The organism is Paenibacillus sp. GXUN7292, assembly GCF_050864975.1.
In the GTDB taxonomy this organism is placed as follows: domain Bacteria; phylum Bacillota; class Bacilli; order Paenibacillales; family Paenibacillaceae; genus Pristimantibacillus.
Window position 1 is genome coordinate 1 of sequence record NZ_JBOZWO010000017.1, and the last position, 57,671, is coordinate 57,671.

Here is a 57,671-nt window from a genome sequence, read left to right on the forward strand (position 1 = left end):
ACGTGATGTTCATAGTTGTTTGAATATTGGCGTGTCCTAATCGTTCTTGCACTTGTTTGATGTCTTTCGTTTGACGGTAGTATATTGTTGCATGCGTGTGCCGCAGCAAGTGAGGGTGAATGTGCATCCCTGTTTTCTTACACAGCACTTTAAATAAGGCGCGTACATCGCGGTCATTCATCGGTTGTCCAACTCGGTTTCCTCGCAGTTTAACAAATACAAAATTCGTATCGATTTCAAGATCATCAATCACGTTGTATAGGTAGTCGTCGTATAAATCCATGAGTCCCTGCGAAACATACAATTCCCGTTCACCCGTCTTGAGTTTAGCTCCGTTCTCCAATTCACCGCGGTCCGTTAAACGTATTCGATGGCCATTCTTGTGATCGAATACGAAGTCTTCCATGAAGAGTGATAATGCTTCCCCGATACGTAGTCCCGTTTCAAACAACAACTGAATCAACAATCGATCACGAATGTTCGATGTGGACTCGTAGATGTGTTCGACCTCCTCCTTATGCAAAGCCCTAGGTTTTCTTCTAGGTTCTTTCAGCTTTAAAACGTTCTTATTCGTCGGTTTTCCTTCATTGACATGATGTAGGAAACCCTTATATTTACTATGACCACCTCTAAATACTTGTCTTACCAGTATATCTACCATATCGTTTTGAATCTCCTGAATACGGAAAAAGTAATCATATAGGTTTGTTACCACTGTGATTATAAGATTCACTGATTTTTCTGTTCTTTTCGCTTCAATCTGTTGTAATGGAGTCACTTTTCCGCTTTCAAATGGATTACGCAACCACCCTACAAAGTCAGCAAGATCCTTAATTCCTACTTCTTTATAATCTATCTTCCGCTCTTCAAGATAAGTGAAATACTGTTTTAATGCGTAGCAATAAGTCTTCAGTGTGTTGTTGCTTTTACCTGTCTGATCGAGGTGTTTTAAATACTTCATAACAGGAACAACTGGAACACCTACCTCATCCAACAGCAAATATCTCTTTTTATTATCATTAAGAATTACTTCTTGTACTCTCACAGCGTCACTCCCAACGAAAGCATTTATCCTGAATATATTAAATAATTTATACTAAGTTTTAAAGCCATAGTTAATATTTCTATTAAACAAAAAATAGAGGAGATTAGTTCATATAATGAACTAACCATCCTCTATTTACGTTACTACAATTAACCGAGTCTAACACTTTATTTTTCAGTCTAATACTTTATTTTCTTCTGACACTTTTCAAACACCTGCAGCAGCTCGCTCTTCCTGGATCTCAGCCAAAATACTTACCGACATTCTTCTGGCAGAAAAGAAAAAAGAGCCTTTGAAGGCTCATTCACAACTCCCTTCCCATTCAATTAGGCAAATACATTTCAAAAATGAGATCTAGCTTCAAGGGGATGCTCGCTTACCCGACAGCTATCAAATGAGACGTGCTTCCAGATAACCTTTAATTTATAGGGATTGGTACTAGGGAACGCTACATCCACTAGATCGCCAATTACCAGCTTGAACCTCATAATACAGCGCTCAGTTATTCGCAGCCCCACGCCAGCGAAAAACAACTGTTCTCGATCACGATTGAGCAACTTCAACCCTTCCCCCACCATGCAAGCATCCACTTGAATACGATCGGGAGAAGGCGTTGGGTTTTTTTTCACTAATTCGAATTCGTAACGATAACCGATTCCTTCCCTGAGCACAATTCGTTTTATTGGTCGTACCAAATCCCCGTGCTCCAATCCTAAACGTCGAACTACTTTTTCATTGATATATGTAAAGCCCTCAATTCCGACTACGCAGCCACCCTCGAGCCTGCGCTCAAATTGATACACACGATCATTCCACATTACGATCCTCCGCGCTTTAAGAAGTAAGGAGAGGAGCTGCCTCCTCTCCTTTTAATCAACTGCGTATTTGCGGCACGATAACATCATAAATGTTGCCGCGAATTATAAATGGCACATCATATGTTTGTGTTAGTCCATTGCTCCAAGCTACAGTGAACCTCATGGTGTAATTCCCATCGGCGAGAGTCTCCGTATGGTTTACATTCAAGATCTCACCTGTGTAAGTCACTTTGGTTGAATTTGTCTCGGTCAGTGTCTTCGAGTCGGTGGTTTGAACGATGCGAGCTGTTACTGTTGACGGTTTCGTTGTCGATGTACCCGTATTAGTTAAGTTTGCAGTAACGATAATCGCCTCTCCAGCCCAGAACACATTGGCCGCACGTTGTTGCGTTGGATTCGCGGCGTTCCATACCAGGCGATAATTTTCCCATTCATCGGTATGTGATACCGCACCCGTAATACTCAAGCCTTTTACAACCAGTGTATAGGTGCTTTCGTGCGTCCCTCCCTTTCCATCCGTAACGGTTAACCGGAATGTGTACGTCCCCTCTGACAATGGGCCATAATTAAACGATCTTGACGAACCAGATGTAACACCTGTGATGTTTTGAATTGTCGAATACGACCCACTATTCAATCTAGCTTCTACCTTGATCGTAAGGCTGTCGTTATCCGGATCTGAAGCCGTAACCGTAAATGACTTGGTATCATTCCGGAAAACATTTGATGGCAGTTGCATGCTTCCCGTAGGTGGGCGGTTATTCACGACCGCTAAAGTCTTTTGTACCCTTTCTTGCTTCCCAGCTGGTGTCGTTGCCGTCCACTCGAAGACATAGTTACCAGTAGGCACTGCGTTAAGTCCAAGTGCAGCCACATTCGCAGTCCACGACTTGCTAGAACCAGAAGTAGAGCCGGTCAAATTAACCGTTCGCGCATATGACGTGCCCTTAAACATAAGAACTGATACTGTTGACGGATACTTAGTTGTAGTCGCTGTCAGCTTAAATGCATCTTGCGTGACAATACTACTGATGGAATTATTCGAAGCATTTGTTACATCACCCTGCAGATTAATCGGCGTAAAAACATTTACCGCCCATGTCTTGTAAGCATTCTGGCTGCTTCCAGTACCCGTTGCATCCAGTCTAAACGTATAATTTCCATCAGGCGTTGTATCCGGAATAGTCACGGTCTGATTCGTCCAGTTAATATCATTACCGGACTTCGTTCCGGAATAGTAAGGTATATTTCTCGTAGTTGTGTTAAAGGTTATTTTTAGCGCTACGTTATACGGGTATCTCGTCCAAATATCATAATTCAACAAACTCTCGCTAGCCGGAATGCTCGTCAATGAGAAGGACGAGCTCACTGTCCTCAATTTTGCGTCGAGCTGCACAGGCGGCGCAGGATCTAATATGAATGTCCGAACTAGAGTGTCTGACCACGCCCCCTCCACATCTTTAACTGCATACGTGAGCGTATATGTGCCAGAATTCAAACGACTCGGAATTGAATACCACAATTGGCCAGTTCCTTGATGGCGAAGCGTCATCGTGCGATCGACAATCCCTTTGGCCGGATGACTGTACTGATGATCCTTGTCATAAGACAAATCTTCAAAATCCGTAATGTAATTTCCTTGGCTTGAATCGTAGTCCCAATCCAGATAAACATCCGCAATAGGCTTGCGATGAATGATAATTTCAACCTTCGACTCATTAGAATAGTAGTTGTAGTTCTCGAACCGGGTATCGGTCATCGGTCGATCCTGAATACGACGAACAAGGGTATACTTACCTGGCTTTGCAAAAGAGATGCTTGAACGATCTGAGCCCCACGATGCACCAGTTTCAGATTGCGCTATACCTGAGATGGGTCCCTCAGAATTATCAAAACCGCCTGGTCCGAACCAACTCATATCCTGCCAGAGCTTCGTTTGCCTCGCAATGATTGTATCACCCTCTATATCCGCTTCGCCCTTTTGTAGAGTGATGCTTTCATTAACGAGTCGATAAATCCTTTCAGTAGGAGGACTAATTTGACTGATATACTCTACCACTTGATTAACTAGTTGTTCGGCCGTCTTGCTTCCTGCAGCAATGAAGTGATCGCACGTTATTTGACTTTGCATGCCTGTTCCGCCGACACAAACCAATTTAGCTTCATTAAACCGCATTACCATTTGTAAATCAGATAATTGGCTAATTGTATTATCCGCCATATAGACAACATATTTATCACTTATCGTTCGCATGAAACTGTTGTCATAGGATTGCCTTACATCCTTATAGATTGTACCTGAGTAATATCCTGTATAGCTATCCACCCAAACCCAATTCGATTCCCAGTATGTTTCTGTTGTTGTAACCGTCTTAGTCAGGGTTCCGCTATAGGATGCAGACCACGACTTCCTAGTTTCTTCATCCACAGTCTGTGTAGTACCTGTTCGTGGAATTGACCCACTATATCCATTTGAATTGATTGGCCACGAAGACGGGCAGTCACTATCACTCCCTGACCAACTACCATCCGGCTGCTTATAACGAGTGTTGGTACAAGATGCTGTAAAGCTGGCACTTTCGGTTGTTGTTACCTGTCTCGTCTTCTGACTCCCTCTGTCTTCTTGATACTGAGCGTTTGAATAATCGTATCTGTACAATGTTCCGCTATACCCGTTACTGGAATATGAAATAGAGGAGGCCGGAAAAGACGTGCCATAATACCGGCTCGTGGATGCTGAAGTACCATGGGTATACGTCTTCATATCCCAGGTATCAACCACTGGATTTACGCCAATATCAATCAATTTATTGGTATTTGCTACTTCATTTGCATTCATCCAATTGATTTTGGTTTCACTCATCGCACGATCCAACATGAAATAAACATCCACATTTGGCACATCAATCTTTCTCTCGATATACAATTCCGTCATTGGCTTATAGTTATTTACTGCAAAGTACGTCTCAAAAGTCGTTTTCTTAAAGGCATTCGCTGGCATGAACTCAGGATAGTATGGTTCGTTTGTTCGTTCCTCAGCATAACCTTCTAACTTGTACGCCCCTAGTTTGCCAGCCGGCGGTGTAATTTGAGTGAGAATGCTGCCAGTATAGGTTGTGACCAACTGATCGAATGTCCCGTTGTTGTCGCTGTCATACCACAATTTAACCCATCTGGTCTGAATGTAATCCCCATCGACAGAATCAGTGCTATGTGAGAGTCTCACACTTTCGCCGCGGGCAACCTCTGAGTCAAAAGGATGAAGGACAACAGCTGGTGCCTCATCCGGCAAAATGGTGAAATCTATAACATATGGATCTGATACGCGGCCAAGAGAATTGCGACCAGTTAAGCTAATTGAGTACTTACCTGGTTGGCTGGCTTGAAACTCTTTCAACCACTGCGTATCCGTCTTTTTATGAAGCGATGAATGATTTCCCACAAAAGTAAACTCATACGTTGTCGGATAAACACTCTCTACAAAAGGCTCAATTTGATTCATAGATGTATTCGTAATGGTTGCCTTGCGATTCTCCTTAAATAGTCCAGAGAGCTGCGCAGATACTCTAGGTTTCGTATCGTGCACTAACGTCCAATCTATAACGTTTGCTGTAAGCCCATCTTCTGACTGCCATTCAATTTCGATCTTCCTTAATCCATGATTGCCTATACCAAATACATAATTGCCCGCAAAGAAAGCATCTGGATTCACCGACACACCATCCACATGTACAGTCCTGACCTCCCACCCTTCTGTGGCATCACTCGCAGGATAAGGCACTACATCGAACCATTCATTCGGTAGATCAGGGTCAGGAATTAAAAATTTAGCATCCACTTTAATTATAAGTGTATTCCCGCTTGGGGCTGTCCATGTAAACTCCCCATCTTCAAGGTTAAATGGCAGCTGAAGCACATAGATAGTTTTTGTGACTTCGACTGATTTTGAACCCTTATAGATTTTTTGCTTAATTTGAAAGGTTTTCTCTTCCGCCCCTGATCCCGTTAGCACTTGATTTGCAAACTTGGATTTAATGAAGTTATGCAAGGTATTCTGCGCAGCGACTTCACTAAACGCAGCCTTTGTTGAATTATATGCTGTACTCGTCCCTGAAAACGGCTCAAATATTGTGATTTCATAACGGTCAAACTGCTGAACATCTCGATTTGTGCCGTCCCTATACCCCACCATACTTGAAACAAAGGCATTTTTGTCAGTAAACGATATAGGGGAATTAATTGTAAAATCCGTTTCCAACTCTTGCACTTGACCCTTTACTTTAATGACTGCTGTCGCAACTGCACTCCGCTTTGTATTGTCCCTATATACCACTTCCGCAGTTACACGAACCCCATATTGCCCTCCATTTCCAAGAGCAATCAGTTTAGACATGGGAATTTGGACATCAGAAAATGTGTGTTTTCCTAGATTATCTTTGAATGGTGCATCAGTCTTTGTGAGAGTAAAATCCTTATTTGAAGTTGTATTTGTTTCCACGGTAAAGTTCCAACTGTCTATATCATCACGATTATAATACGAGAGCTTATCTAATTCAGAGGAAACGATAACGTCATCCAGCAAACCCGAGACCTTCAGATCAACTGTCGCATACTCCATTCCTCGGAAGTTTTCTAATTTGATTTCTACAGGATCTGGAACAATACTCGCAGTAATCGGTACATGCTGTTTAAGTCCAGAGAGCTTGGGAAGCTCCATAGTATGATACCAAATCCCTGATTTTGCAGACGATGACTTATGAAACATCATCATAGAACCTGGAGCATTTAATGAAGGAGCTTGGTGGACTGTGCCGAAATTCGCGACATGAGCACGTGGATCTGTCCTAGGGATACTAGTTTCAGGTTCATTTTCCCTCAAAGGAACGACGCCATCATCAATTGGTATAATGCCTCGTTCAACCTGAAAACCTAAGCTATTTGCTATGTAATTCGCTAAAAACGTATGGGATTGATTAGTTGCATCATAACCCCTATTCCCAAACACACCTCCATTTTCAGGTTTAAGGGAATACCAACCGGGGAGGTTCGCCCATGGTTGAAAAATCCACTTTTTCTCCGAAAGTGCACGAGATCCTCCCATATCTACAGGAAACCGCGAATTACTGTAGAGGTTTCCATTATAATCAAAGCCAAAAAAGCGGTATTCACCGCATTTACCATCCGGCGACTTAAAACGACCTATATTTTGTTCAATTGGAGCACCTACTCCAGCTTGGTACGAGTTCTTAAACGTATTGTTTGCAGGGAATGGGTTAGTGCCTACAGACATTTCCCCATAAACAATTAAACCCAACAGGACATATAACTTATAATTCAATTTTAAGCCTTGTCCATTTTTTTCTTCAACACCGGCTGGCAATGGCCCCCACGATGGGGCAGACGCATAAGCAGCACCACAGTTGTTTTTTGCAATATCTGCTGCATAAACCGTAGAAGTTTGAGGAAATGAAGGAAGGATGGTACTGATGGTAGTTACCATCAGTACCATGGCCATTATTTTACGAAAATGAAGTCGCATGACCGCTTACCTCCTTTGAACAGAAATATGCGCTACGACAGATGTAGGAGTATCCATCATCAGACGAACATCTCGACCATTAAATACATAATCCTCTGGTGATGGTCTTTTCCCTGTAGCGTGCTTTTCTGCAAATGAAAAGAATTTATCCTTAAATTTATCCGCATCATTTCCAAACATTTTGTTCAAATAATGATTAACAGCTTCCTTATGGACAGATTCGTTTAGATCATAATCTCTTGCAGCAAAAACGTAGCTGTTTTCGCTTGCAGTGATACCAAATTCGAAATCATAAGGAGCTGTTTCAAAGAAATAAGGGTCACTGTTTTGTCTTTCTAAATAAACCATTTTCGTTTCCTTACTATCAAACAACTCCGCAAATTTCCCATCAAACTCAGCATATCCTCTAGATTTAAGCGCAGCTTGTCCAACAGCCTCTGCAACTTCAACAAACTCTTTCTTTTCAAACACAACATATCTCTTCTGTCCATCAAACAACGTTTCAATCGTAGAGAATTGATTGGATAAGTCAGGAAGGTACGGTTTTCTTAATCCTTCATTCCAAATCCGATCAATGATAACCACAGCTTCGGCTCTTGTAATAAAACCCTTAGGACGAAAACTTCCATCTGGGTAGCCTACGAGCATTCCCTTTACGATTGCTGACCCTACAGAATACTTCAAGTCCTCATCAATATTATGATGATCCGTAATCCCATCGAGTCCAAGCAGGGCGTAGCGTGTGCTTTCTGGATATTCCAACAGATCTAATGTGCCTCGAATTGTTAATGAAGCAATTTCTCTAGTCATTGGTCGATCAAATTTGCCTCCATATAATCTTTCATCCCGATCAATTAAGTTCATAGCATCAGCAAATTGAAGGTAAGGTTCCGCCCAATATGCTGATCTAGGTAAATCATTCAGGTCAAAACCCGTCCGGAGAAGATCGTTTTTCTGATAAACGCTTAGTCTGTCAGTAAAGCCCTCTTTCCAGGAATACTTACCACTTGGTCTCTTCTCGGCCAAAGATGCGACCAGCATCTTCACAAACTGATCGATGTTTACACGATCATCCGGTCGAAATGTACCGTCGGGAAAACCACTTACTATCCCTCGATCATACATTTCCAGAATGCTTTTCTCGGCCCAGTGTCCTTTAACATCTGAAAATACGGAATTACTAGCGGCTTTCACCTCATGTGAAGCTGCCCCTAATAACATAACCGCAGCAACAACAAATGAAGTAGCCACAAGCGCCAACTTTCTCCATAACATGCTTTTCATATCGATTCCTCCTTAAAATGAAATAAACGGCAAATAACCCTGCAGATGAACTTTGGGGGACAAAACAAAAAGAGTCTTGTCCTCAATAAAGTTACACCCTTAGGGTTGGATCTTGAGAATAAATTCTGAATGAAACGTTTACAACCCTAATTATAGCATATAAATATGAAATTTCTAGACTGGGGATCAGAAGGTTTATAACGTCAATTTCAGATTTTGATTTTGAAGAGGAGAGGGGATTTTTTTGTTATTAGTAACTACTTTCGATAGCGCTTCAATATATTTAGAAGATAAGGCACCGAGCTCTCCCTGCTCCATTAACCTTAGGGCTTCCCACTTAGAAATAGGACGCCGATACTCGCGCTCCTCTGTCATGGAATCATAAACATCACAGACGGCAACAATTCTTGATAAGTCAGAGTGCGAGGTGCCCCCGAAGGGATATCCCCCGCCATCCTCTCTTTCGTGATGACCTTCAACTGCCGCGATTACAGGCTCCAGTTCATCACACTTCTTAAGAATATTCACACCATGTTGGACATGTTGTTTGACTAGCGCGTATTCTTCTAGTGTCAGAGCTCTACGTAAACTCAAAACACTGGAAGGAATCAATAGCTTTCCGATATCGTGAAACAAGCCACCTCTAAATAGGATCACGGATTGCTCAATGTTGCTTATTACACCTACCTGATAGCAAAGCACAGCAACCCGTAGTGAGTGATAATAAGTGGTTTCATGGTGTTTACGTAAATGCTCTAAAAGAGCATAATCCAACATAAGAACCCCCCCTAGCCACTATCGAAAACGTATACTGGAAACACTACTTATTAAAATCGGCTCAGTCCTCCTCTTCCCCATCAACCCCTGTCTAACCTCAACAATTGCCAGTACAGATGGACCGTAAATCGTCACTGTGACATTCCGAGTAATCTGATCCCTCGTTCCAGCATAAAGGGTAATCGAACGTGAAATCTGACTTGGATACGAAGCAGCTGTTACCCCTTCCAACACGTGTACAATTGGATCATGGTTAAGGAAACTCTCGGGAAGCGGTTTATTCAATGAATCCAGCTTCATATTAAGTCGTAAATATCTATAAAAGTGATCTCTGCCTTGTGTCGAGTTCCATACAAGAACCCCCCTTGCAGCTTGCTGCCGATTTATCTCCATAGCAGCTGCGTGCGTTGCCTGGTCTAAAGCTAATTTCGATTTATTCATCGAAGAGCTTTGAAGCATAAAATTTAATGCCATCATCCATATGAAGGTCAAGCTTATGATTGCCAGTAAGGAAAAGACTAGAATATGCACTCCGCCACGCTGGTCTTGTAGAATATTGGATATGCGTTTTGCCATCATAACCACGCACACTTTCGAATCTATTAATTGTAAGCCTCACTTCTTCCATACAGAGTTATTACAAAGAAACCTTCATTTTCAGAGCTACTCCCACTTCCACCTAGTGCTAATAGCACCCTGGACAGATTAGGGGCAGGATATTTAATTTGCACAACAACTGTAGGATTGGTTCCATTTCGCATAACCTTTGTTGTTGTGCTACCGGAATAATTCGGATACGTCACGCCATTTATAACAACAGAACTCATGCCGATCGCACTTAATTTAGCATTAGCATTCTGTATTACTGTGTTATTTACATGACCGACTGCTTCGGCTTCTTTTAGAGTTTGGTTTGTTACCGTCAATAGTTTTTCATATTTCATATGAAACACCAGGAACGGAACAATACAGAAACAAAAGAAGAGAAGCACGGGTGCGATAAATAATGTCGTAATTAAGGTAGAAATTCCTTTTTGTGATTTCAAAACCCCAAGGATCTTTCTCATGTTCAACCACACCTTTGATTTATCTTCACACACATGTGTTATTTTCATAGTCCGAGAAATGCGGCAAGGGCTCGTGGAGACACAAGCCCCCCCATCATCAATTTGAGCGATAATCAAATTGCCTAACCTTCTCCGTCATCCGATCGTGGCCCTCAATGACAGTATTTTTCACGCCGTCATCACCATTAAAGATGAAAATGCCAATACCCAACATCAGAAGTGCTATCACTAAAACGCTTAAAATCTTTGCCATTTAGTTGCCGCATCCAGCACCAATGGTCACAGTACCGTTAAGCTGGTTAACACACGTAGTGGTCACATCGGTTTGGATTCTCGTTGCCTTACCTCCGGCTCCAGGAGAAATGTTGTCATCGAAAATCCAAATACAGATCCCGATAACAATTGCAGTCATAAAAATTGCGGTAAGAATCTTTGACATTAGGCAAAACCTCCAATTATTAATTATTCAGAAAACGCATCTTCGATCGTTGTTTTTGTGGTATTCCCCGCATTTGTAACTGCGGGAGCTAACGATTTAGAGAATACGAAGATGATCAGCCCCAAAACCAGCGAACACACTACTAGCGTCGAAAGTATTTTTGCAATATGCATCACCCCTTTCACGGAATATGATCTTGCTCTAAAAGCTTGTATTAAGCAGTTGGCCAACTTGTACTACCCATGGATAAATAAAAATCAACAGACCAACAGCAAAAGGGATCATGATGTAAAAAGTAAGCGTTACAGGAGCGTTCTCGATGTTTCGATTTACATCAGATTCAAGCGTTGCTTCAATGCTTGCAGCTTGATCCTTTAGGACCGCAACAATGTCCTGTGGATTGGCTTTGCTAATGTTGTCTAACGCATTAACAAGAGTAAACACCTCCGATACGCCAACAGCCTCCTGGAACCCGTATATAGCTTCTTGTTGGTTAATCTGCCACTTTTCCGCTAATGCCTGAATATGCGGAAACAGAAGCTTTAGCGGTCGTCCAGCCCGAAGAATTGTGCTTCGAACGTCAGCCTTGTCAGTTACACATAAAGCTAACCTCTCTGCAAAAAGGGAAATTTCCATCAAATACGCTGTCCTGCTTTTTTTCGCTTCCGCAATAAGCAGCCACATAGGAAGCATGAAAAAAGCGAAACACACAGCGATTAATAAAAAGGAAAATTTAACTCGATCCCCCGTATCCATGAAACCAAGAGTCTGCACCTTCGAACTAAGAACAATGCCTCCCCCCATAAAGGAAGAGAATACTTGGATTAATAAAAAATTATCCCGAGAAATGTTTCTGGCCCATTTTACAAGCCTTGCGTGTTCATAAAACTTCAGATCCTTGTAAGAGATCGTTTTTTTAGTAACAATCGGCTGCTTTCTCTTATTTATTGCCTTTTTCACATTTAGCCAAAAGAAACTATCTTTGGACCAACGCCCTAGAGAACGGAAAAAGAGAAAAATTAGAATTCCTGCCCCTAGAATAAATGCGAGTAAAAAGGCAATATCAATAAAATTTAACATTTAGCCCCCCCTCTCAAATCAATATCAGAATTGGCGGCGTCCAGACCGAACAACTAAGATAAGTGACACGAATAATACGATAATTGATAATACAACTAACGCCTTACCAGTTGGACTAACAAAGTAGACTTCATAGTTTGAACTATCAGCATAAATATTCATCGCAATAAACCCTATATTAAAAAACACCATAATAAGAGTGCCTATGCGATAAACAGTAACCATCGCTATCCGTTTTTCCTCATTTCGTTTCGATGTCTGCATTCTCTTGACCATTTGATGGAGTGAATCCGTAATATCAGCTCCATACTGTGCCCCAATTAAAAGTGTGTCCACAAGCTGTTCAGCCCATCTATTACGAAGTCTATTAGAAAAATCATGCAGAGCCTCATCTATAGGCTTCATGTGCAATGATAAGTCCAATCTGTGCCATTCACTCTTTACTTCATCAGGCATTGTATTGGCTGAGCGAGAAATAACTTCTGAGATCGTTAGATGCGGATTATAGTTTCCGATTAGGTTTTGCACCAGCACGATCATTCTAAGAGCTATTCGATGCCTTTTGCGCTGCGCTTGAAAAACGACGTAAAAATAAGGTAAAGAAGCCATGAGTAGTGACATTGCTATATTAATCAGCACGATGCCAGAGCGATCGTTAACCACAGAGGTTATTGCCACACTTTGCTTCAAAATCTCAATCCCAGCACCAAAACTCCAATATGAACCAAGTCCGAGAAGTAACACGATGAACAACATAACTGCCGGCTTAATCTTTACTTCTGCAAATTCCAATAAATTAGCGAAGTCCTTTACAATAGGAAGGTCATCAAAATTGAAGGTGTCTTCCTGGTCCTTCTTTTTATATAACTTTTTCCATCTGCTGCTGGTCTGCGTGATTTTGTAAAGCCATCGAATCAAGCTGAACAGCAATATACTCATCCCGCAGATGAAAAAAGTTAAAAATACCCCTTTCATTAAGCCGTCATAAATTGAAGGCATCATACTCCCCACACTCCTGGGAGAAACTCAAAGTCTTTAGAGGTTGCGCCACTTGAGATAAGGCGCTCCTTAAAACTTTCAGAAAAGGCTGCTCCGGTATAAGTCCAAAGTTGATTGTCATAATCCCACTTAAATAATGGTTCAATTCGGGGGCGATTATCTTTGACATAAAAATGAGTAATTTCTGAGACAACACGATACATTTTCCCGTTTATGTTGATGATCCTTAAATAAATAACGATAGGAAATGCACGCGCCACCCGCTGAATGACATCCTCATACTCGTGGTTTCTTCCATCCTGCTTTACCATGTCAACAATATCTGAAATAAGAGATTCCCGATCGTTGGTGTGGATGGTAGAGATTACGTTATGGCCACGAAGTGAACCCTGAATAGCCTGGGATACTTCAGCACCCTTCGACTCGCCAACAACAACCCAGTGAGGGGACATAACCAATAAGGGCTTAAAAGCTTCCTCCATAGGCAATCCAGCTTCCGGAATAGCTCTTGCAGCTAGAATGTTCCTTTTTCCTGGGAGCCGCTTTCGCAAGTTAACTTCGAACTCTACCTCAAGAGACCGAATACGTTCATGCTCCGGAATTTCGGAACACAAGGAGAAAAGGAATGTTGTTTTCCCCGTATTAGTCGAACCGCCAATCAGAAAACTCGCATGAAACTTAACAAGTCGTTGTAGCAGTAAAGCCATATCGCTATTTATAGTCCGCAAAGAAACCATATTGTCCAAGGAAACATTTTTTACAATGAAATTCCGGATGTGAATACTTGGAACGTCTGTGTAACCTGGTCGAGTCATGACTAACCGCGAACCGTTGTACATGTAGGTTTGTAGAACGGGATGTGCATCGTTAATTGGCTTTTTCCCGCAAAGTGCTAGACGATCTTGCAAAAGTTCTACGGCTTTTATTGATGGGAATTTTCGATGATGCAGCTCTTGTTCTGCTGATCGAATTAAGAAAATATCTTGTCCTAAAACCTGCACCTCTTCCACATCAGGCAGCTTAACAAGATCCTCAATCAAACTAGCCCCACATGTCTCAGCGAAGACACACTCTGCTGGACTCCAATTATCAATAAGCGTTGAAGGGTCAATATCAAGACGGTACTCCATAATCAAAGTGTCAATTATGGATCTCATTCGCTCTTGAGCTAACGGTTCGCCCAATCCAGCATTAATAATATCTTGATGCACATTAGAATCTGTTTTCGAACGCTCCATTAAATGTTCGTAAATAATGGAAGCAGCTTCACTCAATGGGATCTTTCCATCATTCCGTTTAATAGCCGATGTTTGTCGATTATGATGATTCAGCAACTTTATATCTTTCATATACTTAGCAGGGTCAAAGGGTATGCGAACCCGCATAGGTATAGAAGTGCTTGGACGTTCTTTTAACTGCACCGCAGACATGTTCCTACCCCCTTCCTAAATACTCAACAACTTCTTCCACCATGCATTCCTTGAAGGCAGCTGACCTTGATTTCCAACGTTGGTCACGGATTCAACCAAAGCATCAATCGCTGACTTAAACACCGCTGATCCTGGATTGAAGTAAGCCGGTTTCCCTTCACTTGTATTTTGTTCATCAGCTAATGGGATTGAGTAATACCTACTCATCTCCAAGTATTTTGCGATCTTTCCAGCGTTATTAGCTTTATCTTCTTTGTTTACTACCAGATCAATGGATTCAGTGGAAAGCCCAAACTGTCTCCAACTACAGTTAAACCATTCACCCCAACTATGCAAAAACGATTGATGCTGATTCTGCGTTACAAGCAACTTTTTATCAGCTTCTTTCACTGACACAATAGTTGCCGCATTATCCGGATAGGCTCCTGCATCAATAACAGTTACATCAAACGTCCTTCGGCATAGATCAATCAGGTTGTGAACCATTTCAGGCGTCATATCAACATAAGTGTCACGCCGATTCGATCCAGTCATTATATATAGCCCCTTCACGCGACTATAAGCGACGCATGAATCGAGCAAATCATTCTCATGCAATACGTTTGTTTGCAATCTCGGACGTATTCTTAAGCTAGTGTCGCTTCTCACTTGCAAGTCTAACTGATGGCCAACTTCGGGATTTTTTAGATTCAAATCAATTAGTGCTACCCTCATATCTTGCGAGGAAAGTGCCGCAGAGATCGCCAGGTTAGTTGCTATAGTCGTCGCACCATCTTTCGGGGCAGCGGAGAAAACCGTAACACACTTGCCGTATTCAATTACTCGACCATTCAGCTTATCGGACTTTCCCATTATTTCTTCATATACCAAGTTAGAAGTTTCTGTATTCGATCCACCTGCAGGTAAATATCTAAACGAAAAATCGGCCGCTAATCTCATAACGACATCCAACATGACCGAATCGTACACTACACTATCCCCAATAATTAATACCTTGGCATTCCCGATTTTAGTTAATGGCAGCATCCACTCCCAAGGATATGTGTCAGCAAACAACTCGCAATTAACAACCACAATTCCGAAATGAACATCATTAATCATTGAGAAAAATTGATCCTTGTCAGAGGCCACGCTTATATTCAAATGAGGAACCTGGTGCTCGAGAATCTTTTCAAGCAATTCCCCTTTTTTCATAGCATATAGCGCTTTCATCATTCCGCCCCCCCTAACTCTGCTTGTGATGCATTATCCACCTCGTGACCCTGAACATGTTCGGGGTTAACCTCACCAAGACGAACAATCTTCTCACCATATCCCGCATTAAACGCAGTTGAATCCTTCAACTTCTGATAAACCTCAGTAACCTCACCTTTTCCCATTTGGTAACTATTCAAATCAGGCAAAGATAGCTTGATCTTTCCAGCTTGTCCACCCATTACATAAGCGCTGTATATTTCATCCGTCATTATATAAATGTTTTGACCTGGGACCCCATTGCTGTTATTTCTATGCGATGATAATAGCGACGCATCGCCTGCATAAAGACCTAATGTATTATCAGAACCGTCAGTAATTTCAAACCCCTCATTTGACTTCACATGGGCTACATGCAAGTTTTCAATAATTTTCACTGCACTTAGATGCCATAGTTTATCTTCCATTTCAACAAGAACTGATTGAGGAAACTCAACCCACACATCAACCCGGTCTCCCCTTCTGACCATGTTACTAACGTTGGTTAGTGAATCCGTCGGAAACGCGTAATAGCGTTCGCCATCAACCGGCACATTGTGCTGCTTAGAGAGCTTCCATGATACAAATTCCTCACTTGATCCGACTGGTATAATAACCGTCATACCGATTAATGTATCAGCATCTACGATCGCATCATTCCGATGGGCGTCTACCGGTATTGAGACGTGTCTTAACATCGATGAATCAATTATCTCGCCCGCATTTAACAATCTTGAAGGCATAATAGTTGTGACCATAGGCGTATCAACTCTTCTTTTGTCCATATAAAGGGAATATCCATAAGTCGATCCTGCTAGTAACACTAAACCAAGTACAAATAAAGCTATCTTTTTTACCATCTATATCGTCTCCCCCTTACCGGCTTGAAAAATAAAAAAAAGACCCTATGAGGCACACTATTCCTACGGAATAATAGTGAGTCTCATAGAGTCTCTCGATCTTGAAAGAAATGAGTCGGGTACATGCCCTTCTCGTAACTATTTTCATTATAACCAGCTTTCCCGAATTTGTGCAACAAAAGATGGAGAATTTGTTAGAGAAAATGTCGTTTTATATCTCATATGTCGATTCTTACATAATGGAGCTCACATAAGCGAACGATTGTTTGCTTCAGCGACGTTTCAATATCACCACGCAAAATAAGGCGCTTTACTCGTGACAACACTATCAACTCAATTACATAAGCGATGTTGAGAAGTTCTCCATTGAAAACCTTATTCACTTCATCTGGTACGTCGGTTAAATCCTCGCCAACGACAAATAATACACATAATTTTTCTTTTTCTTTTTCTTCAGAGACACGCCCCAATACCTCTAGTAACTGGCTATGCGAATAACGCCTGCGATTGCCAGCCGTTCGACAAGCAACCAGTCGGCCAGTACGATCCCACCGTTGTAAGGTCTTAACACTTCTCCCGATTAGATCAGCAAATTCGCTTGGGGTATACATTTCCTCCATAAAACACCTACTGACCATTAATAAAGTTCTCGACACAATCTGCAAACCACTTGTTGATATTCTTGTCCTCTAGCTTCTGTTCCAGGTCGAGTAATTGTCTGTATTTTATCGGTAATTTCAGGCGCATCTCATAATCGCCAATAACAATGTTACCTTTGTTATCCTCCCAAACGTCACCTTCAATAACATTGTCGATTAACGGTTTATAGATGCCTTCATGAAAAGGAATCAGACTATATCTGCAGATTACATTAAAGCATGTTTGATCCTCGTAAACCTGGACATTCTTTTCCCCGAGCCAATAAACAAGACTATCCAGCGCTTGTATCTGATCTCGTAGATCACCATAGGAAAAACGGAATACCACGCTGCCACCATACCCCATGTAAGGGGTATTCGCGCACTCCTTGGAGTGTCCCATATAATGAGGATCACCAATACACCCTATGTCACCCTTCGACCCCATATACTTAAGCGGAGGTTCAACTGATAGTAAGCGCACAGTATTTCCCTCGTAGCTCAATTCATCGAAGAGCCTTAATTTATTTTGATACAGCTGCATTCGCCTACCGAAATTTTTTCTCCTATTTGAGCTTCCTTTCGACTTCTCATAACTCTCTAGGATTAACTCCCTATGCTCGTTAACCCAAACCCTAGATACATAATACTTCCCTTGCATAAAGGACAGATTTGTTTCTACCAGTGCATTATTCTCTCGTACAAGATTTAATAAGAATACATATGGTACATCTATTTTCTTTGCAACGGATCTAACTGACAAAAAGGATGACAAGTATTCCACATCTTCTCGATGAATCATTAAACCAGAAGGAGTTTTAAGTGACCTGACAATCCCTTTATTTATCCAATCATAGACAGTCCTGCGTGAAATATCGCATTGCCCCATCATCTCAGGAACAGAAACCGAAAAAACCGTTGTATCCTCACTCAACCTAAATACCCCTTCCTTTACACAAAGGCAGTCACCTTATTTTTACCAGTTGTTTTTGAATGATACATAGCCTTGTCCGCTCGTTGGATTAAGTCATCCAACGACATCCCTTCACTCCAACTCGAAAAGCCGATCGATGCCGTTACTCGAGGTGAAGATTCAGACTCAATACGATATCGTATCTTTTCTGCAAAATCATCTATTTTCACTTGCTTAGTAACGAGCATCACCAACTCTTCCCCACCATACCGACCAGCAAAACCGCTATTTTCAACTTCCTCCATCAATATTTGGGAGACCGTTCTAAGAGCTTCATCACCCTTATCATGACCCATCGTATCATTCAGATTCTTAAAATTATCGAGATCAATAAAAACCAAGTGAACTGGTCTTTTCCTATCTATGTATCGTTTTAGCAATACAGTAAAGTACCTTCGATTAAATAACCCTGTCAACAAATCGACTGCGGAATCCCTTTCAAATTTACCTAACCTATCAGCAACCCGTTCAATCAAAAGGAAGACCAGTAGAATGATAAACAACATATATCCTATAAGATGAATCCACAAACCAATCTCACTAGTAAGTAACAAATCAACTGTACGGCCGGCCTCTGCGACCATATAGCAGCCGATCAACGCAGGAATAACTTTATGCGAGTGCATAACCCACTTGTTTATATAGAAAATGACAATCGCTCCGGAAATGATAAAAACAATGGAGCTGATAAGAGGAAAAAGGACAACTCCGAGAAAAATAACAATTGATCCAGCATAAATTAGAAGTCTCAACTTACGATTCACAACACGAAACAAATGACTTACTCCAAAAATAGATAAATAGCATCCTACTTCAAATAAACCTATCGCACCTCGATTGAAAACCGCCTGCATTGTAGGAAACCAGTCCAACCCAACAGACAGCTGCAGCAACAAAGAGAGAAATAGTGAGACGTTTCCCACTACTACAACCTTGTAAGCCCTCTTCTTTCGCGTTAAAAAGAGCCGGTATGCCACCAACGCAGTTATACAAACTAAAGGCAAAATTGAAAATTGAATTGCTTGTTGTAATGTGAAAGTCATAAAAATCCCCCTTGCTCAAGGAATAGTAGACTACGATAACCCTTCACTCTTTGGATTTGGATACCCCTCGAAAATTAAAGGCATATCTTCTCGATCAATTAACGTTACTGGAAAGGCGATGCCGTTATAAATATACATATCATCAGCCCCCCGCTCCTGGCGAATACGATCACATTGCGGATTATCCCCCAAAAACACGTAGTCTGGATAAATATAATCAACGTAGTTACAACCATCAGCGCTCATCATTAAATGTACAGCATACCACCCCAACTGCAATCCAGGCCGTATAACACCATAAACAATCCCGCCTTGAGCCATGCCATACTTTTTAATCCAGATCCGCTTAGAATTTTCGTTTCTTGCTTGTCTGCAATTAGCCAGCAAGCTCACGTATGAACTAGATCCCTCATACGGAATCAACATTACACCTTTTCGAAAAAACAGCTTAGAAATATCAGAATAAGGAGATGTAAGAAAGCCCTCCTCTACTGGCTCGACAATTTCAGTAATATCCTCAACCCTCATCAAAACTTGAGAGCTTGCGGATATAGCGATCTCTATTTCCCTATTCATATAAACAAAGGACACACGTTCAGACATATCTATCACCCACCTATAGGACAACGATTAACAATATATTACCATCCTGATTCTATTTAATGCAATATTCAACCAGTAGATGCCTATAGAAAAACGAAAATGCAACAAAAAAAGGGCTATTTAGCCCCGGTGTGTTACTAAAATGAAAAAGGACCACCGGTCGAAGATACGATACGGTGGTCCGCTTGGAAATAAATGCAGCTGAAAAGCTTCCTTAAAAGAAATCATAGAGCTAAAAAGCTTCCTTGAAAGAAAAATAAAGCATCCTTGAAAATAAATACCGCCAACTAGGGCTTTTAGATCTTGAAAAAAAGGCAAAGGCCAAAATGTTACCATTTTATTGTAGCAAAATTCACGTTGTTTGGCTACTTACGTTCCGCTTAAACAGTGTCATATATTTCTCGGTGGTCACAATAATTTCGCACTTTTTACGATTTTCAAAATCGTTTTTCTTTAATTGTCCATATACGAGCACATCTCTGCCTTTTAGCACATCAAAGCTCTCAAAACTAGTAAAATTTTTATAGTAGTCTCTAAAAACAACCAATGTAAATGGCTTGTCACGTTCACTTTCGACATCCAAATAAGTAACCTTTTCTCGTGTAGTCACTTCTAGAACTTTACCGTACACAAAGTATTTAAGCCGTTGATCTTGATCAGACCAGAGCTTATCATATGCACGTTGCGGGCTTAGAACAACTTCCGATAAAGGTAACTTACGACCTGAAATATTGAAGTATATCGATGAAAGCACATCTGGTTCATTTTGGGTAAGAAGTTTGACCACACTTTTCATCGAAGAGATCACGTCAGGTGTAGATTTCTCTTCCTTCAACCCCAACTTACTCGCGTCTTTTTCCTTCTGCTCCCGTTCCCCCCTTGGAGTCGGAACATGATCTGGATCGAGACTGTTCATATTCAAGCGTACAAAACGTATGTTTTCCCTGTACTTCATATCCTTGAGTAATTTCGCTTGATATTCAGCCGTCTTATCTATCGCAGCTGCCACATCTAGCGGTTCATAGAAGCCACAAGTTGCCTTGTGCTTAGAATCAGCACCACGTCCAACTGTCTTGAAGTATGCGCTATGTTTTAAGCCTTTGCCTACGAAAATAACTGGCGCTCTGCATGAGTCATCAATGCAATACAACTCATAACCATGAACTTTTTCATCGTAATCCTGTGCATTAATGATAGAACTATCAGGTAAATAAGCCGTAATCACAACAATCACCTACCAGTAAATATTTTTACGGGTTTTGGAAGCTCTACATTGGGATTCGGACAAGGCACCCACACACTGCCATCACTCATTACGCTACCATACTGACCAAAGCCCTGCTCATCCACAATCCAAGTCAGACTATCCCTAGTCTCTCGATCCGGCACATTCAAAGGATCAAATGGTGGCACAACTGACTTGCGCACAAAGGGCGACCAGCCAATTTCCTTACTTACGATCTGTTCTCCCTTACAGTAATTCAAAAGCCAAACTCCAAAATTGCCCGACTTACTGACGTACCATTCCATTTCGGGATGAGCAGGCTCACACGGCGGCTCAAAGGGATACCCTTCATACAGCGTTTTGTAATACCCATCATTCGCCCATTGTTCTGAAGCTAGTACATATTTTTGGAATAACTCACGGTTCATATCAGCATTCCGAGACCAGTTCTTCATTTTCCGATACATAGAAAAGTTATAAATATGAGCCATCTATAAAACCTCCTCCTCAATACTGTGTTTGTTGCAACACAAGCTCTGGAAGTATTTGAAATAACACGCAAATGACAATCATTCCAAGGGCAAGCGAAACATAGAGAGTCTTTACGCGCTTATTCTTACGGACATTAGCCAAACAATAATTAACAAATGAAATCAAAACAACGATTATGGTTGTGATGATGCTGTAACTTTGAAGAAAATCAATGATCGGAACTACCCAAGAGGTCGATTCTTCTACCGGAACGTCGGACTTCTCCATGAAATGCAACGACAAGTATGGTAAAAATGCGAAGACGACAGCAGCAACACACATCCCAATGGAGAACCGGAGAAAGAAGCTCTGATACAAGGTGTTCTTTCTCAGCTTAGCGAGGTGTCTAAGAAAAAAGGAACACATCGCTAAGACAAAAGCAACCAAAAACCCATACTGCTGCATCAACAAAAAGATTTTCAGTCCAATATCTTCAGCAAGAGCCACCAGGCTGTTCGATGGATCTTCTGTATACTCCGAATACGGTGTATCTAATGTTAACGGATACAAAAACAGGCTTACCATATGAACCACTCCCATGTACTCCTATGTACTCACGTGTCCACGTGTGTATAAAAATACTATAAAATTAACCAGATGTACTGTCAATAACCATCTATATAAAACTCCAAAGGAAGGAATTTTCAAGGTTAAGGAGGATGAAATCATCCTCCTACTTGTTCGAGCATTTCTTCATCAAAATGAGATTCTTCCGTTGCTAAAGGCCATACTTTGACGACCTCGCGTATACCGGTTTTTGAAGAAGAAACATGAACGGCAGCTAACCCACCAACCTCCAATGCATCCAGATCTAGATGCTGGAGAAACGTTATGGTGTTATAGCCCAAAATACTACACTCTGTCACACCGTCGTACTGTTCAACAACTCTAATTCGAACAATATTGGACCCTGTGACCCAAGGGTAAGGCTTCACTTCTACTGCTGACATAGGCGGTTGTTGCTCAAATTCTTCATCATACGCATCATCGGCCCTAGATTCTTCATGCTCAACTTCGTTGGATTCATCATCAGATGCCCCAACTAGTTTTGGAGGCTCCATGGCAGCAACGAGATCCTGTTCATCGACCACAGTATTATCATACGTGGTCTCTACCGTGGAATTTGGAGGTATTGGTATAGACTCCGACTCCGTATTTCCAGCATTCAGCCCCGGCTCTTGTGCTTCAGATTGACTCCGATTTCCTGCGTATCGGATTTTACGCAAAAATTCAAAACTCGGCATCTCAGCTCGTTTCAACTCACGCATTTTCTTGCGAGGAGCAGGAGGCGTTTGTTCCTGGTCGCTTCCCCCTCCAGCAATTGGCGTGTTCTTGTCAGAATCACTATCTGCATTCTGCGGCAACATTTGAGGAGCAGGAAGTGCTTGTTCCTGGTCGTTTTTCCCCTCATCAACTGGACTGTTCTTGCCAGAATCACCAGCTGCCTGCGACTGCAACTTTCTCTGCCTTTCTAGTTCCATGACAGTCATATTACCTGTCAACACAATCAAATCGCTGTCCCCAGAAACAGAACCTTTACGATCCCGCTTCTGTGAGTCATTAGCACCAGTAGTGCCCCCTTTAACAGCGCCCGCTTGTTTAGAATCTGCATTTCCTGTTTTTGAAGCAGGCTTCTTCTCGCCCTTAGCTGCAGATCCCTTGTCAGCTCCCTTTTGCGAATCTGGCTTATTCGCAGTTTTAGGTACTTCAGGTCGCTGATTCTTTTCCTTCTCAGCAGCTGCTTCTTTGCTTGGTGTGCCCTGAGGATTCTGCTGAACGTATGTACTCTCATTGACTGGGATACGTGACACCTGACGAAGCGTAACATCCTCTGCAAATCCCCGTAATAGATCGATACGCAACTGCAAATCCAAATTCTCAGACTCCAAATTCCTCCGCGAATAGGAGTTATTCAGATACCAAAAAAACAAACCGATACCAACGAGTACAGCTGCACCTACTAGCATTAATGGAATATACAATTGTTACCCTCCTTTGATAAATCGCCCTAAAGTTATCATTGAAACCAAAAAAAGAAGCCCAGAGAATGGGTCTTTAAGAGAATCAAAAATGACTTCTCTTGAAAACATCCACCTCTAAGGCTTCTATCTTGGAAAAACGCTCAACCGAGCAATAAATAACTACATCTATAGTATCATAACCCAAATCAGCCGTACAACAGCAAAAAACGCATCTACCCTGAATACAATAGTATATATAAAACGCCGATCGAACAGAATTGATAATGATGCTTCATCATCAAGTAAGGAGGCGTACTAAATGCGAAAAATCCGTAATCGATCAAAGGTTGTCCCTTTCATCCATAAACCAAAACCAGAAGAAATTCACGAATTCCACGAGCAAGCCTACGATAAACTTTTCGAAGCAACGAATCAAAAAAGAAAAAAAGCCCAGGAATTACGCAAGGAGCTTAATCTCATTATTGAACGACGCACGGGCACTACTGCAGGAAATGAAAAAAGCGATCCTTAATTGGATCGCTCTACAAACCTCTTATATTTCTCTTCCACCTGCTCAGCATGTTCCACCGCTTTGAACACATCCTCACGCCTATCGAGGATCGCCTGTATATGATGATTCATTTGACTAGAAAGAGCATGAGCTTCTCTCCTTCTACGTCTCACGTACTCTTCAGATGTTACAAACACTATATCCTTACGATCCTCAACACTTTGTACGGACATCGAACTGACCTCCTTGCTACATCCCCGAATTATTATAGTCAATTGTAGTTGTTTCCTCTGGAGTCTTTACATAAGAGAACAACGAAACGACACATTGGCAATAATCCAACACTACATCAATCAACTCATTACCTTCTCCTAACATTGTATCATAGTCAATGACTAGTATCCATATGTTCCGAGAAGCGGTAACAACCTTGACGGCAAGTTTATTGTCTCTTTCCGCCCATCCCGATCTCAGCGCATCAGCTTCAATGCAATCGGACTCGAAAGAGATAAATTCATACGCTCGCCCAGTTGTTCCTTCATCCGCAATGAGCTTCAATCCAGTGTCCGTACTCTCATAAATGACAAAACCTCTCTCGAAAACCATTAAGAGATCCTGTATTCTGAGTTGTCCTTTATTGACCAATCGCTGTAGCATATCGGTCAATCGTTTCAAACGAATGGAAATATGATCCGTAATAAGCAACTGCTCATCAAATAACGTCTCATACTCCTTCGCCAGATTGATTACCTTACTGAAATCCTCTGCATCACGCTGCATTTGGTGAATTTTGTCTTTCAATAATGCATTGGATTCCTGGAGCTCTCGATTAAGCTCTCTAAGGTTAAAATCATCTGCGCTGCCTTTCAATAGCGGCGTTACAAATTCCTTCAACCCTCTAAAACTAACTTTCCTGTCAAGCATCGGCTTCCAATACAACTCGTACTCTTTAGCCCTCTTTTTCTTAAAGAAAGCCAAATTGAACTCATTGGAAGAAATGTCGAGCATCATCTTTTGATAGACCAACATAACTGCGTAGAAGCACAGCAGCAAAAACGCAAGGATACCACCAGCAAACCACATCCAATGTGCACCTTGGAAAATCGACTTCAAATAAATCGATACGCCACCGCTACCAGCAACCGCAATCCCAGCACGCACAAGCCCAGAGCTGTTCTTAAAAATGAGTTTGAATGCGCCAAGAAGCGATTGCATAAACCAGTTACCTTTACTTTCACCCGCCAGCAATTTACTCACCATCTCATCCAATACTGGAGAAACATCAACTAAGTCCTGATGATATTTCTCGCTCGTTTGGTTGAACTGCTGGATTGGACCATTCAATGTCTCCATAGTTATCACCTCTTTCATTAATAAAAGTTAGCTCCGTTACACACAAAAAAACGCCTTACGCGCGAAATCCTTCTAAGGAGACAAAAGAATCCTTAGAATAAATTCGGCCTCATAAGGCGTTGATCTTGAAATAACGAAGCATAATGTGTACATGTCCATGATACCATATTAAACCATTTACAGACAACACACCATTATTTCTTGAAACTCACCCATACTTACTGCATTAATACGTCATATACGCGGTCATCTGAATCATCCGGCATAACCCAGATTTCCTCAAACCCCATCGTAAATTCACCAACACTACTCGTCATGAGAGCGTCCAGCAAGACGTTCCCGATCTGCTTTGCAGCTAATTTTGGTATGGCATTCCCGATATATTCTCTGGCCCTAGCATCACTACAATCTACTAAATCAAAGACCTCTCCGTTCGCTAATATTAGATCAAAGCTCTGAATCATAGCAAGTTCTAGAACTGTCATAGGACGATGCCACGTTCCATCTGGTGCAATAACTACAAATATACCGCGGTCATCATCCAACGGAAAATCCGCTCCCGCTTCACACAAGTCGAACAGAGTCCAGTCATCACCCACAGCCGATGCACTCGCGTGGATATCACTGTTTCCAACAACCGTTTTCGCAGGCTTACGACTATCTAAAACTCCCATTGTACCTGTCCTGGGATTACAACTGAGCGCTAAATTTTCAAACTCAGCACATAACCCTTCATTTGGAACAACTGTTTGCCCGTTGGCCAATTGCGATGAATCTACTAAATGGAATACATCACGATAAGAAACTCCATCGCGCAGCGGTTCAGCAATACATGCAGCTCCATTTGTCGGCCCCACGCTACCAGTAACGCAACTTGCCGGTGCATCAACTTTCATGACTCTCATGATGTTGGCTTTCCCATTATTACTTAAGTTGTAGGTAGGGCAACTAATCGGTTGAACCAGCTTATCCCCTATCACTCGGTCAATCCGTTCCAATCGATAATTCCACCATTCAACCTCATTGAGATCCCGCCAGTCGCCACCCTGCTGAATCAATGCTAGACGCACCCAAGTCTTAAAAGACAAATCAGGCAGTCTATGCAATCTTCCGCCATTAGCCGTATCGCCTGGAGGCGGCAATTTCGAGAGAACATCACGAATCGCCAAATGTCTTTTTTGTTCCGGCTTAAATATAAATGCTGACATTTTCCTCTCCAGTCTTGCAAGCAATAAGTACCTCTTCCGGATCTGCCCCAATCCCCCTGTTAAGCCAAGATCATGGTCATATCCAGAAATCGCATATCCACGCGCTCTCAAAAGATCGACAATTTGCTTCAGGATCTCTTTCCCCCTAGTCTTGATACGGGGAACGTTTTCCAAGGCAATGATATTCGGGAGATCGTCACCATAATGTTCGCACGCATCCAAAAGCAGTCGAATGCCTCTCAACGTTAGGTGATTGAGCGCCTGATACTTCTTAGATTGAGAATTGCTTTCCGAAAGCAGCGGGCTGTAACCCTTGCAAGGCGGAGAAGACAGGACCACATTCGGCACCTCTTCACCCATCGCTTCCCAGAGATCGCGGACTTGAACCTCTCTCCAGTCTGCGGGCGGCTCATCCACTCCATGAAAATCACAATATTGCTTCTTTGAGAACAAATCCATTACAACACCCTTGCCAGGGCTGTTGGTGATACGCTCATAATTCCGTGTTGCTACGGGATCAGCATCGATACTACACAAAGTACGAAACTGCCCTACTTCGCCTTTATAATGTCCTCGGGAAGCGTTAAATCCTAGCGCACCCCCGCCGATCCCGCCAAACAAATACACGACCGTAAATTCAGTCTGCATCTTCTGACGAGTTTCGGATTCCATCCCCCAAATACTATTGTTTAACAACTGATCATAAAGAACAGCATCTATACTGGCCACTGAATCCCACACCCTTCTTAATAAACAAATGAACCTCGATATTTCTACCGAGGTTCATTGCCTTAGATATAATCGAAATCAAAGGTCATTTGACTATCTCTTTTCGCAGCAGTTCGATGCCGTTGTACTAACCGCTCCAGAATAGAAGCATACGAAACCCCTGATCTTACAAGATGCTTAGTAAGCTCGAACAGGCGGGGATTTTTGGCTGGCTTCGGTGACACTACGATGAGAGCCAGCTCTTTTATCCACTCATATTCCTCGTCCCGGATAACATCACTGCGCACGATACAGACAAATGACTTGTCTTTACAACAACAATAAAAATCACCTGCTTTGTATTTGGAGTTCGTCGGAATTTGTCGAATGATTTCCACCCGCTCCTGCCGAGAAATCCAATAACCATTATCATTCATTCAGAACACTCTCCACGGAGCAGCTGTTGATACCGCTCTGCTTGATCATTCGTCACAAACGTTGGCTTTGACCCACACATTCTAGCATCAAACGTGATTAGGTTAACGAGAACAGAATTCTCGTGAATCAATGAACTAACTACGTTCGCTGCAAGTTGTGCGGCAAATTTATTGGTGGTCAACCGTTGTGGCACACTTTTCACGACCACACCGCATCCAGGAGCCGGCGAATCGCGGTCTGTCATGACACCAGGGAACCAATACGATAGAGGCTCTAAGATGATTTCATTCTTGAATTTAACCCCTACCGCAATCTGTCCGTTATTCCCCGTTTCAGGGAGGAACGAACCTCGACTCACCTCCACGCCATGCACACCAACGTCAATATATACCATTGTCTCAAACCGGTCCGAGCGAAAAAGACGGTCGAGCATTTGTCTTGTCTCGTTATTGTCTACCATACCGATGAGAACAGGAATTTCATTCTCATACTTTATCGGCATGAGTGACGCCAACGTGACTTCATCTTTTACAAACTCCGGATAGGAGAGAATTTCGACGTCATAAAAACCCCGATAGACCTCCTGCAGCGTTTGCACCTTGAAAGAATCTACATCTTCCTTCGTGAACAACTGGTTGCCCATATTCTTTGGCTCTACCTTGTCCCCATCAATCAGCATGATATGACTGTAACGAAACGAATCACGATAGTTCGATCGATCAGCTGAACGCTTGGTATGGATATCTTGGCAGACAGAGCGTACAAAGTGACTTCCAGTCGCCCCCGCTCCTACCACTGTGAATTGGTAGCAAGGACTAGGGGAGCTCTCAAAACGAATAATGCCTGGCATACGGCTTCCTCCTTCAAAAATAAGTGAAGACCCTTGCTTTGAAGGGTCTTCGCAGTCATTTATCACGCTCTTAAGCTCTCTTTACTTTAGAGAGCCATTCACTGGGGAAAGATTCGTCGAAACCGACTCCATCCAGAGCAAACAGCTTCTCGACCGGCACATTGTAAAACTGACCGTTAAAGCCCGCTCGAAAATTAGTCTGGATTGGATTGTTGAATATCTTTCCGATCACACCATAGACGCACAACGCCTTATCATTGGCATCATCACCACCAGAGAACTCTGCTGGCCATCCATGATGGGAGTGAATGATACAAACGATTTCCTTGTCCTCGCGATGAGGATACTTAGCCTCCACATGAGCAGTCCATACAACTTGATCGGGACAATGAATCTCATAACGCAATTCGTTCAAGTCCCACGTTATATAGACAGCTGCTTCAAGTGGTGTAGCGGCCATGTGCTTAAAGAATGCGATAGTTTGCACGAGAAACTGACCTGGGATTTTCGGCAAAAGGAACGATGCCCCCTCAGGCACATCGTCCAGATCCCGCAGCTCCCGAACCGGTGTAGCAACGCGCATCATCGCATTTTCACGCACATCATAAACCTTCCCATTCCGTCCTGCGACAATGGAAATCGCCGGTTTTTGCTGGTCCTCATGAAACGAGGAATATTTCCAGTAATATCTCTTCATTGCTGACGAGATACCTGACGAATTTTTTCCATTGCTCACATACGGGATGAGTCGCTTATCGTCGCGGAACACCCTCCATTCGATTGCCCCTGGTGTAGCGAATTCAAAGAATTCTAAGGCCATCGCCTGCTCCACCATGCTAACAATCAAATCGCCATCAAGCAGTTCAACTTCTGGCTTGTTGTCTTTCTTGGGCTCCACTTCCGTAGACGTGCTCTCCTTCACCTCGCCCGACTCCTCATCGATTTCGAGCTCGGTTTCATCTTCTTCCTCTGCGCCCTCTGCAGCTGCTTCTTGTTGCTCAGCCGGCACATTAGTCGATTCAGAAAGATCACCGTCGTCCGAAGCAGTTTCAGTTTCAGCCGGCAATTGCGCCGCTTTGGAGCGAGCTTCCAAAATGAGGTTCTTTGCCTCTTCCGGAATGAGCGCCCAAAGTGCTGACTTCACCGTTTCAATGTCGGCACTCTCATCGAGATCCACGAGCCTGCGAACCACATCGCTGACCTGAAAGGTAGCCCTAGCGTAATGAATCGTCCACCCCTCAAGCGGTATGGGCATTTCGCGAATTTCCTTCGGTGTCGTATAACGCTTCGGCGCTTTCGTCACCGTTTTCTGAGAAACAGCTTTCGACGTCGAAGGAGCAGCCTTTTGACCTTTATTCTTTTTCGTTACACTGGTGTCTTTCCCATCTTTCTTTGGGGATTGCGATTGCGGCTCCTCAGCCATAATCCCCAACATACCAAACAGATCCATTTGTGCGTCCATAAAAAATATCCTCCTTAAAAATAAAATAACCACTTCCGGATACGGTGTGGTTTATCTTTTGCCCCTCAAATTGCTGAACTTATAGTTAGTGGGCATCAAATACGATTCATCGAAATCTTTCCCCGACATCTCCACCAGGAGATCCCGATACTCAACGTCTTTCGGTTTCGGATAAAGGTGCATATTCCTCTCATTCGTGAGGAATATATCCGGAAACGAATCGAGTTGGGCCAGATTCTTGACTTTAGGCTTTCCATTCCAACAGCACCCGCCGCTATCAAAGACGTTAGAGTACGGGAAACGCTGCAAGGGAGTAGACGGCTTAATACGCAGATCCTTCTCTTTTAATGCAAACAAGCTGGCGTTGACTTCCCCGCCGTTGTCCACATCAAAAATAAACAGCATATGGGGATGACCTACATCCTTATAAATCGTCCCAAGCAGATTCACATCGCGCCGGTGTGCCTTCACGAGAACGAATACGCGCTGCTTCGTCCCAATATGATCGACAGCTATCGTACCCGCCGGAAGTATTTCCGAGGCATAGTAAAAATCCTGCTGGACACTCTGAATGTAACCGGCCTGTTCATCGAAGGATAGCTTCCTCCACAACATAGACATGACCGATTGCACATCCATTGAATCGTTCAGGTTCTTATAATGATGAACCAATGCCTTCGTCATGTTGTGCAAAAGGGTCTCCCCAGGAGCTCCCCAATATCTGCTTTTACCCAACAGAGCGTTCATGAGTTCGATCATGGCAAACGGATCATCCATGTTGTTTATCACGTCATCCGTCAGCTCACGAATCATCTTTGCATGGACTTGTGGGGAAAGCCGGTGAACATTAACCGTGTTCACAATCATAAGCAGCAGCTTGGTTAATGCATCCCTATCCTCCGCATGCTTACCCACAAAGTCAAACAACTCTTTCACTATCGAATTAGCAAACTTTCCGCCTTCGTCACTATTCTTGTACTGTTCGATGTAACTGAGCATCTGTTCAACCATATTAAAATGCTCGTTCGAATTTCCAAGAAAAGCCTCGAAAAGCATAAAATCATCCGCATACTTCACAAAAATGTTCTGCAAAGCAGTTGGGCTAACCTTTGACGATTGAGTCACTAGCCCGTTGACCAATCGCTCAACGAGTGGAAGTCTTTCTCCCGACTCGTCAATAGAAACACGAGTTACGCGCTCGACTTCTTGCATTTGCGTTCGCCTCTCTTTTCTTTAATAAGTTTCCAGGCATCGCGAATATCCATCAACCCTGCATAGTAATCATGCAAATAGTTGGTGTGATAGGATTCCCACTGAAACACAATGCCCTTATCTTTTGCAACAACAATCTCGATCTCGTCCATCCAGTATTCACTAGAGAGAGAGAATGAGTAAGATTTCAGCTCTTTGACCTCTTTCGCCGTCAACTTGTCTCCGATCTGCACAACACCTGAGTCGTGAAGAATAACATCATCACCGAATAAGGTGCGCAGCAAATATGCCGTCAGATCGTCATACAAGCGAAGACTAAGATCGACATCAAAGCCGTCCTCTTGCATCTTTTTCATGAGAATAATGCCCGAGAGTACAGCCATGTACTCTTCTTTGGTGTAATAATTCATTTCAAGGAAGTGACTCATAGAAGCCCCCTCCTCTTCTGCATCCCGACTGCAGGAAGGTTAAAAAGGAACCCTGCAATACCCAGACTACGATTTAGCCACATTAGCGTTTGATCTGCATTCTCGATGTCAAATGCATCGCCATCGCCATCCATCGTGTTAAAGTAGTACAGTTCTTCATAGATCTGTTCCATTTGAGACGAGGATAAGCGATTGAATGCTCGCACTTCCGCAAACGTAGCCGCTCGCGTATATGCCACATCATTCATCAACATCAATCCGGCCTCGAAAACCTCCACTGTTGTCTCCTTTACTGAGTGCTCTTCAAAGTCCTTCCAAAACGATTCCATGTCTAAAGACACGCATTCCACCTCCTTGATAAAATAAAAAACGAATCCTCAAAACTCCCACATAGGGAAGATCAGAGCATTCGTATCTTTGAAAATATATAAAAAAACGCCCAGCAGCGGAATCCTTCAACAACAAATAACATTGTCGAAAAAATAACCACCACTAGGGCGTGAATTCTTGTGAAAAAAGCCAATTGGCCAATAAAGTACAACACCATAATACCACAATTGTCAGAATCGATAAACTATAAATCACGAAGACTACTCGTTTGCCTTAAGTAAGTAATCCACCCTTCCGGCGCGCCAATCTCTGCAAGAGGAACACTTTGCCGTTCGAGCCTGGCATACCGTAGATCGCTTATACTTATCTTGCTATTCCAAATATCATAACCATCTAGGAATCGTTTACTTGCCATTAACGCTTTGGTCAGTTTGATACAGCAAAGCTGCTGCTCCCCTTCCCGCTTCACCATAATATAGTAATAGGAGCGCTTGCCCCCAAAAACAACCGATATAATATCCATCGGCTGTAGTTGACGAAACAACTGCACTGGAGATCCGTCAGCAATACGGAATACAGGCGCAGCCTTCAGCAGCGCATCTACTCTACTGAGTAAACCCAACTGTCGGTGCAACAAATCTATGGTCAATTGGTTGGTATAGGCAAGTTCTTCACGCACATCAAGCGGCAGTTCATACAACATATCCTTAAGTTCCTCATCAGAAAATTGATTGCGAGATGTGCGCATGAACATCCTCTCAACATGCAATTCTAGTCTATTTTTATTCTTTCGAAACGATGGATATCTTTCTTCCATATGCATACCAACCCTCGCTTCTAGCGTTCTTTCCTTCCAGTATAATACATTCGCCATTTGACCGCTCAAATATGCCGACTTGGTTCAAGACTTTTTTGTTTGGTTCACGAGTTTTTTGTCTGGATCATGACGTTTAGTTCACGAGTTTTTTGTCTGGTTCACGACTTTTTTGTAAAAAAATAAAAGAGGGCAGATACCAGCGTATCCACCCTCTTATGCATGCATCTTGTTAAAAAATCAGACAGCACTACCGCCAGTCACATATGGATGCCAAGCCAGAATCACGATAATTCCAGTAATCCCGCTCCGACGCGAATGCACCACCGTAAGGGCCCTCATCTTCATCCTCATGGCAGATATCCTCAGACTGAACCAGGTAGGCATAATGCACATCATTCACTATCGTCTCTTTCGATCCATCTTCACCTTGGCTGTACGCTTCATAATCGTAACCAATCATGTCCTTCATCATCTGAAGGATACGCTCATCGGTTTCATTTTGATAACAAGGATATTTACGCGCAGCCTCCAGCACAATCTCATTCCACTTGGGTTCCGGCAAAATATTAGCTTGAGAATTCATTTTAACATAACCTCCGATTTGTCTTTAGGTAGTGATAGTCCAGGGATAAACAGAACCCCTAGACTACCACGCTTCACTAAATAAAATTACCCCTTATATCCTCCGCCAAGAGCCGTTCTAATCGTCCCCACTCCATAGTAAGTAACGGGATCGACTTCATAACGGCCCGTTTCGTCCATGAAAGGATTGGTTATCGAGACACCTTGATAAAGAAAGAGGGTTGCGGACTCATTTTGCTTCATCCAAATCCGCAGCTCCTCATTCCAGTCTCGATCTGCCGTATCCATGTGCTCCGCAACAGGCTTCCTTATTTCACTCTGAAGCTCATCAATGGTCAACTCGAAGCATTCTCCGAACGTATTCAGAAAGTACTCAATCTCTTCATTGAGCCCCAGCGTAAACATCTTCTCGTAAATCTGCTCCTTAGCCACTGCAAATTCACGATTACCTGATGCACATTCGTTTGCACACTTGATGTATGCATCTAGCAAATCCGCTGCCTTTACAATCTTCTTGATTTCGCAATCCGTCTCGAACAATAACCCCTCATAGGCATTGCGAAGAACAGGCGGAAGAGTGTTTATCAGTTTTTTGATAGCCAACTCCTCGAGCTTTTTGCATTGGGCTAACATTTCCTCGTCATACGTCTTTGTTGTGGCCGGCAAATCGCCAATGAAAACCTCGTTCAAATCATGTAACGTAGCAGCCATTGCTACTTTGTCCGGAGAAGGGGTATCATCCTTCCCAAAAACCGTAATACGAATAGTTGCCAACAAATGAGCAATTATCGCTACCGAATGGCTGTGTTCCGCTACATTCTCCGAAAAATTGTTTCGCATCAAGACCCAACGAGGGATCAAGCGCAAGCGATATGCCAACGCAACAAAAGAGTTCATACCATTCTTAACATAAATGTTCATCATCTCTATCAATCTCCTTTATTAGATTGGTCCTCCGCCCACACGAAAAGCGCCTGCAGGCAGTTCCCATTTATCCATGATTAAATCCGCTGTCTCGAATTGACGATTCAGCGCCATGTGCACCCACTTACTAGTGCGTGCGTCCTTCGGTAAACGCTCCAGACTTCCCAAGTTCGCCTTTTGCTCCAAGGTCAGCTTAGCATCGATCGTGTGATTCAATTCCCGCTCCATTCTCACCAACTCGTTAAAACGCTCTGGGGCAATCTCACGCATAATAGCCCACAAATCGGCTGTCGTGAAAATGCAACCAAAGCAACTCGTTCTATTCCAACCCAATAAATAGGCTGGGTGAGGCAGGATACGATATTTTTCGTATTGATCCCACACGTTCTCTTCTTTCCAATCAATTACGGGGCGCCACGCATGGACAAGACGGTGTGAGCTGCTGGACGGATGCACCTCGACCTCTGCATATTTCGCCCTGTTAGCCGACTCCTGACGCCTCTCGCCTGTGATTACCAACAACTTTACTGGCTTGTCCTTACTCCCCTTAAAACGAGGATCATGACTAACCATGCGCCTAAATATGTCGATCTTAACGTAAGGACTGCACCAACGAGTACGCAAATCCGCTCCCATTGCCGGCCAGCGTAAACGAGTGCTTTTATTTCCTCGCGTCGTCGGAAGATGCACAGTCTCTCCCTTATCATTTACGTAGTATATATCTTTTGTAAGACTGTCCTTTCGGAGCAACTCCCCTTTGAAGCCAAAAGCTCTCCATTGGAAAAAGGTTCTAATGCCAAAATGCTGCCCGATTTTTGTTAAATAAGATTCAGTAATAGGCCAATCCATGAACTCGACATGCTGTTCCCCATATCCATCAACGCATTGATGATGCAGCTCGAGTTTTTCTTTTGGCACACCTTCATTGAGCAGGTGGAACAAGCAGGCATTGGAGTCCTTTCCCGAGCTGCTACTGATGAGAATCTTGTCATACTCATCAAGCGGCAACAATTCAGCCTTCTGCGTCTCCTCCACCTTGTATTCAACCTGGCATTCGAAATCCCATGTCAGTTGCATATTCAACACGTAGTACCTCCTTAGAGTAAAAATAAAGGAGCTGATTGAATCAGCTCCCGAAGTCCCACAGCAATTGATCTTCCACGTGTTTCTTTTTGCCGCGGCTGCTCTTCCCTTTTTCCAACATCGCTTCGGCAAACGTCATGATCCGAATTGCATCCTCTTCTCTCTTCTCCTCTTGCGTTGGCACCGGCTCATTAACCGTTACATTCTTAGCAGCTGCCGCTTCAAGCATAGAGAAAAGATCCAACGGATACTCCTCGTCCACCACATTTGCTTCCTCATTTGTCTGCAGAGTAGGAGCAGGCATAGATTTCCTTGCCTCCCGCTCTTTCCTCCACGCAACAGGATCAATCCCGCATAAGCGAAGTGTTTCATCCGCCAAATCCTTCATTCGTTGCTGAAGCACTTCTTTGAAATTAGCTTCTGCAATGATCTCTAACCCTTCCATTTCCTTTGCGGCAAGACGCTCCCACGCAGCTGCAACCTCAGCACCTGCAAAGCAAGATGCTAGATCACGAGCTAACGAGGATTGCGAGTCACGCGAATACTCAGCCAGTTCGCTTTTATCGAGCCGCCCTTCGACCATCAAGGCATGACCACGGGCACTCATGATGTGCAAAAACTGCTTCATCTTCTGCGTGCCATTGTATATCGGATAGTAAACCCGACACTCGCGATCTTGACCAATGCGCCATGAACGACGTGATGACTGCCGTACCGTATTCACCTCGTAACTAAGCTGGTTATATATGATCGTCGGCCAGTACATCATATCAAGCCCGACCTCAACCAACTTCATATTGGTGATAATGACCGGTACCGCAGCTTCCTCGTATTCAGCAAGCCGAGTTGTACGCATTTCCGGATTCGGTTCATCCAAGATTTGCGACCGAATCCCGTTACGACTCAAAATCGTCTGAACGCGCTCGTTCATGCCATAGTTGCCGGTGAACTGGTTGTAGATAATACAACCCCGCCCATCTGCAAGTTCCATCTGGACCGTCTCAATCAGCCACCGCTCGAGCGCATGAGAATCAGCTTCTGTGCCAATAGGCTTTGCTTCGTACACTCCATCACCTAGCGTGACAGTCATACCAAGCTCTGGCCGACTCGCATACATGAGCGTAGCTGGATTAAACTTAGACCATGCACCGGATACGCCCGACGATCTTACACTCGCAATTTTACAGGCATCGTACAAGGTGTCGTGAAACCGTCGATACTCTAGCGCATGTTCTTTATCCATCTCCAGGAACATTGGTATTTCTTTCAATTCCACCAACGGCAACCCCATATCCGTTAGTTCCAAAAATACGGACTTATGGATTAAGAATTGCGCTGTCATTTGAGGAGCAATACCAGGAGCCTCACGAGAAGTAATGGAACGTTTCTTCTTCCTCGTGACGACACCCACATCCCCCTCATCGTCCTTAATAATCTGTTCAATCTTACCGAACCTTGTCGCCCACTCAATGTCTCCCGTGTGATAATCAATGCCCGCGTCGAGAAGCAGCTTCGGATCGGTGCGCCATAACAATTCCTTCACGCTGGTACTCTTCCCTGTGGTCAATGTACCAGTGAGCATCATCGTTCGTTTAGCGGACTTCACCATCTGCCCAAAAGCATCTCCACGCCCAGAATCAGCACCCTTGGCTTGATGTGCTTCATCCATAATGAACAGGTCAAACCAACCTTTTAGGCGCTTGAGCACCTGGCTGATATTGATCCGTGGCTTGATGTTGGTTTCACCACGAGACTTAAGAGCTGGTCGAAAAAATTGCGCTTTGCATTTACGGCTGATTGGATACAACATACGAGCATCCTCTGTGGCCGATTCACCGAGCAGAGCGACCTCATTATCACAAGACCGCTTAATAGATGCTTTGCGAATCCATTTTACCTTCCAGTCTTTCGGTAGACCGTTAGACAAAAGTTGACGGTTTCGCCTCGCCTCCATAATATCCTCATCGGTAGGCGCTACACCTTCAGCAAACGCATCCCATCCTGCAGGAACAAGCTGATCTTCGTCGTCTTTCTTGTCATCAAGTGGAACCATAATCGGCTTTCCACAATCCGGACAATGCCACGCATAAGTGAGCTTGTCTTCTCGTTTTGAAGCGGTATGCATTCGCTTCCATATCCCATCGAAGTAAGACTCCGAACCAAGCTTCGCCCGATCGATGCCGACCATCGTAAATTCAACAGTCGATGGCTTGTACCCCGCCTTTACCTTGCGAAGTAATGCCAACGCATCGTTCCCGTTGCGTATGATATTCACCTTGACGTTCGGAATCGTCGCTTCAATCTCTTTAGTCTTCCACTTCGGCAGCGTAATGCCAGGAGCAGCTAGGAGTACAGCCATACCAGACTTGCCCGTTCTGCGCTTTCTGCGCTCATGGAGGACGTGTACAACGCCACATCCCATGATTGATTTTCCACTCCCCATGTCACCGCCCAAAAAACACGCCTCTGGAACCGGATCTTCATAGGTATTGACCAACGCTTGAATGGCATGCGCCTGAATCGGAAACGGGATTCGCTCCAAATCTCCAATTGCTGGATCAAGTGGCTGATCGAACGTATGTCTGGGCTTTAACTCACTCAACTGTGCTGCCAAGTGCGGAGCATTTTTAAGCATGTATTCCGACATACTCCAGTTTGGATCGAGTTCACCCCTCATATCGCATTCCGGTATGACTAGCCGGTAGCTCTTGAGTGCCTCATCCATTACACGGATCACATCGTTCTCGTTGGCAGTAAAACGTATCGCCGCCGCATTAGCATACTCATCGCCAAAGACAGGATTTACCTGCACAATGAGTGGCTCAATATACCGACTGAAAACTCGGTAATATTGATGACTCCACTCATGCGGTAGCCCAAAACGAGCAATAACATGCTTAGCGAATATGGACTGAATATCACCATCTGCAGCAAACAACAATGCCCGATTAAACTGTTCGGGCTCCTTCTCTGCTTCTATTGCACCAAGTTCAAAGAAAGAGCTATACACGCATCCATGCGCCGTATCCCCTAACCCCATCGGACGTTCAACACGCCGATACTGATCTTGATACAACTTTCGCAGAAGCATATTTCCGTACCGCACTTCCCGATTCTCCAAAATGCTGGCCGAAACCGCCTTTACTTCCTCCGCTACACCAACATAGGATGCAAACAAAAGAAAACGGTGGCCGTGCTGCATTTCATAAACCAAAACGTGCGGCAAAACGGATATTTTTCGTCCCTCTGAACTAATCTCAAGGTGGTTAAGCAATACCCCCCACCTCCAAGATTAAAAGCCGGCCCTCCGCTTGCCACTCCTGTAAATTAGCAAGCTCGTCATTACTGACCGTCTTCACAATAAATTCAGAGTACGAATACCACTTATAACAGACTCTAAACATCGATCCCGCTCCTTCACAAAAAAAATAAGCGAGATAGTTTTCTATCCCGCTTCCTTGATAAAACCTATTTCAGATCGACGACGCCGTACTCATTGCTGAACGCTCGTACAATGGACGTAAAATGCAACGTCCTGCGTTCGCCGGTACGATTACCCTCTGCATCATACATCGTCTCCACATCTGTTCGAGGTTTTGTAACACCCGAAACAATGTGTGTGCCTAAGTTACCCCCTACCGCACCCGCTGCAAGAGCAATCCCTGCATGGGCTGGTTTAAGCGGCAACAGCGGACGCTTCATTTGAATCTTTTGCGTCTGCGGCACCAATTTCGCTGAGATCTCAGAGAATAGCATCGAAGTCTTCATGTCTTCAATCAGCTCCTCCACCTTCGCGGCATTTGCCCGAAAATAAGGCGTCTTGCCAGTGGAACTAGCAGGAATAGTAAATTCCTTCATCTCCGCCAATGTCGGCAAAAATGTTGGATCTATCTTCCCTAACTGAACAAGCTGATTGTACTGGTCCTTTTGAGTCTTAACGGCTGCACGCTCAAACCGCGCAACCACTACAACCTGCTTAAATACATCAAAGTGGTCATCGGTAAAACGATATACGGAAATATCGCTAAACCGTCCAGCCAAAATGCCGGCTGTATCCACCAAGACGTGCTGAGGGATGCAGAACAACAGCACCCCTCCCTTTTGTAAGACTCCTTTTCGCAAATCGGTCAGCGCCTTGAGAAAGTGCAGCTCCGCTCGTTTGCCATCCACATCTTGCTGATATGGAGGATTAAGCCACAATAAGCTCATCCCAAATGGCTCGACACGAACATGCTGATACGCATCATGAATGACGTTATCAAGCACCTCACTGGCAGCTTGCGCTCGGTCCGCCTCGATTTCTGCCCCATAAGTGCGGACATTCGCTTGAAACGAGCGCAACTTTTCTGCAATCATGCGAAGTGCTTCACCTTCTCCACAGCACGGGTCGTAAATGAAAATTTGTTCTTCACTAGAAGTTGCAAGATCAACCTGCATCGCCTGAAGAACCAGCTCCATTTCCGCAACCGGCGTTGCGTAAAAACCTCCTTTTGCTTCTGACGCAAGCCTAGCCATTGCCCTTCCTCCTTTTCAGGAGTTCATCACCAGTAACCCAGTAATAGGCACCGATCGGCTTCTTGCGTTCATACTCTCTTTTCAATACTTCTTCATATTCTCTGGATCTGCGTTCTGAACGAGCATTAACCCAATTCAGAATCGTCACTGCAGAAATGAAAAAAGCAATTAAGAGAACCAAATAAAACAATCTTCCGCCTGGCGTCGCCTCAAACAATTGCAACAGCCATTCATCAAACATCTGATTCCAATACATACCCTTCCTCCTACCATGAGTTCTCTATGCATATGGCATAAGAGGACTCATGCCATCGCATGTTTAACACCCGGATGGGAGGTGAAATAAGTAAAAGCGAAGCACGACGGCTGCAGGCAGCATCATCGAGATCCGCTTTCATTAAGAAATATATATAAAGCGACAAACGCAAAAAAAAGCCATTTTTCGCCACGTAACCCTTAGGAAATAAATACATCCCCATAAAGGATCAACGCTTGGAAAAATGGCTTTATGTTCGCCGCATTAGTAATACCACCATTATACCATTGTTTCAAAAAATTAAAACCCTAGCGATACAGCGCCAGGGTCTTAATATTCGTCTTGTTCTAAACTTATTGGGCAACCATTTGCTTCTCGTAATTCAAAATATCGTCATAGGTTAGCCATTCTGGTTTTGCATCGTCCGGAAAGGAGTTATGCAACTCCTTCATCTTTTGGATATGCTCCTTTTCATCCTGATAGTAAAGACATCTTTTGCTCCTGTTCCCATTACCCAAATAATACTCAACGTCCATTCTTAATCGACTTAACATCATGTAATTAAATCGGTTGGGATCTTCCTCATACTTGGAGTTGAACACTACCTCCAAATCTTCACTTATCGGAGAATCAGGTTCGCCATCAATAGAATTCCCGCAGCTATAAAGCTCTGGCATACCTTTACCCAGCGACAAATCCTTCCAGAGCATTCCGTTTTCAACACATCGATAAACCGGTCTGTTCCAGTCATCCAACCCAATAAACTCCATCGATCTAACATTTTCATTTACATTCGTCATTTTCATAATCTCCTTTGGATACAGTATCAGATACTTTAGATTGCTGAACTAATCTGTCAGGTCAGCGGGATCAAAATCACTGAAATCGCAATGGTCACAACACGATGCAACATCATGCCCACTCCGCTCACGGTATTCTGGGTCGTAATAAACGGGAGCCAATACAACAGTCACTTCCCGCTTTTGGACCGTCACCGTTCCCACATTACATGCATGACACTTTCTCTCATCAATGATTTTCCAATCTCCATATCTTGCTGCCATCAAAAGCCCTCCTTGTTTTGAAAAAGTAAAGCGAACCCACAACGGATGCATGATTGCATGCATCGCCGGATTCGCTTTCAGTAAAAATATATGTAACGCGACAAACGCAAAAAAAGCCATTCTTCGCCGCGTAATCCTTAGGAAATAAATTTATCCCCATAAAGGATCTACGCTTGGAAAAATGGCTCTGTTTGCCGCGTTAATAATAAGTCTATTATATCAGAGATTCATTAAATTAGAAGTCATGCTTGAAGTTTCATTTGATTTAATAACTGGTGAAAACCCTGGTTTTTAAGTGTTGGGTATTCTAAAATATCAGGTGAGTTCTCTAACAAGCGAGGATATTTTTTGTTTAAGAAGCGTTTAATACTTTGTAACTCCTCTAGACTCGGGATGACTTCCTTTGGTTTAGCCCTAGGTATGGGCGCGGACACTTCAATTCCAAGCATGTTGGAGAGATTTTGACGAAGCGTATCTGATGACAAAAGTTCATCCATCAACCCGTTATATATATAAATAACCTCATCCTGTTTACACGGATTATAGGTTGTTCTGTTAAACCAAATACAAAGTAGGTTGTATGGAGCTCTATTTTTTGTATCATAGCCTAAGAACATTTCTAAAATAGAACTTCCTGCTTCGAACATCTTTCCACTCTTGTACTTTTCTTCAGGAACTTCGTATACTTTATCATTGAATACACATAACAATTTTACACGCATTCTATATTCACCTCATTCCTCAGGATAATTATTCCCCAGAACTACAACACTAAAACATAGCAAAAAAAATCTCGCACATCGCGAGATGAAAAGAAATTATAACAAATAACAATCCAGTTGTAATTGCTCCCACTTATCATAAATCGGTCTTAAATAAGGATTGCCACTTATATCATCATAAAGCAACGGTGGTTTATGATGGGATTTCCGTTTCTTTTGGATTGTAGTTAATGCGCCTAAGAGCATTTCATCACGTTCATGCGCAATTTTTTGTAATCGCTCTGTCGTGTATTCCTCATGTCCTAATTTCCGATGTAGCAGATCCTTGTAATTTGAGATGATGGTATTGAGTGTATCGAGATCCGCTTTATTAGCTTCTTCAATTCCCTGCTCCACATTGCCAAGTTCCAGGCCGAACAGAGGATCGTCAATTGGAGTGTCATATAGCGAATTCGCATAATTTTCTTCGATCGCCTTAACAACATAACCCGCTAGGTTTCTTATCGAATTTCCCGCATTCATAGCACGTACATGCCGCACATTTTCCTCGATGTAAAAGGGATGATAAGTTTGCGCTAGATATACAGCCTTCTTACGATGTACACCATGCTCCGCAAGCAGCTGTAGCAACCTCTCGGCATCATAGTTCGCAACCTCTTTCTCACGGATCTGATTCTTCATGTTCTTCTGAATCCGAAAAATAAACGATTCTACGGAGCGCCCTACACGTTTATAAATGTCATATGTAAAACATATGTCTGTTTTCTCTTCTAACTCTGCCTGGGCACGATCAAGTAGCTCACGCAGATGTTTAAGCATCTTATATTTGCCTTCCGGTATGTTCAGCAGGTATCGCAGCTCACTCACCTTAATAATGCGTTCCTTACGGAATTCACGTTCCTTCAGCAACTCATATAGTCGCCAGTTGTACTCCGACTTTAACTTAAGAACGTTATGAAGTCGGAATTTCGTGTATGCCCGTTTTAAGTCCCGCAAATAGGGAGCAAGATCCTCATTGAGCTTGATTGAAACCCTGCCCTCTCCTTCTCGATAAACGGCCGTCTTAACCCACGTCATTACAGTACGTGTATCACCCTGAGTGATCTGGACCTGCTTGGATTGTAGCTGTGTAATTGCTCTTTCTACCCGTTCGTAAAACGATTTACCTTCAATGCCAATAAGCTTGGCCAACTCTTTAATAGATATCGTATATGTCTTGAATTCTTCATCATCCGGCTGGACAAGGGACACTATTGAAAAAATGAGCCGTCTTTCCATCAAGTCGAGATCCTGTTGTGTGTTGAGAATCTCTTTAGACTGATTAACCCAGTAATAGTCCTTTATGTTGGCTTCGACCGCCTCCGGCATAGCTAACGAAAGTTGTCCGTTAGTCTCAATATCTAGAATCTCTTGAGTAACAGATTGATTGCTCATTCGCTTCCCTCCCCTCCCAAACTACTATATCCGATTTTTCTCGACGGTGGAATGGAAGAAATAGGATGAAAACGAGCCGATTCTGATATGTCCTTAAAAACGGAACAATCGGGATTTTTACGATCAGCATTCGGATGCGGTTAGCGTCAAATCTTACTAGAACAAGCATTTAACATGTCCGTAAAAACGGGGCGGAAATTTTTTTTCCACGCCTTGAATCAACACTGCCACTAAAACAACAGATGATTTATAGCCACTACCCTTTTAATCCACTCGATAAACAAACAACGAGCGATATAACAAGTCCATTTACACGGACATAAGAACTCCCGCAACCCCTACGTCTTGCTTCACTACTACCTGATCTAGCAGCTGTATGTTCCATTCTTACGAACATATCATATCCCTCCCCATTTCTAAGGACATTGAATATGTGATTCCGTTTATCAGGACATATCACCCCATCGACACAGACATTGTTCCGAATCTACGGATTTCTCGTTCCGTATTAGCGGACATAACGCCCCGAAACTAAGGACATCCCATTCCCTCTGTCAGTACCCCTCATCCCCTTTATCCGGACATCTCATTCCGTCTATGCGGACATTAATAACTCACAAGCCTTGTGTATCAAGGCAATGCGAGTCTCTTAACATAGTAGACAATTAAAACAAAAATAATATATGTATAAAAGAACATAAACATAGCAGTTGAATATTGGAATTATAATTGAGATAGACAACGTGGAGTTACGAGAAAATTACATCTCGAGCAATGTAGCAAAAAAAATAACCCCGCGAGTGCGAGGTTATTGCTTCAAGCCATTCAGCTTGTTCTCGAGCGATTGAAGCTTTTTCCGCTCATAATCGCTTAGAACCATCTTGTTTTTCAAACGATCACACTGTGTCCTTAGCATCTTCCTATATTGCTCCTTGTTCTCATCAATCCACCGTCTCATAAGACAACGAACTCCCCAGTTTCTTCTTCTCCATAGAGCATTGGATTTGTATCCCGCTCCAAGTTAGAAAACAACCTCACGTTTTCCAACAACAGTTCCCATGCCGATAGCTCTTGATCTTGTCTGGTTGCAATATCTTCCCCGTCAAAGTAATAACGTTGCTGGAATTTGCGTGCTTGTAAATAACCACTGGAGTCAGCAGAGAAAAACGGAAATCGATGCATGAACCGCGACGATCCGCCTAACCAATGGAAATTTTGGCTGTCACCGAACCTGGAATAAATCTCATGAAATAACGCTGCTTTCACTTTATTCGACATTAAAGGTCCAACTTTCAACCCCAGATGCACCGTCCCACCAATCGCAATCACCGCATGATCCTCATTAACCAGTCGCTCCAATTCGCTAAAATCGCTATTCCTCCAATCATCAAGATTGGGGTGCCATACAGGGATTGGATTCCGACCAGTAAGACTGCGGAGTTTATCGAAATTGGCCGCGGACAACACTGGATCTCCTGTCACATCCAGGTTGAAGAATGCGTAAATCAGGTGGTCATAGGTACGAATAAATTCCGCATACTCCTCGACCGTTATTACAGATACATCATCCCCATACTTCATTCGTGCTTTGTACGAGGAGAATTCCCCTGAGTCCAGGAGCAAATCGCATTCATTCCCCTCTATAAAGCGAAGTAATGGAGGCGTTGAGAGCGAGCCCCGCAGATAAAAATAAGATGCCAAAATATGCTTCGCACCAGCAATCCGCAAACATTCCAGCTCTTTTCTCGATGCCCGCTCCAATCCGCTAAAAAAGAACCTGCAACCTTTGATTGTTAAACGCAATTGTCCCATTTTCGTGCGAACAAACTTAGCCGTTTCGATAAACAAATGTCGCAGCAGTCCCATTAAAGAAGAATTCATGTGACTAAACCGCTCGAGCTCCTTGCGCAACACCGTTTTGCGATGCAATAAAAGTGCAATAGCTTTGCGCAATTTTTCCCGAATGATTACGTGCTGCCGATTGGTCGAACTGGTCTGAAAGTAAATCCGCTGCTGATCTACAGCAACAATGACCTGCTCATTCCCACTGCCGGTAACGTATCGATTTCTTTCAACCCACCGCCGAAGAAGTCGCCCTTCGACCTGCGAGGCTTTAATATCGTAGTAGTTCATTCGCTCAGCTCCTTTTACATAAAAAAAGAGGTAAGGCCGCAGCGCTTACCTCCCATCTTTGTAGACACCCTTATTTCCGAAAGGTCAGTGAACCCACGACCGTATGCTCCTTAGCTTTCATCAGCCATTGCCATCTGCGTTGAAGTTCAGAAATACGAATATTTATACGTTTCATTTAGAACGCCATCCTTTGTATAAAATGTGATCTCCTTCGCTATCCATTTGGATATCCTTACGAATTCTGAAGCTGTTCCCAGACCTGGAGTGCAGGCACATGTACATGCTGCGCCAATTTATCAATTTCAGCTTTGTTTCGTTCATACACTCCATGACCCCGCTCCGTAAGCAAGCATTCACCAGAGCTGGTTTGCTCGTATAACTCTCCGAGGCCACTCGTGCCAAGCGGAATCGTTTTCCGCCCAAGCACATAAGCGACAATAGCAACATCAGAGATGGAGTCAACCCGCTCTTCCTCCGCTTCTTTTGTCGGGAGAAGAACTGATTTGTAGAACGATTCGTAAGGCGCTGAATCGATGCCAAGAATGAAGTTCGTATACTCCGTCATCTTCATATGCTTGGGGCGCAGCTGTCCCATATAGAACAGGCATTCCGATTCGATATGACCGTACAAGTCGGCGTGGAAATTGTCCTTAATCGTTAAATCATACCGACCTTTATGCGTCTCATTCGCGAATTGAACCGTAAAATCCACTTTGTCATAATAAGAACCGAAAACCGTTGCGGCCATTTCGCGCAAGATCTGATTTGCCTCTTTCCACGTAAACGCCTCATATCGCCCGCGATTCATGCCCTTCGGACCTTCGGCTCGACGTATCGTAATGATTTTGTATGCCGGCGCTGTTGGTAGCCATGCTTCAAAATCTGCAGCAACGTCTCTCTTATACAGCACATCGCTAAGAAGATAGTCGGGTCTATGGTCAAGAAACTGATGAAACCGAGCCCACATCTCTTCCCCAACTTCTCTGCGAATCTTTTCATACTCCTGAAAAATACTCATAGCTCATTCTCCTTTTTGATAATTGGATGTGACATAGCCAGGCAAGAGGCGAACTTTCCCATAAGGGATTTCACTCCGTCCGGAGGGACCGTAGTTCATCATGATCCACTTGTCCTCTGCATCTTTGCCAAGCGCCAATCTTTCGGCAACCTCAACCCACCAACGATCGTTAACGACCACACACCGCGGATTCAGCTCATCGTGCCCATTCCAGCCGAGCAACCGATAAAACTGACTGAGGAACGCTGCAGTCTCCCCCACATAGCCCTCTACCTCGATTTGGGGTACGTCGATCGTTCTTTCCTTTTCCATAACCGCCATTGACCATCACTCCTTATAAAAATAAATAGAACCTCCCCGCAAGCGCGGTTAGAAGGTTCCCTTGTTCCCACATTCTGTCGCTCCTAATACACGTCCTCCAGCAGCTCCAGCATCTCTGCAGGAAACCAGCCGTCCGAAGACATTGAGCTTAAGAAATCGAAGGGATCGTCATTGGGTTCGAAGCAATCCCTTTTCCTTTTATTTCTGCGAACACGCTCACTACGCATAGAACGCAGCTGAGTCTCAAGCGCTCGAGCGTCGTTATAGAACTCGATAGCTTCTGAAAACTCCCCATTCTCTATGCAAGATGTGATCAGCTCTTTAAGCGCCGACATTTGCTTGGCCAGCACAACCTCTCGCAATATACCCTTCACATCGTTCGGAAGCAGCTGCAGTATAGCCAGCCTTCTAACCTTCGTGTAGCCGACCTTGCGGAAACCTGCATTGAGAAAGCTCGATCCAGGATTGCTGGATTGAACAGCGGATTCCTTCACAAAGGTTATGAACCCCTCCTTCGGAATCCCCCACTGCTGCACCGTCGCATAAATCGCCCACTTGATCAGATCCGATGCCAGGTAAGCTGATTCGTTACGGAATATCGTGCATTCAATAGCGTCAACGAATAAATCGTCCCGCTTCTTGGAATACCACGATACCCACACCGCATCTCCCAGCTCTGTGCGTAGTACGAGGTTGTTTCCTGGCCTGCAGAATTGTTTTGCGCCAACAGACTGCCTACTGTAGTGGCGATCGGCTAGTGCTAGACAATCTGCATCCGCCTTATTGGTTTCGATCCACGGCCCATATTCCTCAGCTCCACCCAACGAAAGCATAATGTTGGAGAAGTCTGAACGGGATATTTGCCGAGACCTTCTTTTCCCCTTCAAATTCGGTTTATCATCCGCCACCGAACCTTCCAGCTCCAAGAGAATTTGCAACGAAAATCACCTCCTTGTGAAATAAAAAAACCGCTTTAACCCACGAAATAATCGTGAGTAAAAGCGGTCTTTGATAAATAAATTCGTATGTGCGCTGACCGATTAGCTGCAGTATCACTTCAAGAGAAGTTCTACTACCTCCAATCTGGTTTTCCTCGTGTCAGCGATCAGCGACGGGATGATATGTTTTGCAAATTCTGCAATTTGCTTATCATCCTGCGTGGCCAATACCTCGGCAAAGCGCAACTCGACTTTTTCCAAGTCCAAGCCGTAATCGCTCAAGCCGGCACCTCCTTCAATGCGATTTGAATCTTCCAATCTGCTCATCCCACCTTAAGAGATGGGGAGAGTACCCAGAATTCAAAAGATCGTCCAAACCTTTCGATTGCGATACATTCCAGGCGGCAAATTTGACTTCAACGCCACGAGGTTCAAAGAACCTCAAAGCGTTTTCTATCAACTTCACTACCGCATTCCCAACAGTGTCCACTTTACTCTGTGCGTCAGCATCAGGAGCAAGAATAACTGTTTTTGCCCCTAAATCAAGAGCAGGCTGAAACAGTTGATCCATTGCGTTGACACTGGCGATTTGAAGGTGAATTTGGTCTGTATATTCGCTTGCAATATCCCCTTTTAGCGGTCCTTCCCCCAACCAGACTACCGACGTGTTCATGTAATTGGAGATGTGATCTCCGCAATCCCAGTTACACAGAATTCGTGATGGGACTGCTACATGATACGGGGCAGGGGTCATTCTAGCTCCTTTAATAATCTTTCTGCCCGGATCAGCATATGTGCTGAGCCATAAATACTTGCTTCCTTTGGTGATTCGCACAGTCCCCTGAGGCAATTTCAATGGTCCGTCCTGTATAACTTGACGAGCACCACTCCAGATAACCTTATTGGTGTTAAGGTCATATACCTCTACCGTTTTATCGAACGATTTCACCTTGATCGGACCAAACACATCGAAAAAGTCTGGGTCATCCACTCGAAGCTGTAGTCCGACGATCTGGTTAATTTCATTCCGGAAGGGAACTAAAAATCCATTACGGCCAGCAAGTGACCAAATGTTTCCTTGCTCGGTCTCTTGAAGGAAGAAACCAGGGATACCCTCGGGTTCTTCGTCCATTAGAGAGATTAACTCCTGCGTAATCTTAAACCGAGCTTGCTGTTGAGAAACTAAAGTGCGATACCCTCTTACCCCGATTTCAGATGGAGTAAGACATCTTTCTTCTGTCAGATGCACACGATGTTTCTCTGACAGATGTAATAAATCCAGCAGCGATCGATAGAAGCGATTCAAATGTTCAGGCTCTCTCTTCTTATCGAGATCCTCTGACACAGGTGAAGCTTCAGCTACTTTACGAGCTCGATCGGGTTCAAGCACGGTTCCATCCTCATATTTCACAGGAATCCCTGCGATCGCGCAAGCCTCATGAACCGCAATCGAAAATCTCTCACCCTTTAACTCAGTTTCATTCCATCTCCGGTAGGCGTAGAACGACAATGCATCTCGTCCATACATGCCTTGCGAAAAATCCTTCCACACCTGACGATCTGGTGTAATCGCTACAGATGCGGTACGTTCTCCACCATTTCGATAGGTCATCCAACTTCTCCCGTTGCGATGAAGTTGTTCTCCCATCGCCTCGGCAAACTCTTTAATATCGAGCATTTTTAATTGCTCGATAGTTTCTTGAGAAATGTACTTCTTTGTAGTCGCCGTTTCCGCAGACATACGCATCCTCCTTAAAAATAATGTTTTTACATGCAAAAAAACCTCCAGAAGTTGTCGGTTTGCATGCATAATCTTTGCATGAACACAAACAACCCTGAAGGTTTGAAGTCTTAAAAAGCAAAAGCCAAAAGGCAAATTATTATGCTTTAATCTTAGCATCTAGTTTACGGTAATGCAACCCACTACACAATCTTATACGCTGTAGTAAAGAGAGTATATAACCACTCCAAAAACGAATTTCCGAACCACAGAGCTGCAATACCACCGAGCGCGATAAACGGGCCGAGCGGAATAATTTTTCTTAGCGTTCTCTTGAGGAAACCAGTGAACAAACTGAATATAAAGCCGGCTATTGAGAAAATAAGAGTGGCAATCACCATGAGTTCCCACCCCAGGGCAATACCAAGAAACGCAAGCAGCTTCACATCGCCCCCACCTATCCACTTAGGATTGATGAGTGCCACCAGTAAAAACAGCCCTCCCGCAATTCCACCAGTTGCGAAATAAGTCCATATAGCATCATCGTGAATAAACAAGCGATAGATACTAATACTGCTCAATGCGGGATACATCAACTTGTTCGGTAGAATTTTGTATCGGAAATCCGTGTAGGAAAAGTAGAGGAGCAAAATCGTAACTGCAGCTGCGCCCAGCATCATATGTCATCCCTCCAAGCTTTAATAGATTTTGAGGTTTGGTTTTGAATCCTTTTAGTCTTAAAAGAATTTGAAATTTATTCTGATAATAATAGTAGTAGTTATAAATTATTTAAGTAAATCTTATTAAAGACATTATTATTTGTACCTAAATTTTAGCCCCTCACCATATAAAAATTAGTAGACCGCTATATAAAAAATATATCATTGTGTACAGAATCTCGGTATATAAAAATTAGATACCGGATTTCGTTGAGGATAACCCGCTATATAAAATTTAGATACCTACGCTATATAAAAATTAGATACCGTAAAAAGAGTGTGGATGGCTACTGACTGCCATTCGAGAAGCAGTCTTTTTGTGGATAAGCCTTTGTTGATAAAAAAAGTTATGCACAGAATGGAACGATATGCGAGTACGTTCTTCTAAGGAAGAATGGTGTTAAAAAAACCGATTGCAACCATATGAGCAGGGTAAAATGATCTCCAGAACCAACGCGGAAACCTGACTTTACCAAGCGTATTTAAGAACGGCTTTGCATAGAAAATGAGAACAGTTGATGCAACACTGGCAAATTGAATGAAGTCATCATGTGTTAGGATAAAGAGCAGATTGAGTGCGATGTGATAGTTTATAGCCCATATGCCTTTAGAATAACGATAAATGAGCACTAGAAGTAAAGCGTAGCCGCCGTAACCAAAGGGAAGTAATTCGAGGAGAATCAAAGCTGCGAGAACGACCAGGACACGAATGTACTTGTGTGGAAAACGGTCGAGCAAAATGAGAACCGCTAGACAGACACTTAAATCAGCAATGACGTTTAATCCGGAAAACCCTAAACCTAACGTATAAGGCAGTTGGGATATGATCGCCAAAACAGCTAGACGCAACAAATAATGTCCGGAATCTTTTGTGTAGTGGTATCCCAGCACAATGCAGTATGCATAGACCGGAAACGCTAGTCTCCCAATTAAGCGCCAATGGAGCTGGTCGGGTAAGAAAACAAAGCCGATATGGTCGATTAACATTGTCAGCATCGCAATAAGCTGCACGGAAACCTCCCCCCTCCCTACGTATTAAAAAGAGAGGGAGATATCCCCCTCTCAATGCACCAGAATAAAGTTCACATCTTTTACCATCAACTGACCATAGTATTGCGTAAGATAGTGAATGATTCTAGTCCGTAAAGTGGTCGTTACAAACTGATGAATAACACTATTAGAGCAGTAGATGTTGATGGCAGAAACACCAGTTCTGCGATCTCGATCGTAATGAAGTATTAACGGTTTAACGAAAGTATCAATCACATGGTTATCCCAGGATTCACCAAGCAGTCTTTCTGCTAGCATGTCGAGAATCTTGCGATCGGTTTCGTCCATTCTTGAAGCTAAGTGGTCCAGCTTAACTTGCTGCAGCTCCGTTTCTTTCGCCAGATGATTAGGTTCACGAATTTCACCTTTGGTGACAAAGGATTCGTACACTTGCTCGACATTAACGAAAGGCTTAATGAGGTCAGTTGCTTGTGAGATTTCAGACAACTCATGCACAAGCCGATCATGATCCTTACGCAACGCTGTCGGCAGCTGCTGAATTAACTCTGCCGTGAGCATCGGAATATGATTTCGAACCTTAGTAATCGGAGCCTCATCCATATTTTTTTCATTCTTCACTAGAAACTGAAAGATGAAGCCGTAACTCTCGAGCAGATCCAGATGCGTTTTCACTGTGTCTCTGGACTTGATTCCCATTTTTGTTGCTAAAGTGCTTGTACTAACATAGCAGTAGTCTTTGTTATAGCAGTGCCTGCGCAACAGTGTGTAAAGATGGACGCCTGTAGGCTTCAAAAAGTAGCCCCAGAAATCAAGCAAATAATTAGAAACCATTGTGAAATTACCTTCACGAAAAGGAATCGGATGATACCCAATCGTGTCCAATGAAAATCGCTCTACATCGCCTTCGGAAAAATAGATGTCGTCTTGATCTCTACGGATGTATGTACCCATTCTTCCATCGCGCTCGTATTGAATAATCTTTTGGCGTTGTTCGTTGGTAATTTTGCGATAATAACGCAATGTTTCCGTGCCATTCTTTAGATTCGTTTTCCGCTCAACTAGATCGCGATTATACGTCATAATTGTCAGTGGTTGCGCTAAAATAGATTGCATTAAAGAAGCCGATATGATATGATTTTTTTACGAAAATATCATATCTATCGTTAACGAAAGAGCGGGAGGCGGCCAACCTATTGCTCTTTTATTTTTTGTCTTTTTAGCAATACCACGTTCCTCCTTTCTACCGTTATTTGAAATTGCAAAAAAGCCCATATCTAGCGAATATGTGCCTGCACTTATAGAAGAGTACCCCAAAAATGGGTATACTTCTCCCGTCAACACACGTTCGCTGTCAAAATTATAGCACATTTATCCACAACCGTGAAGAATGGAGTCTAATTCGGTCTAAAACACACAACTATTTCACGCCCAGATAATTGCAATACGCTAGAAGCTGTGATAGACTGATTACAAACTTTATATATCACGTTCGCGAAATCCCTTGCCCCATCTGGTGCAGGGGATTTCTTCTTATTTAAGCGAGCGGCCGCCTACTGATAAAGATCATCGAAAGACCTCCCCTCCCCTTTTTCAAAAAAAAGAACCCAATAGGCATACGGAAGCTAGGAGCTCACGTTGTACCCATAGGGTTCATTCTTGTTAAAAAGCCATAACCGGCGTGGATAATGTAATAATAGAGTAGCAAATACGACAACATTTAACAAGAGTGTTTAATTTGCAATGGAATTAACATAGCGATCGTAATCTTGTTGAGAGAGGAGCTTGAATTGGTAAAGCGTTTGAACTTGTTCCCTCGTAATCTTCGTGGCTGAACGAAACGATTCCGGCATAATAATAGACAGCTTAACACGATCAATATACGACCGCTCGAACAAGGTGTATTCCATTGAATCCAGGGATGGGAGATCATCTATGCGCATGGTTGTCTGTACCCACGTTCCCCGCCATACGGACACGATCTGACCATCATAGTAGTAGATTGGTGCAGGCTTATCGTTGTCCTTAAACACACGCTGATACGCATCCGCTGCAAATACACCTTCGGAGTAGATTAGCCGGCGAAACTCGCCAAGCTTTTTCAAAGTAAGCGGAGTAAACCAATGATCGATGCCATGACGACGAACATAAAATACATTTAACTCCTCAAAATCCCCCCCATCTTCGGTCGGACTCGAATAGTACGTGTGACACTTCATGCAGTAGACTACGGGCTCTGAATGGTGACTGGAGGAATACTGACGGTGAATGTATCGTGTAATCGAATTGTCGTTGAAAACAGGCGTTTGACCACAACAAACGAACGCTTGCGACATGAGATGCACTCCTTCCTTGATTGAATTTGCAATATCAAAATAGTATAGGAATATATTAACACAATGATATTGCACAGGCAATAAGCACAAAAAAACCCAAGCTGTTAAGCAAGGGTTTTTCTGTGAATCGGCTTACTGGATTGCGCTGTGCAGCATGCCTGCACTCAAAGAATGAAGCATCAGACTTGCGAATGGGATAAATCTCTTTGCTTAGACGCCCAGCACGCATCCCATTGTGCCCGCAAAGCACCTGTGAAATGCGAAGGAAACAATGCGTCAATGAGATCGGCATCCACATCCGGATCTTGCAGCTGCTCGATCGCAGGTTGAATATGCGCTTTCGACGGTTTAATCATCCAATACTCATAAACCAGCTCCATCACTTCCGGACGAACAGGTTGCGAGTATCCAGATGCACGCAGCTTCAAGATTGTGGGACTCGTAATGCGCGCCCCTAAGCCCCTCAGCTGCTCCAACCAGCCGTTAAAGCCATCATCAACCAGAACGACAGGACCGTAAACAGTCCCTCCAGAGTGGATATCCAAATAGAGCAAATACGGCAAATCATTTACGACACCCTTAAAATCATCGCTCGTCATCTCATACTCAAGTGTGCGAATCATGGGAGTAATAACCCTATCCCGCTCCAGTATGAAACGCTGACGAGCTTGATCTGCAGTAACGGCAACATCAACAATATCGCCCTTCTCCAAAAGACAATAATAATACATCCTAATCACCCTTCGTTTAATACTAAGTAACTTTCGGGAGACCGCTTGTAGACGTGAGGTCCCTCGGAGTCCAATACAAACACGGTATCCCACTCTTTCATTTCAAACACCTTATCGGCTGCATCCACCGGACTTCTTGCGTATACTTCTACAAATTCAGGCCCGCAGCAAACACGGAAATGGTGAAATTCTTTCGCTTCTTCATAGCGCTCCTCAAGTTCATCCAATATTTGAGCAACCGAAGTACCGACATCCCAATTCAGATACCGCTCTTCAAGCTCGAATTCGAAATCCGAACTAATCAAGAAGCACCCCTTCATGAGAAGAAGAATCTGATATCGAGACATATGCCCCCAATCAGCATCGGTAATACGATCTGCCGGCTGAACCATCTTGTAGCAAGCAGGGCAATCGATTACATGCCTTTTGCCTGGCACAACAGTAATTTCCCCGCAAGAACATCTATAAAAACCATTGTGCATCCTTATAACCCCCAACGATTAGTAATGCTTTTAGGCAAGCATCATTGCCCTACAATTCAGTAGCTAAGGATCGAGCCAGATTACGATCGAAAGTTTCATACAGCAGGCGGAGGGAAGTTGGTTTAATGAGTCTCTCCCCTTTTGCGATTTCTTCGCGCAACGAATACTCCCGCACGTTGGATACCGAAAACAAAATCGGTTCTCCGTCATACGGAGCTCCCAGGATCTCAGCAAGGTAAACCCTGTAAATTGGCCGACGAACCTCTACAAAATCATCGGCCTTCGTAGACCCACAAACAGGGCATTCAAGCCTTGCATGTTCAAATTGCGTAAAGTCGCGTCCACAGCTGCACTTCAACTTTCTTTCTCGATCGGCAACAACATCTTTCACAGCAGTTGTATCCCACATGGGAAAATCACTCCTTATTTTCTAATGGCAAAACGTAATCCTTGAGGATGCTCTGGGATGCCTGATGCGCTTCTGCGATTTCATCCGGAAATAAATGCTTACCTGTGCGCAGACGGAACAACACATTTTCAATGGTCTGCACCTTATCCTTTAATTGCTCTAACTCCACGTCTCTCACCTCTTTGAAAAATAAAAGGGGGACCTTGCGAGAAGGTCCCTTCTGAAAACTAATCCAGCACCGTATGACCAACGAGCTCCAGACCTGTTTCCAGGTAAACGAACTCTCGAGCAATTCGGAATTGCTCGGCCATAAAGGTTGTGCTTTGTGAGAAAATCGGCAGCGTGAGCGGCATCCACTTTGACGCAGAACTCTTAAGTGCGCAAAGCATCCCCCGCTTCTCCTTGTACTCCGCCAGCGCAGCCGTAACATGCAGGAAGCCACAGTCCAACCCGAAATCATCATTGATTGTGGTTTTCCCGTTTTCATCTGTACGCACGCGCGAAGCAAACTTTTTGGAAAGCTGCGTCTTTATCGCCTCGGCATTCTTATCGACCACCGACTGAATGCGAGCATCGAATGCATTTATCCAGGACTCCAACGCTTCAACATCATCCACGGAACGAGATTTCAATACAATCTCGATCTCAGCAGAGATGCGCGTGTGCTCAAACCCCTTCATTAGCGCAGATGCCTCGCTGTCGGTGATGTCCTCATCGATATACACGCTATTCCATCCCGCTTCCACCAATTTATTGCTAAAGTGCGGAAGAGGCATGCCCAGCATGTTCGTACCGCCATTTGTATTAGGCGACATGCGGTAGAGATCCGGACAATCGTAGTTGTACCACTCCCGCACGAAAGCCGGCGACAGATCGAGACTGGTTACGTCATCAAAACTGTAACAAGCGCCGATTGATCGCTCATCGATGAGCACGTCTTGGTACCGAATTTCGTTGTGGCAGAGGAAATCCTCGATATACCCCAGCGACACCACCAACGGGAATTCCTGGCTATCCTTCGACCGATTTTGCCGAACCTGCGTTTTATGATCACGGTCATAGCGGTAGGATGTTAAGCTCCACCCCAACTTGACCATGACCTTCTTGCCGGTCCAATAATACAGCAAGCGGACAGGCTCTTCGGCCAATTTGCGATCGATGAACGCCAGCACGTTGGATTCCGTCTCCTTCACCAATTCAAAAAGCTCCTCTTTCCGCTTCACTTCCGCATCCAAGATGGCATGACGCATTTGCTCGAACTTGCCGCAGCATGCCTTCTTTTGCATCTCCGCTTCGGCTGGAGACATCGTTGCGGTAGCGATCCGGCACATCGTTTCGCCCAGGCGCTGAATCTCCCCCTGCAAGCCATCGAAGAGATTCTTCTGCTGGATCGATGCATTGACTTTTGCGAACAATTCGGGGAATTCAGCTTCCACTCGCATCATGATCGCTTGGACGTTCTCCCCCCACTTAAGCTTGCGGTGGGGAATCGTCTTTGCCATTTCGATCACATGCGTGGCCGACGACACAATCAGTCGATTCAATTCAGCCACCGTCCCATGCTCCAGCAAATACGTGACACGAGCATTGTGGAAGATCCCGAGACCTTTGAGCAAACCTTCATGATTCAGCGTAAGCCGGAAGAGATTAAACGGATACATGAGAGATACCGCAACGAAAATCTGCATGTACTCCCCCGTATCAGCTTCCATCTCCGCAAATACATTGCTGTTGTCGTGCAGCTGGTCACGAATGTAGTCCGGAATCAGGTTGCTGAAATCGAAATCGATGATCCCCTGGTACGCTTTGATTTCCGACAAGATTTGGTCGTCGGTAAGCCCCATCATTAACTGATAACTCATGGCAATAGCCTCCTTTGGAATAAAAAAGGGAACTCCCTAAGAGAGAGCCCCCATCTTTGAAAATAATCAAACAGCAACTTCGGACTGTTCTAATACCTTTTCAATGAACACATATCGCAGATCACGACACTGTTCATCAAGCCAAGAATAACGGTGATGTGTGGTAGGAATGACCTCGCGCAGTTGTCGAAGGAGCTTCAGTGTAGTACCGATGCTCATGCCATCAATGTGACGATAGCGAACTTCTTCAAACGACACATTCCCACCTCCGACTTGGCAGAGGTATGCTTTACGGAGCGGCTCGAAATAGAACTTTCCGAGCTCATCCAGAAAAATGAAAGAGAAATTACCGGATATTAACCAGTGGCGACAAGATTTTATCGCGGTTGCTGCCTGCATCAAAGATTGTGCATCTATGACACGTGGAGGAAGTTCAGCTTGTGCGAACTCCTCCGACAACATCAGGATCTCATCTTGCAAAAATTCCACCAACGCCTCCAGCAGCCCCTCATCGTACTGCTGATTATCCAGCTGGTAAACGATGCGTCTGAG

61 protein-coding genes (1 of these 61 running past the window's edge) are annotated in these 57,671 nt (G+C 43.7%); 1 reads left to right on the forward strand and 60 read right to left on the reverse strand.

The window, feature by feature from the left end; all coding sequences use genetic code 11:
• From ACRRU2_RS14885 to ACRRU2_RS14990, 22 genes are all read right to left on the reverse strand, one after another.
• Positions 1 to 1,045, reverse strand: a 1,045-nt coding sequence (locus ACRRU2_RS14885) for a tyrosine-type recombinase/integrase (protein ID WP_432502755.1), incomplete at its 3' end; no start/stop codon positions are given.
• Between the two features lie 341 nt (positions 1,046 to 1,386).
• Positions 1,387 to 1,863: a hypothetical protein gene (locus ACRRU2_RS14890; protein ID WP_432502758.1), complete on the reverse strand. Its 477-nt coding sequence runs from the start codon at positions 1,861 to 1,863 to the stop codon at positions 1,387 to 1,389.
• A 55-nt stretch (positions 1,864 to 1,918) separates the two neighbouring features.
• Positions 1,919 to 7,402, reverse strand: coding sequence for an Athe_2463 domain-containing protein (locus ACRRU2_RS14895; protein ID WP_432502761.1), 5,484 nt, complete (start codon positions 7,400 to 7,402; stop codon positions 1,919 to 1,921).
• Between the two features lie 6 nt (positions 7,403 to 7,408).
• Complete coding sequence (locus tag ACRRU2_RS14900; RefSeq protein ID WP_432502764.1) at positions 7,409 to 8,686, reverse strand: S-layer homology domain-containing protein; 1,278 nt, start codon at positions 8,684 to 8,686, stop codon at positions 7,409 to 7,411.
• Positions 8,687 to 8,881: 195 nt separating this feature from the next.
• Entirely contained in the window at positions 8,882 to 9,463 is a 582-nt protein-coding gene (locus tag ACRRU2_RS14905; protein ID WP_432502767.1) for an HD-GYP domain-containing protein, read from the reverse strand.
• Positions 9,464 to 9,481: 18 nt separating this feature from the next.
• Complete coding sequence (locus tag ACRRU2_RS14910) at positions 9,482 to 10,042, reverse strand: hypothetical protein (RefSeq protein ID WP_432502770.1); 561 nt, start codon at positions 10,040 to 10,042, stop codon at positions 9,482 to 9,484.
• 23 nt (positions 10,043 to 10,065) lie between these two features.
• A complete protein-coding gene (locus ACRRU2_RS14915) occupies positions 10,066 to 10,530 on the reverse strand; it encodes a hypothetical protein (RefSeq protein WP_432502772.1) in 465 nt (154 codons plus the stop codon).
• 97 nt (positions 10,531 to 10,627) lie between these two features.
• Positions 10,628 to 10,783: a hypothetical protein gene (locus ACRRU2_RS14920; RefSeq protein WP_432502775.1), complete on the reverse strand. Its 156-nt coding sequence runs from the start codon at positions 10,781 to 10,783 to the stop codon at positions 10,628 to 10,630.
• Positions 10,784 to 10,969, reverse strand: a complete 186-nt coding sequence (locus ACRRU2_RS14925; RefSeq protein ID WP_432502777.1) for a hypothetical protein — start codon at positions 10,967 to 10,969, stop codon at positions 10,784 to 10,786. It abuts the gene before it with no gap.
• Positions 10,970 to 11,170: 201 nt separating this feature from the next.
• On the reverse strand, positions 11,171 to 12,049 hold the full coding sequence (locus ACRRU2_RS14930) for a hypothetical protein (RefSeq protein WP_432502780.1): 879 nt from the start codon (positions 12,047 to 12,049) through the stop codon (positions 11,171 to 11,173).
• Between the two features lie 24 nt (positions 12,050 to 12,073).
• Positions 12,074 to 13,051, reverse strand: a complete 978-nt coding sequence (locus ACRRU2_RS14935; RefSeq protein ID WP_432502783.1) for a type II secretion system F family protein — start codon at positions 13,049 to 13,051, stop codon at positions 12,074 to 12,076.
• On the reverse strand, positions 13,048 to 14,478 hold the full coding sequence (locus tag ACRRU2_RS14940) for an ATPase, T2SS/T4P/T4SS family (protein WP_432502786.1): 1,431 nt from the start codon (positions 14,476 to 14,478) through the stop codon (positions 13,048 to 13,050). Before ACRRU2_RS14940 ends, ACRRU2_RS14935 begins: the two co-directional genes overlap by 4 nt.
• Positions 14,479 to 14,493: 15 nt before the next feature.
• On the reverse strand, positions 14,494 to 15,693 hold the full coding sequence (locus tag ACRRU2_RS14945) for an AAA family ATPase (protein ID WP_432502789.1): 1,200 nt from the start codon (positions 15,691 to 15,693) through the stop codon (positions 14,494 to 14,496).
• Positions 15,690 to 16,571 (reverse strand): SAF domain-containing protein, encoded by an 882-nt coding sequence (locus ACRRU2_RS14950; RefSeq protein WP_432502791.1) that lies wholly within the window; start codon positions 16,569 to 16,571, stop codon positions 15,690 to 15,692. The genes ACRRU2_RS14945 and ACRRU2_RS14950 overlap by 4 nt, the downstream gene beginning before the upstream one ends.
• Positions 16,572 to 16,789: 218 nt before the next feature.
• Positions 16,790 to 17,191 (reverse strand): helix-turn-helix domain-containing protein, encoded by a 402-nt coding sequence (locus tag ACRRU2_RS14955; protein WP_432502794.1) that lies wholly within the window; start codon positions 17,189 to 17,191, stop codon positions 16,790 to 16,792.
• A gap of 7 nt (positions 17,192 to 17,198) precedes the next feature.
• The gene (locus ACRRU2_RS14960) at positions 17,199 to 18,143 is read right to left on the reverse strand and encodes a helix-turn-helix domain-containing protein (RefSeq protein ID WP_432502797.1); all 945 of its coding nucleotides are present in this window, start codon (positions 18,141 to 18,143) and stop codon (positions 17,199 to 17,201) included.
• 17 nt (positions 18,144 to 18,160) lie between these two features.
• Positions 18,161 to 19,225 (reverse strand): GGDEF domain-containing protein, encoded by a 1,065-nt coding sequence (locus tag ACRRU2_RS14965; RefSeq protein ID WP_432502800.1) that lies wholly within the window; start codon positions 19,223 to 19,225, stop codon positions 18,161 to 18,163.
• Positions 19,226 to 19,255: 30 nt separating this feature from the next.
• The gene (locus tag ACRRU2_RS14970; RefSeq protein ID WP_432502803.1) at positions 19,256 to 19,828 is read right to left on the reverse strand and encodes a hypothetical protein; all 573 of its coding nucleotides are present in this window, start codon (positions 19,826 to 19,828) and stop codon (positions 19,256 to 19,258) included.
• 352 nt (positions 19,829 to 20,180) lie between these two features.
• Positions 20,181 to 21,053, reverse strand: coding sequence for a hypothetical protein (locus ACRRU2_RS14975; protein ID WP_432502806.1), 873 nt, complete (start codon positions 21,051 to 21,053; stop codon positions 20,181 to 20,183).
• A gap of 5 nt (positions 21,054 to 21,058) precedes the next feature.
• Positions 21,059 to 21,544: a hypothetical protein gene (locus ACRRU2_RS14980; protein ID WP_432502809.1), complete on the reverse strand. Its 486-nt coding sequence runs from the start codon at positions 21,542 to 21,544 to the stop codon at positions 21,059 to 21,061.
• 16 nt (positions 21,545 to 21,560) lie between these two features.
• Positions 21,561 to 22,118, reverse strand: coding sequence for a hypothetical protein (locus ACRRU2_RS14985; protein ID WP_432502812.1), 558 nt, complete (start codon positions 22,116 to 22,118; stop codon positions 21,561 to 21,563).
• A gap of 131 nt (positions 22,119 to 22,249) precedes the next feature.
• On the reverse strand, positions 22,250 to 23,566 hold the full coding sequence (locus ACRRU2_RS14990; RefSeq protein ID WP_432502814.1) for a hypothetical protein: 1,317 nt from the start codon (positions 23,564 to 23,566) through the stop codon (positions 22,250 to 22,252).
• A 298-nt stretch (positions 23,567 to 23,864) separates the two neighbouring features.
• Between ACRRU2_RS14990 and ACRRU2_RS14995 the strand changes: the two genes are divergently transcribed.
• Entirely contained in the window at positions 23,865 to 24,077 is a 213-nt protein-coding gene (locus tag ACRRU2_RS14995) for a hypothetical protein (protein ID WP_432502817.1), read from the forward strand.
• On the opposite strand, the gene ACRRU2_RS15000 is transcribed toward ACRRU2_RS14995, so the two are convergent.
• The 38 genes from ACRRU2_RS15000 to ACRRU2_RS15185 all read right to left on the reverse strand — a co-directional run.
• A complete protein-coding gene (locus ACRRU2_RS15000; protein WP_432502819.1) occupies positions 24,074 to 24,289 on the reverse strand; it encodes a hypothetical protein in 216 nt (71 codons plus the stop codon). The genes ACRRU2_RS14995 and ACRRU2_RS15000 overlap by 4 nt on opposite strands.
• Before the next feature lie 16 nt (positions 24,290 to 24,305).
• A complete protein-coding gene (locus ACRRU2_RS15005) occupies positions 24,306 to 25,409 on the reverse strand; it encodes a hypothetical protein (protein WP_432502822.1) in 1,104 nt (367 codons plus the stop codon).
• Positions 25,410 to 25,627: 218 nt separating this feature from the next.
• Complete coding sequence (locus ACRRU2_RS15010; RefSeq protein ID WP_432502825.1) at positions 25,628 to 27,346, reverse strand: DNA cytosine methyltransferase; 1,719 nt, start codon at positions 27,344 to 27,346, stop codon at positions 25,628 to 25,630.
• Positions 27,347 to 27,408: 62 nt separating this feature from the next.
• Positions 27,409 to 27,762, reverse strand: a complete 354-nt coding sequence (locus tag ACRRU2_RS15015) for a hypothetical protein (RefSeq protein ID WP_432502827.1) — start codon at positions 27,760 to 27,762, stop codon at positions 27,409 to 27,411.
• Entirely contained in the window at positions 27,759 to 28,613 is an 855-nt protein-coding gene (locus tag ACRRU2_RS15020; RefSeq protein ID WP_432502829.1) for a ThiF family adenylyltransferase, read from the reverse strand. The genes ACRRU2_RS15015 and ACRRU2_RS15020 overlap by 4 nt, the downstream gene beginning before the upstream one ends.
• Before the next feature lie 70 nt (positions 28,614 to 28,683).
• On the reverse strand, positions 28,684 to 30,075 hold the full coding sequence (locus ACRRU2_RS15025; protein WP_432502831.1) for a Mov34/MPN/PAD-1 family protein: 1,392 nt from the start codon (positions 30,073 to 30,075) through the stop codon (positions 28,684 to 28,686).
• A 51-nt stretch (positions 30,076 to 30,126) separates the two neighbouring features.
• Complete coding sequence (locus ACRRU2_RS15030) at positions 30,127 to 31,287, reverse strand: hypothetical protein (protein WP_432502833.1); 1,161 nt, start codon at positions 31,285 to 31,287, stop codon at positions 30,127 to 30,129.
• Entirely contained in the window at positions 31,266 to 31,715 is a 450-nt protein-coding gene (locus tag ACRRU2_RS15035) for a hypothetical protein (protein WP_432502835.1), read from the reverse strand. The genes ACRRU2_RS15030 and ACRRU2_RS15035 overlap by 22 nt, the downstream gene beginning before the upstream one ends.
• Complete coding sequence (locus ACRRU2_RS15040) at positions 31,712 to 32,056, reverse strand: hypothetical protein (protein ID WP_432502837.1); 345 nt, start codon at positions 32,054 to 32,056, stop codon at positions 31,712 to 31,714. Before ACRRU2_RS15040 ends, ACRRU2_RS15035 begins: the two co-directional genes overlap by 4 nt.
• 233 nt (positions 32,057 to 32,289) lie before the next feature.
• Positions 32,290 to 32,793: a hypothetical protein gene (locus ACRRU2_RS15045; RefSeq protein ID WP_432502839.1), complete on the reverse strand. Its 504-nt coding sequence runs from the start codon at positions 32,791 to 32,793 to the stop codon at positions 32,290 to 32,292.
• A gap of 316 nt (positions 32,794 to 33,109) precedes the next feature.
• A complete protein-coding gene (locus ACRRU2_RS15050) occupies positions 33,110 to 33,445 on the reverse strand; it encodes a hypothetical protein (protein WP_432502841.1) in 336 nt (111 codons plus the stop codon).
• 86 nt (positions 33,446 to 33,531) lie between these two features.
• Complete coding sequence (yfbR, locus tag ACRRU2_RS15055) at positions 33,532 to 34,368, reverse strand: 5'-deoxynucleotidase (protein WP_432502843.1); 837 nt, start codon at positions 34,366 to 34,368, stop codon at positions 33,532 to 33,534.
• 18 nt (positions 34,369 to 34,386) lie between these two features.
• A complete protein-coding gene (locus ACRRU2_RS15060) occupies positions 34,387 to 35,445 on the reverse strand; it encodes a phosphoadenosine phosphosulfate reductase family protein (RefSeq protein WP_432503007.1) in 1,059 nt (352 codons plus the stop codon).
• 49 nt (positions 35,446 to 35,494) lie between these two features.
• Entirely contained in the window at positions 35,495 to 37,873 is a 2,379-nt protein-coding gene (locus tag ACRRU2_RS15065) for a hypothetical protein (protein ID WP_432502845.1), read from the reverse strand.
• 844 nt (positions 37,874 to 38,717) lie between these two features.
• On the reverse strand, positions 38,718 to 38,855 hold the full coding sequence (locus tag ACRRU2_RS15070) for a hypothetical protein (protein WP_432502847.1): 138 nt from the start codon (positions 38,853 to 38,855) through the stop codon (positions 38,718 to 38,720).
• 64 nt (positions 38,856 to 38,919) lie between these two features.
• Positions 38,920 to 39,966 (reverse strand): DUF6094 domain-containing protein, encoded by a 1,047-nt coding sequence (locus ACRRU2_RS15075; protein ID WP_432502849.1) that lies wholly within the window; start codon positions 39,964 to 39,966, stop codon positions 38,920 to 38,922.
• A complete protein-coding gene (locus ACRRU2_RS15080; RefSeq protein ID WP_432502851.1) occupies positions 39,959 to 40,222 on the reverse strand; it encodes a hypothetical protein in 264 nt (87 codons plus the stop codon). Before ACRRU2_RS15080 ends, ACRRU2_RS15075 begins: the two co-directional genes overlap by 8 nt.
• A gap of 353 nt (positions 40,223 to 40,575) precedes the next feature.
• Positions 40,576 to 41,022: an LPD11 domain-containing protein gene (locus tag ACRRU2_RS15085; protein ID WP_432502853.1), complete on the reverse strand. Its 447-nt coding sequence runs from the start codon at positions 41,020 to 41,022 to the stop codon at positions 40,576 to 40,578.
• Between the two features lie 48 nt (positions 41,023 to 41,070).
• Positions 41,071 to 41,406: a hypothetical protein gene (locus ACRRU2_RS15090; protein WP_432502856.1), complete on the reverse strand. Its 336-nt coding sequence runs from the start codon at positions 41,404 to 41,406 to the stop codon at positions 41,071 to 41,073.
• A 122-nt stretch (positions 41,407 to 41,528) separates the two neighbouring features.
• Positions 41,529 to 42,008 (reverse strand): hypothetical protein, encoded by a 480-nt coding sequence (locus tag ACRRU2_RS15095; protein ID WP_432502858.1) that lies wholly within the window; start codon positions 42,006 to 42,008, stop codon positions 41,529 to 41,531.
• Positions 42,009 to 42,104: 96 nt separating this feature from the next.
• Positions 42,105 to 43,442 carry a replication initiation protein gene (locus tag ACRRU2_RS15100; RefSeq protein ID WP_432502861.1) on the reverse strand — a complete coding sequence of 446 codons (1,338 nt, stop codon included), beginning with the start codon at positions 43,440 to 43,442 and terminating at the stop codon, positions 42,105 to 42,107.
• A gap of 808 nt (positions 43,443 to 44,250) precedes the next feature.
• The gene (locus ACRRU2_RS15105; RefSeq protein ID WP_432502863.1) at positions 44,251 to 44,400 is read right to left on the reverse strand and encodes a hypothetical protein; all 150 of its coding nucleotides are present in this window, start codon (positions 44,398 to 44,400) and stop codon (positions 44,251 to 44,253) included.
• A complete protein-coding gene (locus ACRRU2_RS15110; RefSeq protein ID WP_432502866.1) occupies positions 44,397 to 45,575 on the reverse strand; it encodes a hypothetical protein in 1,179 nt (392 codons plus the stop codon). The genes ACRRU2_RS15105 and ACRRU2_RS15110 overlap by 4 nt, the downstream gene beginning before the upstream one ends.
• A gap of 232 nt (positions 45,576 to 45,807) precedes the next feature.
• The gene (locus ACRRU2_RS15115; protein ID WP_432502868.1) at positions 45,808 to 46,593 is read right to left on the reverse strand and encodes a hypothetical protein; all 786 of its coding nucleotides are present in this window, start codon (positions 46,591 to 46,593) and stop codon (positions 45,808 to 45,810) included.
• 3 nt (positions 46,594 to 46,596) lie between these two features.
• A complete protein-coding gene (locus ACRRU2_RS15120; RefSeq protein WP_432502870.1) occupies positions 46,597 to 46,914 on the reverse strand; it encodes a hypothetical protein in 318 nt (105 codons plus the stop codon).
• Positions 46,915 to 46,997: 83 nt separating this feature from the next.
• Entirely contained in the window at positions 46,998 to 47,852 is an 855-nt protein-coding gene (locus ACRRU2_RS15125; protein WP_432502872.1) for a hypothetical protein, read from the reverse strand.
• 114 nt (positions 47,853 to 47,966) lie between these two features.
• Complete coding sequence (locus ACRRU2_RS15130; protein ID WP_432502875.1) at positions 47,967 to 48,134, reverse strand: hypothetical protein; 168 nt, start codon at positions 48,132 to 48,134, stop codon at positions 47,967 to 47,969.
• Positions 48,135 to 48,147: 13 nt separating this feature from the next.
• Positions 48,148 to 49,593, reverse strand: a complete 1,446-nt coding sequence (locus tag ACRRU2_RS15135; RefSeq protein ID WP_432502877.1) for a hypothetical protein — start codon at positions 49,591 to 49,593, stop codon at positions 48,148 to 48,150.
• 182 nt (positions 49,594 to 49,775) lie between these two features.
• On the reverse strand, positions 49,776 to 50,252 hold the full coding sequence (locus ACRRU2_RS15140; protein WP_432502879.1) for a prepilin peptidase: 477 nt from the start codon (positions 50,250 to 50,252) through the stop codon (positions 49,776 to 49,778).
• Positions 50,253 to 50,675: 423 nt separating this feature from the next.
• Positions 50,676 to 51,302, reverse strand: coding sequence for a TraX family protein (locus ACRRU2_RS15145; protein WP_432502882.1), 627 nt, complete (start codon positions 51,300 to 51,302; stop codon positions 50,676 to 50,678).
• A 51-nt stretch (positions 51,303 to 51,353) separates the two neighbouring features.
• A complete protein-coding gene (locus ACRRU2_RS15150; RefSeq protein ID WP_432502884.1) occupies positions 51,354 to 52,415 on the reverse strand; it encodes a helix-turn-helix domain-containing protein in 1,062 nt (353 codons plus the stop codon).
• 617 nt (positions 52,416 to 53,032) lie between these two features.
• Positions 53,033 to 53,635: a hypothetical protein gene (locus tag ACRRU2_RS15155; protein WP_432502886.1), complete on the reverse strand. Its 603-nt coding sequence runs from the start codon at positions 53,633 to 53,635 to the stop codon at positions 53,033 to 53,035.
• A gap of 179 nt (positions 53,636 to 53,814) precedes the next feature.
• Complete coding sequence (locus tag ACRRU2_RS15160; RefSeq protein ID WP_432502888.1) at positions 53,815 to 54,366, reverse strand: hypothetical protein; 552 nt, start codon at positions 54,364 to 54,366, stop codon at positions 53,815 to 53,817.
• Between the two features lie 5 nt (positions 54,367 to 54,371).
• A complete protein-coding gene (locus ACRRU2_RS15165; RefSeq protein WP_432502891.1) occupies positions 54,372 to 54,848 on the reverse strand; it encodes a hypothetical protein in 477 nt (158 codons plus the stop codon).
• Between the two features lie 49 nt (positions 54,849 to 54,897).
• Positions 54,898 to 55,257: a hypothetical protein gene (locus ACRRU2_RS15170; RefSeq protein WP_432502893.1), complete on the reverse strand. Its 360-nt coding sequence runs from the start codon at positions 55,255 to 55,257 to the stop codon at positions 54,898 to 54,900.
• 7 nt (positions 55,258 to 55,264) lie between these two features.
• Positions 55,265 to 55,426 (reverse strand): hypothetical protein, encoded by a 162-nt coding sequence (locus ACRRU2_RS15175; RefSeq protein WP_432502895.1) that lies wholly within the window; start codon positions 55,424 to 55,426, stop codon positions 55,265 to 55,267.
• A gap of 58 nt (positions 55,427 to 55,484) precedes the next feature.
• On the reverse strand, positions 55,485 to 57,119 hold the full coding sequence (locus ACRRU2_RS15180; protein WP_432502897.1) for a hypothetical protein: 1,635 nt from the start codon (positions 57,117 to 57,119) through the stop codon (positions 55,485 to 55,487).
• Positions 57,120 to 57,185: 66 nt separating this feature from the next.
• Positions 57,186 to 57,671: the 3' portion of a hypothetical protein gene (locus ACRRU2_RS15185; protein WP_432502899.1), read on the reverse strand. The gene runs 282 nt beyond the window's last position; 486 of the gene's 768 nt are visible here — the last part of the coding sequence; the start codon falls outside the window, past its right edge; the stop codon is at positions 57,186 to 57,188.

Bases quoted from the DNA above. Each gene is read 5' to 3' on its own strand.
- ACRRU2_RS15095 (WP_432502858.1), bottom strand. From the start codon at position 42,008: ATGCGTGTAAAATTGTTATGTGTATTCAATGATAAAGTATACGAAGTT.
- ACRRU2_RS14920 (WP_432502775.1), bottom strand. From the start codon at position 10,783: ATGGCAAAGATTTTAAGCGTTTTAGTGATAGCACTTCTGATGTTGGGT.
- ACRRU2_RS15080 (WP_432502851.1), bottom strand. From the start codon at position 40,222: ATGTATTGGAATCAGATGTTTGATGAATGGCTGTTGCAATTGTTTGAG.
- ACRRU2_RS15140 (WP_432502879.1), bottom strand. From the start codon at position 50,252: ATGATGCTGGGCGCAGCTGCAGTTACGATTTTGCTCCTCTACTTTTCC.
- ACRRU2_RS15015 (WP_432502827.1), bottom strand. From the start codon at position 27,762: ATGAATGATAATGGTTATTGGATTTCTCGGCAGGAGCGGGTGGAAATC.
- ACRRU2_RS15025 (WP_432502831.1), bottom strand. From the start codon at position 30,075: ATGGACGCACAAATGGATCTGTTTGGTATGTTGGGGATTATGGCTGAG.
- ACRRU2_RS14890 (WP_432502758.1), bottom strand. From the start codon at position 1,863: ATGTGGAATGATCGTGTGTATCAATTTGAGCGCAGGCTCGAGGGTGGC.
- ACRRU2_RS15060 (WP_432503007.1), bottom strand. From the start codon at position 35,445: ATGCAACTGACATGGGATTTCGAATGCCAGGTTGAATACAAGGTGGAG.
- ACRRU2_RS14955 (WP_432502794.1), bottom strand. From the start codon at position 17,191: ATGGAGGAAATGTATACCCCAAGCGAATTTGCTGATCTAATCGGGAGA.
- ACRRU2_RS15075 (WP_432502849.1), bottom strand. From the start codon at position 39,966: ATGGCTAGGCTTGCGTCAGAAGCAAAAGGAGGTTTTTACGCAACGCCG.
- ACRRU2_RS15155 (WP_432502886.1), bottom strand. From the start codon at position 53,635: ATGTCGCAAGCGTTCGTTTGTTGTGGTCAAACGCCTGTTTTCAACGAC.
- ACRRU2_RS15180 (WP_432502897.1), bottom strand. From the start codon at position 57,119: ATGAGTTATCAGTTAATGATGGGGCTTACCGACGACCAAATCTTGTCG.
- ACRRU2_RS14970 (WP_432502803.1), bottom strand. From the start codon at position 19,828: ATGTCTGAACGTGTGTCCTTTGTTTATATGAATAGGGAAATAGAGATC.
- ACRRU2_RS15110 (WP_432502866.1), bottom strand. From the start codon at position 45,575: ATGAACTACTACGATATTAAAGCCTCGCAGGTCGAAGGGCGACTTCTT.
- ACRRU2_RS14925 (WP_432502777.1), bottom strand. From the start codon at position 10,969: ATGTCAAAGATTCTTACCGCAATTTTTATGACTGCAATTGTTATCGGG.
- ACRRU2_RS15045 (WP_432502839.1), bottom strand. From the start codon at position 32,793: ATGCGCACATCTCGCAATCAATTTTCTGATGAGGAACTTAAGGATATG.
- ACRRU2_RS15160 (WP_432502888.1), bottom strand. From the start codon at position 54,366: ATGTATTATTATTGTCTTTTGGAGAAGGGCGATATTGTTGATGTTGCC.
- ACRRU2_RS14905 (WP_432502767.1), bottom strand. From the start codon at position 9,463: ATGTTGGATTATGCTCTTTTAGAGCATTTACGTAAACACCATGAAACC.
- ACRRU2_RS15135 (WP_432502877.1), bottom strand. From the start codon at position 49,593: ATGTCTGCGGAAACGGCGACTACAAAGAAGTACATTTCTCAAGAAACT.
- ACRRU2_RS15115 (WP_432502868.1), bottom strand. From the start codon at position 46,593: ATGAGTATTTTTCAGGAGTATGAAAAGATTCGCAGAGAAGTTGGGGAA.
- ACRRU2_RS14980 (WP_432502809.1), bottom strand. From the start codon at position 21,544: ATGGCTCATATTTATAACTTTTCTATGTATCGGAAAATGAAGAACTGG.
- ACRRU2_RS15150 (WP_432502884.1), bottom strand. From the start codon at position 52,415: ATGCAATCTATTTTAGCGCAACCACTGACAATTATGACGTATAATCGC.
- ACRRU2_RS15000 (WP_432502819.1), bottom strand. From the start codon at position 24,289: ATGTCCGTACAAAGTGTTGAGGATCGTAAGGATATAGTGTTTGTAACA.
- ACRRU2_RS15100 (WP_432502861.1), bottom strand. From the start codon at position 43,442: ATGAGCAATCAATCTGTTACTCAAGAGATTCTAGATATTGAGACTAAC.
- ACRRU2_RS14945 (WP_432502789.1), bottom strand. From the start codon at position 15,693: ATGATGAAAGCGCTATATGCTATGAAAAAAGGGGAATTGCTTGAAAAG.
- ACRRU2_RS14995 (WP_432502817.1), top strand. From the start codon at position 23,865: ATGCGAAAAATCCGTAATCGATCAAAGGTTGTCCCTTTCATCCATAAA.
- ACRRU2_RS15170 (WP_432502893.1), bottom strand. From the start codon at position 55,257: ATGTGGGATACAACTGCTGTGAAAGATGTTGTTGCCGATCGAGAAAGA.
- ACRRU2_RS15065 (WP_432502845.1), bottom strand. From the start codon at position 37,873: ATGGGATGTGGCGTTGTACACGTCCTCCATGAGCGCAGAAAGCGCAGA.
- ACRRU2_RS14935 (WP_432502783.1), bottom strand. From the start codon at position 13,051: ATGATGCCTTCAATTTATGACGGCTTAATGAAAGGGGTATTTTTAACT.
- yfbR (WP_432502843.1), bottom strand. From the start codon at position 34,368: ATGATGAACATTTATGTTAAGAATGGTATGAACTCTTTTGTTGCGTTG.
- ACRRU2_RS15020 (WP_432502829.1), bottom strand. From the start codon at position 28,613: ATGCCAGGCATTATTCGTTTTGAGAGCTCCCCTAGTCCTTGCTACCAA.
- ACRRU2_RS15035 (WP_432502835.1), bottom strand. From the start codon at position 31,715: ATGAGTCACTTCCTTGAAATGAATTATTACACCAAAGAAGAGTACATG.
- ACRRU2_RS15050 (WP_432502841.1), bottom strand. From the start codon at position 33,445: ATGAATTCTCAAGCTAATATTTTGCCGGAACCCAAGTGGAATGAGATT.
- ACRRU2_RS14950 (WP_432502791.1), bottom strand. From the start codon at position 16,571: ATGGTAAAAAAGATAGCTTTATTTGTACTTGGTTTAGTGTTACTAGCA.
- ACRRU2_RS14895 (WP_432502761.1), bottom strand. From the start codon at position 7,402: ATGCGACTTCATTTTCGTAAAATAATGGCCATGGTACTGATGGTAACT.
- ACRRU2_RS14940 (WP_432502786.1), bottom strand. From the start codon at position 14,478: ATGTCTGCGGTGCAGTTAAAAGAACGTCCAAGCACTTCTATACCTATG.
- ACRRU2_RS15090 (WP_432502856.1), bottom strand. From the start codon at position 41,406: ATGGCTTTTTTTGCGTTTGTCGCGTTACATATATTTTTACTGAAAGCG.
- ACRRU2_RS15005 (WP_432502822.1), bottom strand. From the start codon at position 25,409: ATGGAGACATTGAATGGTCCAATCCAGCAGTTCAACCAAACGAGCGAG.
- ACRRU2_RS14930 (WP_432502780.1), bottom strand. From the start codon at position 12,049: ATGTTAAATTTTATTGATATTGCCTTTTTACTCGCATTTATTCTAGGG.
- ACRRU2_RS15070 (WP_432502847.1), bottom strand. From the start codon at position 38,855: ATGTTTAGAGTCTGTTATAAGTGGTATTCGTACTCTGAATTTATTGTG.
- ACRRU2_RS15105 (WP_432502863.1), bottom strand. From the start codon at position 44,400: ATGAGACGGTGGATTGATGAGAACAAGGAGCAATATAGGAAGATGCTA.
- ACRRU2_RS15165 (WP_432502891.1), bottom strand. From the start codon at position 54,848: ATGCACAATGGTTTTTATAGATGTTCTTGCGGGGAAATTACTGTTGTG.
- ACRRU2_RS14965 (WP_432502800.1), bottom strand. From the start codon at position 19,225: ATGACTTTCACATTACAACAAGCAATTCAATTTTCAATTTTGCCTTTA.
- ACRRU2_RS14915 (WP_432502772.1), bottom strand. From the start codon at position 10,530: ATGAGAAAGATCCTTGGGGTTTTGAAATCACAAAAAGGAATTTCTACC.
- ACRRU2_RS14910 (WP_432502770.1), bottom strand. From the start codon at position 10,042: ATGATGGCAAAACGCATATCCAATATTCTACAAGACCAGCGTGGCGGA.
- ACRRU2_RS15120 (WP_432502870.1), bottom strand. From the start codon at position 46,914: ATGGCGGTTATGGAAAAGGAAAGAACGATCGACGTACCCCAAATCGAG.
- ACRRU2_RS15030 (WP_432502833.1), bottom strand. From the start codon at position 31,287: ATGCAAGAAGTCGAGCGCGTAACTCGTGTTTCTATTGACGAGTCGGGA.
- ACRRU2_RS14900 (WP_432502764.1), bottom strand. From the start codon at position 8,686: ATGAAAAGCATGTTATGGAGAAAGTTGGCGCTTGTGGCTACTTCATTT.
- ACRRU2_RS15085 (WP_432502853.1), bottom strand. From the start codon at position 41,022: ATGACGAATGTAAATGAAAATGTTAGATCGATGGAGTTTATTGGGTTG.